Source organism: Roseovarius sp. MBR-78, assembly GCF_040547535.1.
Classification (GTDB): Bacteria; Pseudomonadota; Alphaproteobacteria; order Rhodobacterales; family Rhodobacteraceae; genus Roseovarius.
On the sequence record NZ_JBEPPX010000012.1, the window covers coordinates 1 to 55,148 of the forward strand.

The following is a 55,148-nucleotide window of genomic DNA, read 5'->3' on the forward strand; positions in this document are numbered from 1 at the left end:
GCATGACGCACGGATGATAACGTGGCAGGTGGGTCATTTTTGGATGATCATAACCCAACCAGGTGGGTCACTTTCGCATGCCGATTTACACCTCATAGAGAGATCCAAGCATCGGGGGCTCATAGGTGTGCGTGTTCAGGAGCAGTCCGCGCGCCCCGCCGTCTCGATTTTGGAAGCGACGAAGAAGGATTGGATGATCATGCATGAGTATAAATGAACACCTGTAGGTACTGTAACCTGACGTATGGAAATTCTCTCGAGGTGGGGGCCATGAGCCCCTGCCGGGGGGCGCCCCGGCAGGGGCTGCCCATTCTGGTATTCCATGGAGTTGCAACACAGCCATGGAGAAGAACGAATGGACAGGCGGAAGGATACGGCGCTTGAGGTGGTCTTGGAACAGTTGATCGAGCACGGACCCGGCGAGATCGCATCGGTGTTCACGCGGGCTTTCGAGTTGGCGATGCAGATCGAGCGCGAGCGGTTTCTCGGCGCGGGCCACTACGAGCGTACCCCCGAGCGTCACGGCTATGCCAACGGCTACAAACCCAAGCGGATCGACACGCCCGCGGGCACGGTGACTGTGCAGGTGCCCAAGACCGCCGGGCACGACGGAGAGCCGTTCTATCCGCAATCGCTCGAGCGCGGGCGGCGGTCGGTCCGGGCCGTCATGCTGGCGGTGGCCGAGATGTACGTCAAAGGCGTCTCAACCCGTGACGCCGAGGCTGTCATGCGCGAGTTCGGGATCGAGAGCCTGTCGTCCTCCCAGGTCAGCCGGGCTGCCAAGCTGCTCGATGAGGAACTGGAGGCATGGCGCAACCGCCCTCTGGGCCAGGTGAAATACCTCATCCTCGACGCCCGGTACGAGAAGATGCGCCACGGCGGGGTCGTGCGGGACGCTGCCGTGCTCTCGGCCATCGGCATCGGTCCGGACGAGCGGCGGCGCGTTCTGGGCGTTTCCGTGGCCTTGTCCGAAGCGGAGGTTCACTGGCGGGGCTTCCTCGAGAGCCTGGTCGCGCGCGGTCTGCGCGGCGTCGAGTTCATCGTGTCGGATGATCACTCTGGACTACGCGCAGCCCGGCGCGCCGTGCTCGGAGGCGCCATGTGGCAGCGCTGCCAGTTCCATCTCGCGCGCAATGCCATCCATCACGCTCCAAACGTCGAGATCCGCAAGCGTATCGGAGCCGAGCTGCGCACCGTGTGGAATGCCAGCACGCTCGCCAAGGCCGAAACCGCCTTGGCCGAGTTGGTCGCCAGCTATCGCACCTCTGCGGCGAAGCTGGCTGCATGGCTCGAGGAAAACGCACCTGAGGGGCTCGCTGTCTTCACGCTGCCCGAGCACCATCGCCGCCGACTGCGCACATCAAACCCGATGGAGCGATCCGTCCAGCAGGAGCTCAAGCGGCGCACCGTAAAGGTCAGGGTCTTTCCAAGCGACGACGCTCTGCTGCGACTGGTCAGCGCCGTCCTGGTTGAGATCGACGAGAAATGGGCCTCCGAAACCAAGGCCTACATCAAATGGGAATGCCAGAATGCGTGACCCGCTCTCAGCAGAATTTCCAGACCGCAGGTTGCTCAATCCACCTGTAGATATCCCTGATATTCAAAAGACATAAAACAAAGGACGTGGTTAGCAAATAAAAATAAACTAAGTAGATAGCTAATGTCAAGTATCGTTGCGATACGACAACGCTGGGTGGGATGCCCATCAGAACAAAGAAAAACGCCGCCAAGTCTGAGACTTGGCGGCGCTCTGTCCTGAGATGTGTCCGACAATAAATGGACTTAGCTCATGGCTATTGACATTTGCTGTGGCCACAGGCGGCGCAGGTCTTGCAGCCCTCGATCATGCGCATGTCATAGCTGCCGCAGGACGGGCAAGCCGGGCCTCGGGGGAGGGCGGCGCTCGTCACCTGCGCGTGCGGGTCTTCCTTGAGACCCTGCCCTTCGCCCGCGAGAAAGCCGATCGCGACCATGTGCCGTTCCAGCACGCCCCCGATGGCGGCAAGGATCGAGGGCACGTATTTACCCTGCATCCACGCGCCGCCGCGCGGATCGAACACCGCCTTCAACTCCTCCACGACAAAGCTCACATCGCCGCCGCGCCGGAACACCGCCGAGATCATCCGCGTGAGCGCCACCGTCCAGGCGTAATGCTCCATGTTCTTGGAGTTGATGAATACCTCGAAGGGCCGCCGGTGCCCGCCCAGCACGATATCGTTCACGGTGACATAGATCGCATGGTTGCTGTCGGGCCATTTGAGCTTGTAGGTCGCGCCTTCCAGCTCAGATGGCCGGTCGAGCGGCTCGGACATGTAGACAACTTCACCACCCTCGGCGGGGAGCCCGCTCCGGACCTGCTCCGGGGCCTCGCCGGGCACCTTGTCGGCGCTCTCGCTCACGCTCAGCACTGATCCCGTCACCTCGTTGGGCCGGTAGGTGGTGCAGCCCTTGCAGCCCATTTCCCAAGCCTGCATGTAGACATCCTTGAACGCCTCGAAGGAAATATCGGCAGGGCAGTTGATGGTTTTGGAAATACTGCTATCCACCCATTTCTGCGCCGCCGCCTGCATCCTGACATGATCCTCGGGGGGCAGGGTCTGGGCATTGACGAAATAGTCGGGCAAGGGCGCATCGCCGAACATGTCGCGCCACATCTGCACCGCGTAATCGACCACCTCTTCCTCGGTGCGCGATCCGTCCTTTTGCAGCACCTTGCGGGTATAGGCATGGGCAAAGACCGGCTCGATCCCGCTGCTGACATTGCCGGCGTAAAGGCTGATCGTTCCGGTGGGGGCCACGCTGGTCAGGAGCGCGTTACGGATACCATAGGTGCGGATCGCGTCGCGCACGCTCTCGTCCATGTTGGCCATGTTGCCGGAAGCGAGGAATTTCTCGGCATCAAAGAGCGGGAACGCCCCCTTTTCGCGGGCCAGATCGACGCTTGCGAGATAGGCCGCGACGGCGATCTTGTGCATCCATATCTCGGTTTGGCGCACCGCCTCGTCAGAGCCATAGCGCAGCCCCAGCATCAAGAGCGCATCCGCAAGCCCGGTCACGCCCAGCCCGATGCGGCGCTTGTTGCGCGCCTCCTCGGCCTGCGCTGCGAGCGGGAATTTCGACACGTCCACCACGTTATCCATCATCCGCCCCGCGACGCGCACCAGATCCTTGAGCGCCGCCGCATCAAGCCGCGCGCGCGGCCCGAACGGGTCGATCACCAGCTTGGCAAGATTGATGGAGCCGAGAAGACAGGCACCATAAGGCGGCAGCGGCTGTTCGCCACAGGGGTTGGTCGCCGCGATAGTCTCAATGTAATTCAGATTGTTGGCCTGATTGATCCGGTCGATGAAGATCACCCCCGGCTCGGCATAATCATAGGTCGCCTGCATGATCCGGTTCCACAGGTCGCGCGCGGGCAGCGTGTGATAGACCTTGTTGCCGAAGGTCAGTTCCCACGGTCCATCCGCCTTGACCGCATCCATGAAGGCATCTGTCACCAGCACCGAAAGGTTGAACATGCGCAGCCGCGCGGCATCGGATTTGGCGGCGATGAAATCCTCGATATCGGGGTGATCGCACCGCATCGTGGCCATCATCGCGCCCCGGCGCGAGCCGGCGCTCATGATCGTGCGGCACATCGCATCCCAGACATCCATGAAGGACAGCGGCCCGCTGGCATCGGCCGAGACGCCATGCACCGCCGCGCCCCTTGGCCGGATGGTCGAGAAATCATAGCCGATCCCGCCGCCCTGCTGCATGGTCAGCGCCGCCTCGCGCAGCGCATCGAAAATCCCGCCCATGTCATCGGGAATCGTGCCCATGACGAAACAGTTGAAAAGCGTGACCTTGCGCCCGGTGCCCGCCCCCGCCGTGATCCGGCCTGCGGGCAGGAACTTGAAATCCTCCAGCGCGTCGTAGAATCGCGCCTCCCACTGCTCCGGCTCGGCCTCGACGGCGGCCAGCGCGCGCGCGATTCGCCGCCAGCTATCCTCGACGCTGGCATCGCCGCCCTCATCCGCGACATAGCGGTATTTCATCGACCATATCTGTTCGGCGATCGGGGCGGAAAAGCGGCTCATTCTGGCGGTATCCCTTGCGGCGCGGTGGATGGGAACAATAGCCCGCGCGTCGCGCGAATTCCAGCCACGCCGTGCCCGCCGTCTCGAAATCGAGACCTATTGTATCGCCGTGGGCGGGGCCGACGCATCGACCCGCCCCCGTCTGCCGCAAGGTCACGCGGCCTTGGCCTGCGACCAGTCCAGCCCCGGCAGATAGCGCGCTGCGACCCGGCCCTCCTCTAGCGCGAAAAGATGCAGCCAGCCATTGTCGAAGAGCGTCCGCAGCCCGTTGTGGCGCGCCAGCACATCGGTGATCGCCTCGCGCGGGGCCTCGATCATCACCGTGAGGCGCAGCGGCTCATGCGCCAGCGCCTCGCCGTCATGCACCGTCTGCCACGGCAGGCCGGGGCGCAGGATACCGCCATTGCCCTGCACCACGCCGATCCCGCCCACCACGTTGTGGATGAGCTTGTTGCCGCCGCCAAAGGCGGCAGGTGCCACGGTCGAGCCGTAATATTGCAGGCTGATCCAGCTTGCCACCACCACCGGCGCGGTGAGGATCAATTCCAGCGTGGCAAAATCCGCATCCTCGCGCCAGTCATAGCTGTGCAGAAAGGCGCGGCCCTGCAAATCCGCCCCCGCCGTCACCGCGCGCGGCGCGGCGACAAAGGCGGCACAGCCCGCCAGCCCCCATTCGGGCCGCAGCTCTGCCCAGTCGCGCGCGCGTGCCGCCACGCTCTCGGGCGAGGCACCGGGCAGGCGCGCCGCCCGCTCGGCCCGCGCTATGTGCCCCGCCGCGTCGAGCCATGCGCGCGCCTGTGCGATATCACCGGCATGATCGGGCGCGGGGATATCCTCGTAGAGCGTGATGGCGTCGGTGGTGGTGTCGTGCAGTCCGGCCACAAAGAGCACATCCCCCCCGAGGTCGATCCCCTGCGCGGCAAGGCCCGCGCGCGTCTCGGGATCGTTGAGCAACCCCGCCAGAAGCCGCGCCGAAACCTCGCCCGTCTGGCCGGCGCAGGCCCCGCAGTTATAGGCGCTTTCATGCGGGTTGTTGGCCATCTGCGCGCCGTGACCCAGGAGCAGCACCAGCCGCGCGTGCCCGGTGGTCAGGCTCATGGCGCGCAGCACCCTGGCCGCCGTTTCGGCCTTTTGAGCGGCGCTCAGCCCGCCCTCGATACGCGGGGCCGGGTCGGGCGCGGGCCGCGCCCCGGCGAGGCCCAGCGCATCGCGCAGCAGCTTCCAGCCATAGGCCGGCCCCGCCGCCTCGACAAAGGCGAATGACGATACCGCTGCCTGCCGAAACCGGCCCCAGGCGCGGATCGCGCGCGCCGAGATGCGCGCTTCCTCCTCGCCCTCGGCATGGCTGCAAGAGGTGATCGCGGGCGTCAGAAGCGCGGGCAGGTGCGCCTGCGCCATATCCGTCCCGCGCGGCCTGTGCGCCACTGGCAGGCCGAAAAACCCCGCAAAGCCAATCGTTTCGATGCCGCCTGCCTGCGCCTCGACCGCGCGGCGGAACACCTCGGAGCGCACGTCGATACAGAACGCGGCCTGAACCGCAGGCCGCGCGCCCGCCGGTTTCGGCCCGGTCAGGGCGGTGGCAAGCCCGCGTTGATGCGCGCGCTCGGCGGCGTCCTGAAGGATGGTATCGACCACCTGATCGGGGCTTGGGGCAAGCGGCGCTTCGTGCTGCGCCACCACCTCTTGCCACGCCTCGCTAAGGTCCGGCACATGCGCGAGCAGCGCCTCCTCCCAGATCATGCGAATGGCCAGCAGGTCGGTGATGGTGCCGTCACTCTCGCCCGCGAGTTCCGCCTGCCACAGCAGCCAGCGCGCGTGCTGCGCCCAGCCGCCAAGATCCATCAGCAGCCGGTGAAACGCGGTTTCGGCGGCGCTTTCGCTTAGGCCCAGCCGCTCGGCGGCGCGCAGGATCGCGCGCTCGGATGTATCCGGCGCGGCGGCGACATGGGCGCAGAACCCGCCCAGCCCGGCGATCTCCGGCGTCAGGTCATGGGTGGCCCATGCGCGCCACGCGGCAAAGGCCCCAAGCCCCGGCGCCGGTGTCCAGAGCGCCTGCCCCCGGTCGAAATGCCCCGCCGCCCATAGCCCGAAGCTGCGCGCGATCACGGCGGGCCAGTCGGTTCCGGTGGCCTCTGCGGCCAGATCGGCCACCGTGGGCAGCGCCTGCGGGGCAGGGCTGTCGGCGGCGAGTTTCGCCTTCAGGAGCGCCAGGTCGGTGGGTTTGAGGGGTGATGCGCTCGCAAAAAGCGCCGCCGCCAGATCGTCATCGGTGATCGCCCCGTCCGTGATCTGCGCCCGGTAATCGGTGCGCGCGCGGGTGACGCGCACGCCGGCCACCCGCGCCAGCCGCGCCGATGCGGTGGCAAGGTCTTCGCCCGCCTGCCCGAGGAACGGGTTGACCGCGACGGTCGCGTCCAGCGGAAAGGCGGGCGGAATGGCGCGCGCAGCCGCTTCGGCGCTGGTCAGCAGGCTTGATGCCCGGTCGGGGGCGATCTGTGTGTGTTTGAGAAACATCGCTGTCGGCTCCTGTTCTGGTCAGTTGGATTTCGCGGATTTCAGCCCGCCGATCAGCCGGTCGAGCACCGCGTTGAGGTAAAGCCCGTTGGCAAGATGCACCCGCAGCCCGGCGGTCGAGGGATGATGCGCCCAGAGCGGGAACAGCGCCTGCGCCACCGCCACCAGCCCGAACGAGCCCAGCGCGAGCACGATCAGCCCCCATTCCAGCGGTCCCGGCGCGGGCGGGGCGGGCAGATGCGCGCCCCACAGCATGGCGGCGAGGGTGTGAAAGCCGAAATAGGCCACCGCCGCCGCCAGCGAGGCGCGCGCCGTGTGCCGCGTGAGCGCGCGCGGGGCCGCATCCGCAAGGCCCTGCGCCACCAGATAGGCCACCCCGAAGATCAGGATCGCGCCAAGCGCCAGAGCCTGCGCCGATTTCGGCCCTGCGATCAGGCTAAAGCCCGCAGCCACCCCGGCATAGAGCACCAGCGCCAGCGCGAAGGCGCGCGCCACCGCCGCCAGCCCCGGCACCGCCACCGGACCGGGGCGGCGCACCGCGAGCACCGCCCTGACCGCGCCACCCGAGGCGAGGAAGGCATGTGCCTTGTAAAGCGAATGCGCCACGATATGCAGCATCGCGAGCGCCCACAGGCCCAGCCCGCATTGCAGCAGCAGGAATCCCATCTGCGCCACGGTGGACCACGCCAGTGCCGTCTTGACCGCGCTTTGCGTGAGCATCACCACCGCGCCGAAAATCGCCGTCAGCCCGCCCAGCATCACCAGCGCCGCCATCGCGCCGGGGCTGGCCTGCACCACCTCCGCGAGCCGGATAAGCAGCAGCCCGCCGCCGTTGATGATCCCCGCGTGCAGCAGCGCCGAGACCGGCGTCGGGGCCTCCATCACCTCGGTGAGCCAGCCGTGCAGCGGGAATGCGGCGGTCTTGAGCGCGGCGGCGATCACCAGCAGCGCCACCGCCAGCTTGGCCGCGAACGGCAGGCCCGCTCCCGCCGCCTGTGTGACGGCCGCGATGTCGATGGTGCCAAAGGCCTGGCCCAGCAACAGCGCCGCAAGGATCAGCGCCACGTCGCCCGCGCCCCAGACGAGGGTGAATTTCATCGCGGCGCGCCGCGCCTCGGCGCGGTCGGGGTAGAACAGCAGAAGCTGCCGGATCGCCACCCCGGTGGCAACAAAGCCCAAGGCCAGAACCGCAAGGTTCGCGGCCTGAACCTGGAGGCTCACCGCCGCGAGCGCGGCCAGCAACAGGCCGTGAAACGCCCCCTCGCGGGCCTCGCCGTCAAGATAGCTGCGAGCAAAGCGCACCACCACCCAGCCGACGAAACAGACCAGCACGACCATCGTCGCGCTTACAGCGTCGAGCCGCACGAGGCCCGCCAGCGTGACAGGCCCCGCGATCACGAGTTGCACCAGCCCCGCGACGCCAAAAGCCAGCGCCGCAAGCGCCGCCGCCTCTGCCACGCGCGCAAGCGCGCCGGGGCGGCGACCGGGCCGGGCAAGCGCAAGCGCCGCCGTGGCCAGCAATATCAGGGGGGCAAAAACGATGAGGGGGGGAAGGGTCATATCCGGTCTCTCCTGTTCCAGCGGTTCGGGGACGGGATAGCCCTTGCAGACATTCTATAAAATTACATATTATACGGGTTAACGTTCGATATATTGAAACAATGGCCCAACTCAATCTCCACCACCTGCGGCTCTTTCGCGCCGTTGCACGCGATGGCACGCTGACCGGGGCCGCGCGCGGGCTGAACCTGTCGCCATCGGCGCTGTCGGCGCAGTTGCGCACGCTCGAGGCGGCGCTGGGCCATGATCTGTTCGAGCGGCGCGGGCGTGGTCTCATTCTGACCGAGGCGGGGCGGATCGCGCTCGATCATGCCGAGGCGATCTTTCGCACCGCCGATGACCTCACCGCGACGCTGGCACAGGCACCGGGGTCGCGCCGGGTGCTGCGGGTGGGGGCGCTCTCGACGCTCTCGCGCAACTTTCAAATCGGGTTTGTCGGGCCGCTGATCGGGCGACCGGATGTCGAGGTGGTGCTGCGCTCGGGCGCGCAGAGCGATCTCTTGCGCGCGCTGGAGGCGCTGTCGCTGGATATCGTGCTGACCAATCTCGTGCCCGCGCGCGATGCCGCCAGCCCCTACCTGGTGCACCCGATTTCCGAGCAGCCGGTGAGCCTTGTCGGGGCACCGGTGGAGGGCGGCGATACCCGCAGCCTTGCCGAGATGCTGGCCAGCGAGCCGTTGATCCTGCCGACGCCGGAGACGGCGTTGCGCGCGGGGTTCGACGCGTTGCTGGACCGGCTGGGCGTGGTGCCGCGCATCGCCGCCGAGGCCGATGACATGGCGATGTTGCGCCTGCTGGCGCGCAGCGGCGGCAGCCTCACGGTGATCCCGCCCATCGTCGTGCAGGACGAGCTGGCCTCGGGGGTGCTGGTCGAGCGCGCGCGGCTCGACGCGATCACCGAGCGCTTTCTCGCGGTGACGTTGCGCCGCCGGTTCCCCAATCCGCTGGTGGCCGAGGTGCTGACCGCCGCCGCAGTATAGCGGCACTACCGGGTGGCGCGCGGTGCTCCCCCGCCGCACATCGCCTTGAGCGCGGCGACGTGGCCGGGGCTGGCGCTCAGGCTGTCGGCGAGAAGGGCGCGCGCGCTTTCCATCAGCGCCTCGCCGGGCACCACCCGATCAAACAGGCCCCAGGCCAGCGCCTCGTCGGTCGTGATCTTCTGGCCCGCGAGCAAAATCATCTTGGCCCGCGACGGCCCGACTAGCGCGGCAAGGCGCGCCGGGTCGCTGGGCTGCGGGCGAAAGCCGAGGCGCATGACAGGGTAGAACGCGCCCGCGCCTTGGGCGGCGATGCGCAGATCGCAGGCCAGCACCATCCCCATCGCGCCGCCCGCCACCGTGCCGTTGAGCGCCGCGACGGTGACGATCGGCAGCGCCGCAAGCGCCCCTGACAGCCGCTCCCAGAGCGGGCTTGTGGCCAGGCCTGCGCGCGCCGCCTCAAGATCGGCCCCGGCCGAGAATACGCGGCCCGCCCCGGTCAGGATGAGCGCGCGCGCGCCGTCCTGCGCGGCCTCGGCGATCTCGGCCAGCTCCCCCAGCATGTCGCCGGTCAGCGCGTTGGCCTTGTCGGCACGGTCAAACGTGACGATCCACAGCCCGTCCTCGCGCGCGAGCCGGATCATGCAAGCCCCACGCGGGCGCGGATACCGGGATCGCGCAGCGAAATCTCTTGCCCGGCAAGGTCGCCCGCCTCGGGGCCGCACATCCACAGCAATGCCTTCGCGGGCCAGTCGGCGGGGATATGCTCGGACCAGTCAAGCTGGCTCACGGCGTTGACGCCGCTGGCCTTGATCTCGCGCTGCATGTCGGTGGCGACGGTGCCGGGCGAGAGGCCCATCACCCGGATGCCCGCGCCGCGCGCCTCCAGATCGGCGCAGCGCGTCAGCATCGCCGCCCCCGCCTTGGAGGCGCAATAGGCGCTCCAGCCCTCAAGCGCGTTATGCGCGGCTCCTGAACTTACTGTGATGATGGTGCCGTCGCCCTGCGCGATCATGCCGGGAAGCGCCGCGCGCATCCCGTTGAACACGCCCTTGAGGTTGATGTCGATGGCATGGCCCCAGGCATCCGGCCCGGCCTCGGCCAGCATGGAAATGGGCGCGACCACGCCCGCGTTGCCGATCAGCACGTCGAGCCGACCAAAGGCGGTGTGGCAGGCCGCCACCGCCGCCTCCATCTCCCAGTAGCGGCTGACATCGCAGGGGATGGCAATGGCGCTTTGCCCGATCTCGCCGGCAAGCTCGGCGATGGCATCGCCATTGCGCGCCACCAGCGCGACATTGGCCCCCGCTTCGGCGAATATCCGCGCGGCGGCGGCCCCGATCCCTTTGCTCGCCCCGGTGATGAGAACGCATTTTCCGGTCATGCTCATGGTCGCCCCCTCGTGCTGTCTGTCCAAGTCCTAACCGGCATGGCGGGCGAGTTCCAGACGGATCGTCCACGGATCGTCCCTTGACCGCAGCCCCCGCAGGCCCGACATTATCGCAACCGCCCCTTACACGAGATATGTTTCATGCTCCGCTTTCCCGCCGTTTCGCTTTTCGTCCTTGGCCTCTCTGCCGGGGCCGCCTCTGCCGATCTGAGCGCCGATGATGTCTGGCAGGATTGGCAGGCGCTCCTGGGCGATCTGGGCTATACTGTCAGCGGCGCGCCGGAGCGGGCGGGCAACCGGCTCGTGATCCCCGATTTCGGCCTGAGTCAGAGCTTGCCGGATGCGGGCGGGCGGGTCGATATGCGGCTTGGCCGGATCGCGCTGCACGAACGCGGCGACGGCACGGTTGAGGTGATCTATCCCGAGACCATGCCGATGGCGCTTGCCATGATGCCCAAGGAGGGCGAGGCCGTGACGGCCATCGTGACGCTGCACCACGAGGGCCTCGCGATCACCGCCTCGGGCACGCCCGACCGGCTTGTCTACAGCTATGCGGCGGATGATCTGCGCGTCGATCTGGGCGAGGTGACCATTGGTGGCGCGCCCATGAACGGGGCGCAGGGCATGCTGCGCCTCGGGGCGGTCACGGGCCGCAGCGAGGGGGTGGTCGAGGATGGTGCGCGGCACCTGACGCAGGAGATTTCTGCCGGGCCCGTCGGCTACAGCGTCGCGCTTGATGATCCCGAGAGCGGCGTGGCCCTTGCCTATGAGGGCGCGGCCGAGAGCCTTGATTACGATGGCAGCCTGCGCCTGCCCGAGGGCCATGCGCTTGACGATCTTCCCGCCGCGCTGCGTGCGGGCTTGCGCATTGCCAACCGGATGACATTCGGGCCGGGCGAGAGCCGGTTCAGCAGCACCGAGGATGGCATCGCCTCGCGCGGGACAAGCCGCAGCGCGGGCACCGGGATCGAGATGACGATCTCGGACGAGGGGCTTGGCCTTGGATTGCGCAGCGAAGATATGGAGGCGCGGATGGAGGGCGGCGGCCTGCCCTTTCCCATCGGCTACGCGGCAGAGCGTGCCGCGGGCAGCCTTACCATGCCGGTGGCCAAGGGCGACGCGGCGCAGCCGTTTGCCCTGTCCGTCGATCTCGCGGGGTTGACGCTTGCCGAGGATGTCTGGGCGGTGCTCGATCCCGCCGCCGCCCTGCCGCGCGACCCCGCCAGCCTGACCGTCGATCTTTCGGGCACCGGCAAGTTGCTCGTTGATCTCTTCGACGAGACGGCGATGGCCGCGCTCGAATCGGGCGACAGATCCGCGTTCGCGCCGGAGCGGCTGGTGCTCGACAGCCTGCTGCTTGAGCTTGCGGGGGCAAGGCTCAGCGGCGCGGGGGCGTTGGATATCGAGCCGGGAGATGGCACCGAGATCCCCGCCGCCGACGGCGCGGTCGACCTGCGGCTGGAGGGGGGTAACGCGCTTCTGGACCGGCTGGTCGCGATGGGGGTGTTGCCGAAGGATCAGGCGATGACCGTGCGGATGATGGCGGCGATGTTCAGCGTGCCTGTGGCAGGCGAGGCCGACACGCTTACCTCGCGCGTGGAGTTCGGCAAGGATGGCAGCATCGCCGTGAACGGCCAGCGGATGCGCTGAGCCCTTGCACCGGGGATCGCGGCGATCTACCTGCCGCAGGACCGTGAGGAGGGGCCGATGCCGGAAACGCTTGAAAATCTGACCCATGCGCTTGTCGATGCGGCGCGCAAGGCCGGTGCCGAGGCCGCCGATGCCATCGCGATGGCCGGTCAATCGGTGATCGTGGACATGCGCGGCGGCACGCTGGAACAGGCCGAGCGCGCCGAGGGCACCGATATCGGCCTGCGCGTGTTGCTGGGCGGGCGGCAGGCCAATGTCTCGGCCTCCGACACCCGGCCCGAGACCATCACCGCGCTGGCAGAGCGCGCCGTGGCGATGGCGCGCGAGGCCCCCGAGAACCCGTTTGCCGGGCTGGCCGAGCCGGGGCAATTGGCCGCGCAGCGCGACGCCGCCGGGCTTGAGCTTGACGATCCCGCCCCCGCGCCCGCGCCCGAGACGCTCATGCGCATGGCGCAGGAGGCCGAGGCGGCGGCGCTGGGCGTGGCCGGGGTGGCACAGGTGCAATCCGCCTCTGCCGCGTGGTCGCGCCGCGAGATGCATATCGCCGCCACCAACGGCTTTTCCGGCGGCTATGCGCGCAGCGATATCGGCCTGTCTTGCGTTGCCATTGCCGGGACCGGCGCGGGGATGGAGCGCGATCACGACAGCGACAGCCGCGTCTTTGCCGCCGATCTGCGGGGGGCTGCCGAGATCGGGCAGAACGCGGGGGCGCGCGCGGTAGGGCGGCTGGGCGCGCGCAGGCCGCCCACGGGGGCCTTTCCGGTGCTCTTTGACGAGCGGGTGGCGGGCACGCTGATCGGCCACCTGCTGGCGGCGGCCAATGGCGCGGCGGTGGCGCGCGGCTCGTCATGGCTGCGCGACCGGCTGGGCGAGGCGGTTTTGCCCGAGACGCTCGATCTGGCGGAGGATCCGCACCGCGCGCGCGTGTCCGGCTCGCGGCCCTTTGACGCCGAGGGGCTGGCGACCACGCCGCGCCTCATCGTCGAGCGGGGCGTGTTGCGTGGCTACACGCTCGATCTTGCCTCGGCGCGCAAGCTGGGGATGGCCCCTACCGGCAATGCCGCGCGCGGCGTCTCAAGCCCGCCCTCGCCCACGACGTGGAACGTGGCGCTGACCGAAGGCACACAGAGCCGCGCGGACCTGCTGCGCGAGGTGGGGACTGGGCTGCTGATTACCTCGCTCATCGGCTCCACCATCAACCCAAATACCGGCGATTATTCGCGCGGGGCGGCGGGGTTCTGGGTCGAGCGGGGCGAGATCGCGCACCCGGTCAACGAATGCACCATCGCCGGGCACCTGCCCGAGATGCTGCGCCGGATCACGCCCGCCAACGATGCGCGCAGGCATCTGAGCCGCGTGGTGCCCTCGCTGCTGGTCGAGGGGCTGACACTTGCCGGTGAATGATCTTGCCTTGCTGATCGCGGCGGCGCGTGAGGCGGGGGCGCTGGCGCGCGACATGGTCGCACACCCGCTCGAGACGCGGGACAAGCCCGGCGGGGCGGGGCCGGTCACGGCGGTGGATATGGCGGTGGATGCGCTGCTCGCCCGCCGCCTGCGCGGCGCGCGGCCCGATTACGGATGGCTGTCGGAGGAGACCGAGGACGATCCCGCGCGGCTCGGGGCCGGGCGGGTCTTTATCGTCGATCCGATCGACGGCACCCGCAGCCTGACCGAAGGCTCTGACCTCTGGGCGCATGCGCTGGCGGTGGCAGAGCAGGGCGTGGTCACCGCCGCCGTCATCTTTCTGCCGATGCGCAACAAGCTTTATGCCGCCGCCGCGGGGCAGGGGGCAACGCTCAACGGCCAACCGATCCGCGCGGGCGCGCGCCGCGCCGTGCCGGGGGCGACGCTGCTTGCGGCACGGCCCGCGCTCGATCCCGAACACTGGCGCGATGGCCGCGTGCCGTTGCTGCGCCGGGGGTTTCGGCCGTCGCTGGCCTACCGGCTGGCGCTGGTGGCCGAGGGGCGCTTTGACGCCATGTTGACGCTGCGCCCGACATGGGAATGGGACGCGGCGGCGGGCGATCTGATCCTGCGCGAGGCCGGGGCCGCGGTCACCGACCGGCGCGGCGGGGCGCTCATCTTCAACAACCCCGTGCCGCAGGTCGCGGGGCTGCTCGCTGCCAACCCGGTGCTTCATGCCGGTCTCGCCGCCGCGCTTGCCTGCTGAGCGCGCTTGCGCTTTCTTCTTGGCCGAAATACTCCGGGGGTGTGGGGGCTGGCCCCCACCCGTAACCCCCTAACCGCGCGGTTCCCCGATGCCACGTTCCGACAACCTGACCGGCGCGCTCTTGATGATGGGGTCGATGGCGGCCTTTACCTTCAACGACGCGATGATGAAGTCGCTCTCGGGGCAGGTGCCGCTTTTCCAGGTGCTGTTCCTGCGCGGGGTGCTGACCACGGTGCTGGTGGCTATCATCGCGTGGTGGATGGGGGCGCTCGCGCGCCGCCTGCCGCGCGCGGATTGGGCACCTGTCTTCTGGCGCATGGTGGGCGAGGTCGGCTCGGCCTATTTCTTCATCTCGGCGCTGTTCAACATGCCCATCGCCAATATCAGCGCGATCATGCAGGCGCTGCCGCTCACGATCACGCTTGCCGCCGCGCTGTTTTTTCGCGAGCCGGTGGGCTGGCGGCGGATGGTGGCGATCCTCGCGGGCTTTGTCGGGGTGATGCTGATCGTGCGCCCCGGCACCGAGGGGTTTACCGTCTACTCGGTCTATGGCCTTGCCGCCGTGGCCTTTGTGACGCTGCGCGATCTTGCCACGCGGCGGCTCTCGCGCGAGGTGCCGTCGATGCTGGTCACGCTCATCACCTCGGCCTCGATCATGGTGTTTTTCGGCCTCGCGAGCGTGTCGCAGGGCTGGGCCCCGGTGGATGGCCGCGCGGCACTTCTGATCGGCGGGGCGTCGGTGATGATCATCGGCGGCTATCTGTGTTCCATCATGGTGATGCGGGTGGGCGAGATATCCTTCGTCGCGCCGTTCCGCTATACCAGCCTGCTCTGGGCGCTGCTTCTGGGCTGGGTGGTGTTCGGCGACTGGCCGCAGGTGCTCACGCTGGTGGGGGCGGCGATCGTGGTGGCGTCGGGGGTGTTCACCCTCTACCGCGAGGCGCAGGTCAGCCGGCGTGCGCGGGCCGCGCGGCAAAAAGAGCTTTCACTCGGTCCTCGTCCACGTTGAAGCGGCGGCGAAAGAGCGCGCGCTGTGCCTCGTCGAGCGGGGCGAGCGAGCCGCCGTGTTGGGCGGTGCCGGTGTCATTATCCCCGTGCAGGGCGCGCAGATACATCCCCGGCGCGGGGTGGATCAGCGTCGGCATTTCAAGGTGCAGCTTGTGATGGCCGTAATTCATCACCGTTTTCGGGTCTCCGGGCTGGAACAGCACCGCAAGGCCGCAGGCCCAGAAATGGGTCTGGACCTCCTCGGCCTCGATGCCGCGTTCCGACAGGCGCACGGCATAGCCGCTATTATACTCGAACGCCATGTTGCGCCATGTGCGCCGCATCCGCCGGGTGCTGCGCTCGAACCAGCGCAGGCCCTGCACGAAGCCCACGCCCACGGCATCGTCATCGTCGAGCCGGAACTGGATCGATTCGGTCTCGTCCTCGCCCAGCGCCTGCTTGATGGCGAGGCGCATGGCGTCGCGGTGGCGCATCGGCTCCATCTCCACCACCTGCATTTGCGGCACATCGGCGGCAAGATCGTGCAGGCGCGTGCGCCACGGCTCTGGCAGGGTATCGCCGGTCACGACAAGAAAGGTGAAATCGCCATTCGACTGCCCGGCAATCGACGGCAGGGTGAGGCTCTCGAAATGCGCGAACCGCAGCGCCAGCCGCGCGGGATCGTAAAGATAGACCTCGCGCGCGGCCACCGTGTCGTGCATCCGCTTGAATCCGCCCAGGGCCGGATAGGAAAAGCGGCATAGTCCGATGACGCGCATGGCGCTGGCCTCGCGAGTGGTTTTGGCTCTGCGGTGTCAGTCTTGGCACTCCGGGCTGCTGTTGACAAGGCAGGCGACTCTGCCTATACGCCGCTCAATCTACAGGCGCGCGGTGCTATCGCCCGTCGTCTGTTTCATAACTTGAGTGGTCATGATCCGGGCCCTGATTGCCCCGATCCTCTGGAAGCCCGCCGCGTCGCAGCCGATGAAAGGGTGCGGATGCGGTGTATGAGTGTTGCGGACGCGCGGCGCGTTTTCGATGAACCGCAGGGGCCGCGCCCTTGCAGACACATGTGTTGAGAGACGGGGAAAGAACCGGAATGCCAACGATCCAACAGCTGATCCGCAAGCCGCGGCAGCCGAAAGTCAGAACCACGAAGTCGCAGCACCTTCAGGGCTGCCCGCAAAAACGCGGCGTGTGCACGCGCGTCTATACCACGACGCCGAAAAAACCGAACTCGGCCATGCGCAAGGTTGCCAAGGTGCGCCTGACCAATGGCTTCGAGGTCATCAGCTATATTCCCGGCGAAAAGCACAACCTTCAGGAACACTCGGTCGTGCTGATCCGCGGCGGCCGCGTCAAGGACCTTCCCGGCGTGCGCTACCACATCCTGCGCGGCGTGCTCGACACGCAAGGCGTCAAGGACCGCAAGCAGCGCCGCTCGAAATACGGGGCCAAGCGCCCCAAGTGACGCCTTCGGGCGTCATCCCCGCCAGGGCGGGGATCTCACTGGTTTGAGATCCGAGGGCGTGGCCCGAGGATGACAAGAGGAAAGAGAAACAGATGTCCCGTCGTCACGCCGCCGAAAAGCGCGATATCCTGCCCGACGCCAAGTATGGCGACCGGGTGCTGACCAAGTTCATGAACAACCTGATGGTGGACGGCAAGAAATCCGTCGCCGAATCGATCGTCTACAACGCGCTTGACCGCGTCGAGACCAAGATCAAGCGCGCCCCCGTCGAGGTGTTTCACGAGGCGCTCGAAAACATCAAGCCCTCGGTCGAGGTGCGCTCGCGCCGCGTTGGCGGGGCGACCTACCAGGTGCCCGTCGAGGTGCGCACCGAGCGCCGCGAGGCGCTGGCGATCCGCTGGCTCATCAACGCATCGCGCGCCCGCAACGAGAAGACGATGGAAGAGCGTCTTGCCGGTGAGTTGCTCGACGCCGTCCAGAGCCGCGGCTCTGCCGTCAAGAAACGCGAAGACACCCACAAGATGGCCGATGCCAACAAGGCATTCAGCCACTACCGCTGGTAACCCGAGAGGCATCCTCCGATGGCACGCGACTATACGCTCGAATACTACCGCAACTTCGGCATCATGGCCCATATCGATGCAGGCAAGACCACCTGCACCGAGCGGATCCTGTTCTATACCGGCAAGTCCCACAAGCTTGGCGAGGTGCATGACGGCGCCGCGACGATGGACTGGATGGAGCAGGAGCAGGAGCGTGGCATCACGATCACCTCTGCGGCAACCACCACGTTCTGGGAAAAAACCTATACCGGCACCGAGCCGGAGAGCGAAAAGCACCGCCTGAACATCATCGACACCCCCGGCCACGTCGATTTCACCATCGAGGTGGAGCGCTCGCTCGCCGTGCTCGACGGGGCGATCTGCCTGCTTGACGGCAATGCCGGTGTCGAGCCGCAGACCGAAACCGTCTGGCGTCAGGCCGACCGCTACAAGGTGCCGCGCATCGTGTTTGTCAACAAGATGGACAAGATCGGCGCCGATTTCCTGAACTGCGTCAAGATGATCAAGGACCGCACCGGTGCCACGCCGATGCCCGTCAACCTGCCCATCGGCTCCGAAGATCGGCTCGAAGGCATCATCGACCTCATCACGATGGAAGAGTGGACCTGGCGTGGCGAGGATCTCGGCGCAAGCTGGACCCGTCAGCCGGTGCGCGACGAGCTCAAGGCCGAGGCCGAGGAATGGCGCGCCAACATGATCGAGCTTGCCGTTGAGCAGGACGATACCGTGATGGAGGCCTATCTCGAAGGTGAAGAGCCCGATATCGACACCCTGCGCCGCCTGATCCGCAAGGGCACTCTGGCGCTCGCTTTCGTGCCGGTTCTGGGTGGCTCTGCGTTCAAGAACAAGGGCGTTCAGCCGCTTCTGAACGCGGTGGTGGATTTCCTGCCCTCGCCGCTCGATGTGCCGGATTACATGGGCTTCTCGCCCGATGACGAGACCGAGACCCGCAATATCGTCCGCAAGGCCGATGATGCCGAGCCGTTCTCGGCGCTGGCCTTCAAGATCATGAACGATCCGTTCGTCGGCACGCTCACCTTCACCCGCATCTATTCGGGCAAGATGAAGAAGGGCGACGCGATCCTCAATTCGACCAAGGGCAAGAAAGAGCGCGTTGGCCGGATGATGATGATGCATTCCAACGACCGCACCGAGATCGACGAGGCATTTTCCGGCGATATCATCGCGCTCGCGGGCCTCAAGGAGACCACGACCGGCGATACGCTTTGCGATCCGGCCAAGCCGCTGGTGCTCGAGACCATGACCTTCCCCGACCCGGTGATCGAAATCGCGGTCGAGCCCAAGACCAAGGGCGACCAGGAAAAGATGTCTGCCGGTCTCGCGCGCCTTGCCGCCGAAGACCCGTCCTTCCGCGTCGAGACCGATATCGAATCGGGCCAGACGATCATGAAGGGCATGGGCGAATTGCATCTCGACATCCTCGTTGACCGCCTCAAGCGCGAATTCAAGGTCGAGGCCAATATCGGCGCGCCGCAGGTGGCCTATCGCGAGACCATCAGCCACGAGGTCGAGCATACCTACACCCACAAGAAACAGTCGGGTGGGTCGGGTCAGTTCGCCGAGGTCAAGCTGGTGATCACGCCGACGGAGGCGGGCGAGGGCTTCAGCTTCGAGAGCAAGATTGTTGGCGGTGCCGTGCCCAAGGAATATATCCCCGGTGTGGAAAAAGGCATCCGCTCGGTCATGGATAGCGGCCCGCTCGCGGGCTTCCCTGTGATCGACTTCAAGGTCGCGCTCATCGACGGCAAGTTCCACGATGTGGACTCTTCGGTGATGGCGTTCGAGATCGCCGGTCGTATGGGCATGCGCGAAGGTCTGAAAAAAGCCGGTGCCAAACTGCTCGAGCCGATCATGAAGGTCGAGGTGGTCACGCCCGAGGAGTATACCGGTGGCATCATCGGTGACCTCACATCGCGGCGCGGCCAGGTCTCGGGGCAAGACACCCGCGGCAATGCCATCGCGATCAACGCCAACGTGCCGCTTGCGAACATGTTCGGCTATATCAACACGCTGCGCTCGATGTCTTCGGGGCGCGCCCAGTTCACGATGCAGTTCTCGCATTACGATCCGGTGCCGTCGAACATCTCCGAAGAGATCCAGTCGAAATACGCATAAACCGGGTGGCGGGGATATCCCCGCCCTACCCAAACCGTAGGGTGGGTGCCAACCCACCATCCGCAACGAAAAAGGAGCCAACACGATGGCAAAGGAAAAGTTTGACCGTTCGAAACCGCATGTGAACATCGGCACGATCGGCCATGTTGACCACGGCAAGACGACGCTGACGGCGGCGATCACCAAGTATTTCGGCGATTTCCGGGCCTATGACCAGATCGACGGCGCGCCCGAGGAAAAGGCGCGCGGGATCACGATCTCGACCGCGCATGTGGAATACGAGACCGAGACGCGCCACTACGCCCACGTCGATTGCCCCGGCCACGCCGACTACGTCAAGAACATGATCACCGGCGCCGCGCAGATGGATGGCGCGATCCTGGTGGTGAACGCCGCCGACGGCCCGATGCCGCAAACGCGCGAGCATATCCTGCTGGGCCGTCAGGTGGGCATCCCCTACATGGTGGTTTACCTCAACAAGGTCGACCAGGTCGATGACGAGGAGCTGCTGGAACTGGTCGAGATGGAAGTGCGCGAGCTTCTGACCTCCTACGACTATCCCGGCGACGATATCCCGATCATCAAGGGCTCGGCTCTGGCGGCGATGGAGGGGCGTGACCCCGAGATCGGTGAAAACTCGATCCGCGAGTTGATGGAGGCGGTGGACGCGTATATCCCGACGCCCGCGCGCGCCGTGGACCTGCCGTTCCTCATGCCGATCGAGGACGTGTTCTCGATCTCGGGCCGTGGCACGGTTGTGACCGGCCGGGTCGAGCGTGGCGTCGTGAACGTCGGCGACGAGCTTGAGATCGTGGGCATCCGCGACACCCGCAAGACCACCTGCACCGGCGTGGAGATGTTCCGCAAACTGCTGGATCGCGGCGAGGCGGGCGACAATATCGGCGCGCTTCTGCGCGGTGTCGCGCGTGAGGATGTCGAGCGCGGCCAGGTGCTGTGCAAGCCGAAATCGGTGACGCCGCACACCAAGTTCGAGGCCGAGGCATACATCCTGACCAAGGAAGAGGGTGGCCGCCACACGCCGTTCTTTGCCAATTACCGCCCGCAATTCTACTTCCGCACCACGGATGTGACCGGCACGGTGGAATTGCCCGAGGGCACGGAAATGGTGATGCCCGGCGACAACCTCAAGTTCGGCGTCGAGCTGATCGCGCCGATCGCGATGGAAGACGGTCTGCGCTTCGCCATCCGCGAAGGCGGCCGCACCGTCGGCGCGGGCGTCGTGTCGAAGATCATCGAGTAATTACCCCTAAGGGTTCGACGAGGGAGGTCGGGTGGTCCGGCCTTCCTCCTATCAACTCCAAAGCCGCGAAAGGCTCAACCAATGCAAGGCCAGAACATTCGCATCCGGCTCAAGGCGTTCGATTACCGCGTGCTGGATGCCAGCACGCTGGAAATCGTGAACACCGCCAAGCGGACCGGCGCGCACGTGCGCGGACCGATCCCGCTGCCGAACAAGATCGAGAAATACACCGTTCTGCGTGGCCCCCACGTGAACAAGAAATCCCGCGACCAGTTCGAGATCCGCACCCATAAGCGGCTTCTCGATATCGTCGATCCCACCCCGCAGACCGTGGACGCGCTGATGAAGCTCGACCTTGCTGCCGGTGTGGATGTGCAGATTTCGGTTTGAGGAGGGCACGGTGATGTTGCGCTCTGGTGTGATCGCGAAAAAGGTCGGGATGACCCGGCTGTTCATGGAAGACGGCAAGCAGGTTCCTGTGACCGTCCTTCAACTGGATAAACTTCAGGTGGTGGCACAGCGCACCCCTGAGCAGCACGGCTATTCGGCCGTTCAACTGGGGGCAGGCACGGCCAAGGCCAAGCGCACGAGCCAGGCCATGCGCGGGCATTTCGCCGCCGCCAAGGTCGAGCCCAAGCGCCGCGTCGCGGAATTCCGCGTGGCCCCTGAGAACCTGATCGCCGTAGGTGAGGAAATCACCGCCGACCATTACTTTGAGGGCCAGTTCGTCGATGTGTCGGGCGTCTCCATCGGCAAGGGCTTTGCCGGGGCGATGAAGCGGCACAATTTCGGCGGTCTGCGGGCGACCCACGGTGTCTCGGTCAGCCACCGCAGCCACGGCTCGACCGGGCAGTGCCAGGATCCGGGCAAGGTCTTCAAAGGCAAGAAGATGGCCGGCCACATGGGCGCCGCGCGCGTCACCACGCAGAACCTGCAAGTGGTGCGCACCGATGCCGAGCGGGGCCTGATCATGATCAAGGGGGCCGTTCCCGGATCCAAGGGCGGCTGGGTGACGATCAAGGATGCGGTGAAAAAGCCGTTCCCCGAGAACGCCATTCTGCCCGCCGCGCTGAAATCGGCAGCTGAAGAGGCGGCACGCGCCGCCGAGGAAGCCGCCGCTGCCGCAGCAGCCGAGGCCGAGGCCGAGGCCCAGCGCCTTGCCGAGGAGCAGGCCGCCGCCGAGGCAGAAGCGCTCAAGCAGGCCGAGGCCGAAATCGAGGCCGAGAAGAAGGAAGGCGAGGAATGAAACTCGACGTGATCAAACTGGACGGCGGTACGGCCGGCTCGGTCGATCTGGGCGAAGACATCTTCGGCCTGGAACCGCGCGCGGACATCCTGCACCGCGTCGTCCGCTGGCAGCGCAACAAGCGCCAGGCCGGCACGCACAAGGTCAAGACCCGGTCGGAAACCAGCTATTCGACCAAGAAGATCTATCGCCAGAAGGGCACCGGCGGCGCACGCCACGGTGACCGCAACGCGCCGATCTTCCGCAAGGGTGGCATCTACAAGGGCCCGACGCCCCGCAGCCATGCGCATGAATTGCCCAAGAAGGTGCGCGCGCTTGGCCTCAAGCACGCGCTCTCGGCCAAGGCCCGCGCGGGTGAGCTTGTGGTGATCGAGGATGCGTCGAGCGACGGCAAGACCAAGACGCTCGCGCGCCAGATCAAGGATCTGGGCTGGAAGCGCGTGCTGATCATCGACGGCGCGCAGGTCAACGCCGAATTCGCCCGCGCGGCGGCCAATATCGAGGGTCTCGATGTGCTGCCGTCGATGGGCGCCAATGTCTATGACATCCTCCGCCGTGACACGCTCGTGCTCACCAAGGCGGCTGTCGAAGCTCTGGAGGCTCGTCTGAAATGAGCGCGAAACCCGAATATTATGACGTGATCCGCAAGCCGGTCATCACCGAGAAGGCAACGATGGCCTCGGAAAACGGCGCGGTCGTTTTCGAGGTCGCCATCGATGCCAACAAGCCCCAGATCAAGGAGGCCGTCGAGGCGCTCTTCGGGGTCAAGGTGAAGGCGGTGAACACCACCATCACCAAGGGCAAGGAAAAGCGGTTTCGGGGCGTCAAGGGCAGCCGCAAGGATGTCAAGAAAGCCTATGTGATGCTCGAAGAGGGCAACACCATTGACGTGACCACGGGTCTCTAATAAGAGGCTTCATCCGCGCCGCCCCGGTCATTGCCGGGGCTGCGTGTTTTTCAGGGGTGACGGCGCACGCGTCCGCTCACCCTGCGAGCCGGGCACCTTCGGGGGCCTATAATAGCGGTGGGCGTTACACCCACCCGATAGAGCGGGCCCAAGGGCGCGCATTTGCAAACGGAAGACAGAAAGCATGGCACTCAAGTCGTATAAGCCGACGACGCCGGGCCAGCGCGGGCTGGTGCTGATCGACCGTTCGGAGCTTTGGAAAGGTCGTCCTGTCAAATCCCTCACCGAGGGCCTGACAAAACATGGCGGCCGGAACAACACCGGACGAATCACGATGCGTCGCAAGGGCGGCGGGGCGAAACGCCTTTACCGGATCGTTGATTTCAAGCGCACCAAGTTCGATATCGCGGCCACCGTCGAGCGGATCGAGTATGACCCGAACCGGACCGCGTTCATCGCGCTGATCAAGTATGAAGATGGCGAGCAGGCCTATATCCTCGCGCCGCAGCGCCTCGCCATCGGCGACAAGGTGATCGCGAGCGCCAAGGCCGACATCAAGCCCGGCAACGCGATGCCGTTCTCGGGGATGCCCATCGGCACGATCGTGCACAATATCGAGCTGAAGCCGGGCAAGGGCGGGCAGATCGCGCGCGCCGCAGGGGCCTATGCGCAATTCGTGGGCCGCGATGGCGGTTATGCGCAGATCCGTCTCAGCTCGGGCGAGCTTCGCCTCGTGCGTCAGGAATGCATGGCCACCGTCGGTGCCGTCAGCAACCCCGACAACTCCAACCAGAATTACGGCAAGGCGGGCCGGATGCGGCACAAGGGCATCCGCCCGAGCGTTCGCGGCGTCGTCATGAACCCGATCGACCACCCCCATGGTGGTGGCGAGGGGCGCACCTCGGGTGGCCGTCACCCGGTCACGCCCTGGGGCAAGCCCACCAAGGGCGCGCGCACCCGCAATAAGAACAAGGCGTCGCAGAAGCTCATCCTGCGCTCGCGTCACGCCAAGAAGAAGGGCCGTTAACACATGAGCCGCTCTGTATGGAAAGGCCCCTTCGTCGATGCCTATGTCCTCAAAAAGGCCGAGGCAGCACGCGAATCGGGGCGCAACGACGTTATCAAGATTTGGTCGCGCCGCTCGACCATTCTACCGCAATTCGTTGGTCTCACCTTTGGGGTGTATAACGGGCGCAAGCACGTTCCCGTCAACGTATCCGAGGATATGATCGGCCAGAAATTCGGGGAATACTCCCCCACCCGCACCTATTACGGGCATGCGGCGGACAAGAAAGCGAAGAGGAAGTAAGCCATGGGCAAGGATAAAAATCCCCGCCGCGTGGCGGATAATGAGGCGATGGCCAAGCTGCGTATGTTGCGCACCAGCCCGCAGAAGCTGAACCTCGTCGCTGCAATGATCCGTGGCAAGAAGGTCGAGAAGGCACTGACCGATCTCACCTTTTCCAACAAGCGGATCGCGCAGGACGTGCGCAAGTGCCTGCAATCGGCGATTGCCAACGCCGAGAACAATCACGGGCTTGACGTGGACGAGTTGATCGTCGCCGAGGCCTGGGTCGGCAAGAACCTCGTGCTCAAGCGGGGGCGCCCGCGCGCCCGTGGCCGCTTTGGCGCGCTGCGCAAGCCGTTTTCGGAACTCACGATCAAGCTGCGTGAAATCGAGGAGCAAGCCTGATGGGTAACAAAGTCAATCCGATCGGTATGCGCCTTCAGGTCAACCGCACCTGGGACAGCCGCTGGTATGCCGACACCAAGGATTACGGTGATCTCCTGCTCGAGGATCTCAAGATCCGCGATTTCATCAAGCATGAGTGCAAGCAGGCCGGCATCAGCCGCGTCATCATCGAGCGTCCGCACAAGAAGTGCCGCGTCACGATCCACACCGCACGCCCCGGCGTCATCATCGGCAAGAAGGGCGCGGATATCGAGACGCTGCGCCGCAAGATCGCCAAGATGACCGCGAGCGAGCTTCACCTCAACATCGTCGAGGTGCGCAAGCCCGAGCTTGATTCGGCCCTCGTGGGCGAGAGCATCGCGCAACAGCTCGAGCGGCGGGTATCGTTCCGTCGCGCCATGAAGCGCGCGGTGCAAAACGCCATGCGCATGGGTGCCCTTGGCATCCGGGTGAACGTCGCGGGCCGCCTTGGCGGGGCCGAGATCGCGCGGACCGAATGGTATCGCGAGGGTCGGGTGCCGCTGCACACGCTGCGCGCCGATATCGACTACGCCAATGTTGAGGCCACGACCGCTTACGGGATCATCGGCATCAAGGTGTGGATTTTCAAGGGTGAGATCATGGAGCACGATCCCGGTGCGCGTGATCGCAAGGCCCAGGAACTGCAGGATGGCCCGGCCCCCCGTGGTGCCGGCGGCCGTCGCTGAGGAGGAATGACAGATGCTTCAACCTAAGCGCACGAAATTCCGCAAGCAGTTCAAAGGCCGCATCAAGGGCGAGGCCAAGGGCGGCTCTGACCTGAACTTTGGCAGCTTTGGCCTCAAGGCGACCGAGCCGGAGCGCGTCACCGCGCGCCAGATCGAGGCCGCGCGCCGCGCCATGACCCGGCACATGAAACGCCAGGGCCGCGTCTGGATCCGCATCTTCCCGGATGTGCCCGTTTCGGCCAAGCCGATCGAGGTTCGCATGGGCAAGGGTAAGGGCTCGGTGGATCGTTGGGTCTGCAAGGTCAAGCCCGGTCGCGTGATGTTCGAGATCGACGGTGTGGGCGAGGCGGTTGCCGTCGAGGCGCTGCGCCTTGCCGCGATGAAACTGCCGATCAAGACCCGCGTGGTGGTCCGCGAGGACTGGTAAACGCGGTTGGGTGACACCCCGACCTTACTGATTGGCCCTGTGCGAGCGCTCGCACGGGGCCTCTTTTTTTGCGGGGCCGCGTGCCCCATGTAGGCTCAACCGCCGAGGATAGCATCCACCGCCCGCGCATAGCCCGCATAGCCCATCACCGCGCGATTGCCGGCCACCCCGTGATAATAACTGCGCCCCGAAGGGGTGGGCAGCCCGGCCCAGACCTTGGCGAGGTTGAGCCGGAATACCTCGGGCCTCATCTCGCCCCGGTGCACGGCCCCAAGGCCCGCATCTTCCAGCAGCATATCGGCAAGCCGGTCCTGCACCGCCGGGCCGAACCGCGTGCCGGGATCAAGGCCTGCGCGCGCCACCAGCCGCCGCAGCGTGGCGGGGATGATCTGGTAGCGCCCGACGGCATGGTGTTGCCCCGGCGTGGCGTCGATCCAGTCGAAGATATCGCGCAGCGTCATCCGCGTGGGGCGGCGTGGCGGGGGGCGGTGCGCCCCGCCCTGCACCGCGTCATAGCCCGCAGGCCCCGCCTCGGCCCGCGCGATAAGGTCGCGCAGGCGCGCCCGCACCTGCCCGCCCGGCGCAACCCGGTCGAGCGTGTCCTGATCCGGCAGCGCGGCAAACAGATCGCGCGCCTGCCTGCCCGCCAACAGGCCGCCGCGTGGGGCGGCATCCAGCGCCACGAGCGGCGCGGCGGCGAGCCGCAGCATCGGCGGGTGATTGCCCCCCGTCCAGCCAAGCCCCGGCTCGGCCAGACCGGTCGCCGCCGCCGCACAGAGCAGCCCCGCCGCCGCCAGAACCCGAATCACGATATGCCACGCAGCCATGCACATGGCCCCAGACTGCCCCGAAACCGTTGAGAAACCCTTGCACCCCGCCCGGAGTGCGATAAGACGCGGGGCATGGCCGATATCCGCCCTCTCTTCGTGACCCGTCTCTACCGTGCGCGCCTTGGCGAGCACGGCCCCGCCATCGACGCAGCCGAGCTTGAGGCGTCGTGCTATTCCATCGCCGAGGATGATGAGGCGGGCCAAGGCTGGTGCGAGGCCGAGGGCTATCCGGGCTATACCTCCTATGCCTCGCTCACCGATCTGCCCTGGCGGTTTCCGATCTTCGCCGATCTGGTGCGCGTGCTGGATGCGCATGTCGCCGCCTTCGCGCAGGATCTGGAGCTTGATCTCGGCGAACAGGCGCTGCGGCTTGAAGATATCTGGATCAATATCCTGCCCGAGGGGGCGATGCATTCGAGCCATATCCACCCCCATTCGGTGATTTCCGGCACCACTTACGTGGCGATGCCCGAGGGCGCTTCGGCGCTCAAGCTCGAAGACCCGCGCTCGGCCCGGATGATGGCTGCGCCCCCGCGCCTCAAGGCCGCGCGCGAGGAAATGCGCGGCTTTGTCTATGTCGCGCCGCAGGTGGGCGATGTTCTGCTCTGGGAATCGTGGCTGCGCCACGAGGTGCCGATGAACATGGCCGAGGATGATCGCATCAGCGTGAGTTTCAACTACGCCTGGGGCGATTGAGGGCAGGGGATACCAATGGATTTGCGCGTGCTCGGTATGGGGCTGGCCTTTGCGGTCATGTGGTCTTCGGCCTTCACCTCGGCGCGGATCATCGTGGCCGCCGCGCCGCCGTTGACGGCGCTGGGGCTGCGGTTCCTGATCTCGGGGCTTCTGGGGGTTTTGATCGCGCTGGCGCTGGGCCAAAGCTGGCGGCTGACGCGCCCGCAATGGCGCGCCACGATCATTTTCGGGGTGTGCCAGAACGCGCTCTATCTGGGGCTGAATTTCGTGGCGATGCAGACCATCGAGGCCTCGCTCGCCGCGATCATCGCCTCGACGATGCCGCTTCTGGTGGGGTTCTTTGCCTGGACTTTCATGGGCGAGCGGCTGAGCAGGATCGGCATTCTCGGCCTTTTCGCGGGGCTTGGCGGCGTGGCGATCATCATGGGGGCGCGGTTTCAGGGGGGGATGGATCTCTACGGGGTCTTGCTCTGCGTGATCGCGGTCTTTGCACTGGCCTTTGCCACGCTGTCGGTGCGCGGCGCGGCCTCGGGCGGAAATTTTCTGATGGTGGTGGGCTTGCAGATGATGGTGGGCGCGGCCATCGTCGGGCCGCTGGGGCTGATGATCGAGCCGTTTGACGTGACATGGAGCTGGCAGCTTGTCGCGGCCTTCCTCTACACCACGCTGATCCCCGGCCTTGTCGCGACGCTGGTCTGGTTCCTGTTGGTCGAGCGGATCGGCGCGACGCGGGGCGCGACCTTCCATTTCCTCAACCCGTTCTTTGGCGTGGCCATCGCCGCCGCCCTTCTGGGCGAGGCGCTGCGGCTTTGGGACCTGATCGGCGTGCTGGTGATCATGGGTGGCATTCTGGCGGTGCAGCTTTCGCGCCAACGCGTGGTTTGAGCGGTCGCGATCAGCCGATGTGCCCGCGCGGCCCATCCCCCACCTGGCCACGATGCAAAAGCAGGTGATCGAGGATCACGCAGGCCATCATCGCCTCGCCCACTGGCACGGCGCGGATACCGACACAGGGATCATGGCGGCCCTTGGTGACGACCTCCGTAGGCTGGCCCTCCACCGTGACCGAGCGGCGCGGCGTCAGGATCGACGACGTGGGCTTGACCGCGAAACGCACCACCACCTCCTGCCCGGTTGAAATCCCGCCTAGGATGCCGCCCGCGTGGTTCGAGCCGAAATCGAGGCCATCCTCGCCCATGAAGATCTCGTCGGCATTCTGCGACCCGCGCAGGCGCGCGGCGGCCATGCCCTCGCCGATCTCGACGCCCTTGACGGCGTTGATCGACATCATCGCGGCCGCGAGATCGGTGTCGAGCTTGCCATAGATCGGCGCACCAAGGCCCGCAGGCACACCGCGCGCCACCACCTCGATCACGGCACCGACCGAATCGTGAGCCTTGCGCAGGTCTTGCAGATACGCCTCCCATTCGGGCGCGGCTGCGGCATCGGGCAGCCAGAAATCGTTGCCGTCGATGGCGTGCCAGTCGAACCGGGCGCGGTCCAGCTCCAGCTCGCCCATGGCGACCATGTAGCCCTTGATCTCCAGCCCCGGCACAAGCACCCCGAGCGCCGCGCGCGCCACGCCGCCTGCCGCCACCCGCGCCGCCGTCTCGCGCGCCGAAGAACGCCCGCCGCCGCGCGGGTCGCGCAGCCCGTATTTCAGGTGATAGGTGATATCGGCATGGCCGGGGCGAAAGGTGCGGGCAATCTCGCCATAATCGCGCGAGCGTTGATCGGTATTCTCGATCATCAACTGAACGGGCGTGCCGGTCGTCTCGCCTTGGTAGACCCCCGACAGGATGCGCACCGCGTCCGGTTCCTGCCGCTGGGTCATGTTCTTGTTCTGGCCGGGGCGGCGCTTGTCGAGCCAGTGCTGCAACATGTCCTCGTCAAGCGCCACCCCCGGCGGGCAGCCATCCACCGTCGCGCCAAGGGCGGGCCCGTGGCTCTCGCCCCAGGTGGTGAAGCGGAAAAGATGACCGAAAGTGTTGAGGCTCATGGGGCGGGCTCCTTTGCCGTTGATCTAGCCGTGTGCTACACCCGTCTCAAGCCGATTTGACGCGCATTTGTCGCAAACAGGCGATATGCAGCGGGGAATCGCGCTAGGCTGCGGCACGGGGCGGATGCCGGATGGCTCAAAAGCGACATCTTCCCGCAGCAATAAAATCACTGGTGCAGGGGAAAAACCCTGCTAACACTGGCACCGAACCTGTCGGAAAACGACACTGGCCGATCCGGCCAAGGGCCAACACGGAGGAACGACATGACCCATTCACATCCCAAGGACACCCTGCGCCCGATCGTGCGCAAGCTGGCCGAAGAGACCCGCGCCGGCAAGATGGAGCGGCGCGAATTCATCGCGCTGGCCTCGACCTTTGGCGCGTCTGCGGCGGCGGCCTACGGTCTTCTGGGCCTCGCCGCGCCGACGACCGCGCAGGCGCAAGAGGGCAAGCGCGGCGGCGTGCTGCGCGTGGCCTCGCGCGTGCTCGAAATCACCGACCCGCGCAAATTCGCATGGACCGAGCCGGGCAATATCAGCCGCCAGTTCTGCGAGCCGATGGTGCGCTGGGCCTCTGATTACAGCTTTCAGCCGATGCTGCTCGAAGGCTGGGAGGTCAGCGACGACGCCAAGACCTATACGCTCAAGGTGCGGCAGGGCGCGACCTGGAACAACGGCGATGCGTTCAACGCCGATGACATCATCCACAACCTCAACCGCTGGTGCGACAAGTCGGTCGAAGGCAATTCGATGGCCGCGCGCATGGGCACGCTGATTGATCCCGATACCGGCCGCGCCATCGAGGGGGCCATCGAGCGGGTGGACGATTTCACCGTGCGCCTGAACCTGCCGCGCCCCGATATCACGCTGATCGCCGGCATGTCGGATTATCCGGCGCTTTGCGTGCATCGCAGCTTTGGCGAGGACGGAGACCTTGCCAAGGCCCCCATCGGCACCGGCCCGTTCGAGCTTGTTTCCATCGAGATCGGCACTGCGGCCGAGGTCAAGCGCCGCGAGGATGGCAAGTGGTGGGGGGGCGATGTCTATCTCGATGGCATCCGGTTCATCGACTTCGGCACCGACAATGCCTCAATCGTGGCGGCCTTTGACGGCGGCGAGATCGACATTAACGACGAATCCACCGCCGATTTCATCGAGAGCTACGACGCGCTCGGCCTCATCAAGCAATCCAAGCCCACCGCCAACACCATCGTCGCGCGGATGCGCGCCGACACGCCGCCCTATGACAGCAAGGCGTTGCGCAACGCGATTCAGCTTGCCTGCGACAACGAGGTGCTGCTGGCGATTTCGATCAACAACGAGGGGATTCCGGCGGAAAACCACCACGTTGCCCCCTTCCACCCGGAATATGCCGAACTGCCCAAGATTGCGCCCGATCCGGCAAAAGCCATCGAAATGGCGCGCGCGGCGGGCCATGGCGAGACCGAGATCGACATCATTTCCATCGACGGCGACTGGCGCACCACCACCACCGATGCCATCGGCGCGCAACTGCGCGAGGCGGGGTTCAACGTCAAGCGCACGGTGATGCCGGGCAACACGTTCTGGAACGACTGGACGAAATACCCGTTCTCGACCACCAATTGGGGGCCGCGCCCGCTGGGCGTGCAGGTGCTGGCGCTGGCCTATCGCACCGGCGAGGCGTGGAACGAGAGCGGCCATTCCAACCCGGAATTCGATGCGCTCCTCGAAGAGGCGCTGGGCGTGTTCGATGCCGATGCGCGGCGCGAATACTCGGCGAAACTTCAGGCGATCTTGCAGGATAGCGGCGCGATCATTCAGCCGTTCTGGCGCAACCAGGCGCTGCACCACACCGACCGCGTCAAGAACGTGAGCGCGCATCAGTTCCGCGAGATGCATTACGAGAAAGTCTGGCTCGACGCCTGAGCGGGGGGGCTACTGAGTCAAGGCGGGCCGCCCGGTGAGGGCGGCCCGTTCGCGTGTGGGGGCAGGGCAATGAGGGCTTGGAGGGGACGGTCGCGCTTGGTCCCCGCGCGGCTCGGCGCATCATATCGAATGGTGACGACGGGCCAGGAGCCGCCCCAAGTCAGACCACCTCGGCGCGCAACCGCGCCATCCGGTCCGACAGAAGCTTTTGCGAGGTCTCGTCCTTGAGCCGCCCATCGGCGTCAAAGGCATCCATCGCCCCCGCGATGAGAACGGCGGTGCCGGGCACAAGCCGCGCCTGCAACTGCGTCAGGCACGACAGTGTCATGAATTGCGCCGTCTCGCCCCCGGTGCGCCCCGCCGAGGCCGAGACCACGACCGTCGGCTTGTCCTTGAACGCGGCCCCCGGCACCCGGCTGATCCAGTCGAGCGCGTTCTTGAGCACGCCGGTGATCCCCTTGTTATATTCCGGCGCGCCGATCACCACGGCATCGGCGTCCCTGATCTGCGCGGCCAGATCCTGCACCGCCTGCGGCACGCCCTCGGCCTCCTCAAGATCGCCATCATAGAGCGGCAGGCCCAGATCGCCCTCGGTCACCTCGGCCTCGCCAAAGGCGCGCGCCGCCTCGCGCAGCAGCATCCGGTTGAACGATCCCTTGCGCAGCGATCCCGACAGGATGAGCAGTTTGGGGTTGGCCATGTCATGTCCTCTTATCTGTGGTCACTCACTTGCCCGAACTTGGGGCGATACCGTGCTTTTGGCAACGCGCGCTGCCCGCACAGGCGCTGTGCAGCCGTGTTTGGTACAAAATGCACGGGTCACGACGTGGTTCGTTGTCATGACAAAATCTAAGCGCAGATCGGCAATGACTACTCGCAAGCCCGCTGCAAAACGCAAAGACATTACAAAGCGGGTTCTGCAAACCAACATTGCGCGGCATTCAGTGGATTTCATGACAACTGTACAAAGGGATTATTGCGCCGTATCGCAGTTACGCCTAATAACGATTGTCGTGTGATATGTTAACTGAGGAATGTTAAAGGCCTCGATCACAACTCACTGAGGTTCGATGAGATGCCGCGGTGCCAAGACTCCAACAAAGGACTTTTCAATTGGACACTTGGATTGTCGAAGCTTTATAATCACAGATTACCTACGGAGCAAACATTTGGGACCTCATTCCGATATGATATTTAATATCGAAACCTTTCGAGAGGAATTGAGATTCCACATGTGTGAAAAGAAAACCAATGCTGCTGAAATTTCTCGAAGGGCGGGTCTTAATCCACGTGCTGTCAGTGATATATTGCAAGGTCGTGTGGAAAACCCTCGTATAAAAACAATTCTGCAGATTGAGTCAGCTCTAGATTTGAGGCCTGGCAACTTAATTGGTCTCAATTATCCTCAGATTTCGTCTGAGCTGTATGAAGTTCTTTGTAAGCTTGATAAACAGTCTCAATTAAAGCTTCGGGATGCTCTTTTGCTTTTTCGTGATTGAGTAAACCAATTTTATTTAATTGTGTTGCAGCTGCAACACATCCATCGGGCCCAAGAATTTCTATAATCTCTTCTGCCACTGGATGCTCTCTATCTTGCATTAGTCACCACTGCACCCTTAATATTGCGGGATTGATATAGATTTGCTTTATGCTTGAAAATATTTCGTCATGTTTGCCATTGGTCTAGGTTATGCCACACTCACAATACGAAAGTGCGGCCAAAGTAAGGCGACTTTTGTGCAGCCATGCAATAATGTGATTTTTCACGTTATAATGCATCTGTCAAGTGCGGCAAGTGTGGTTTTTGGCTCAAGGCTGTGAGATTGCTTTAAGCCGCGAGAGCGCGCTGGCGTTCAATATGAAAGCTTTACGCCATAAAAACACTGATGAAATCAAGGCTGGAGGGCGGTACTGTGTCAGACCTTCCGACAACCTCTCCTGCCCAGAGGTCTTAGGAATGTGGATTGTTTCCGCTTGAAAAATGTGATATATCACATTTTTAGGATGGGTATCTGAGCAAGAGGGGCATCATGATGAGTGGCTTAAGCAATAAGCGTCTTAGCATCGGTGGAGCTGTTAGGGCGAGATTGACTGGGTATTTTTTTCCTACTCACTTGGGAAAAACCTCCGCTGAAGAAGGCGAAGAAGAAAACGCTAAGGAAGTGAATTATTTATTTGACAATTTTGATCAAAGGATATCCAAGAAAAAAAATATTGATGCTCTTTTTGATTATAAAAATTACTCCTCGATCTTGCCTATCATAAAAAATGTAATTGTGTTTTCTAGGTTGTGTGAGGGAGTCAGCGAATTTCGTCATCAGTTGGAGATTGAGCTTGAACTAAATGTCGTAATGGTTAATGATCCAAATGTTTTTTACGAGTGGCTTTTTCGAGGTGCCCATATTGCTGACTTGGTGGTATTCAATAAAGATAGCTTTTTGGATGAGTATCCATGCTTTGAGACGTTCATGCGTGCTGCAAATTCTGTATGCGATGAGGTGCCAATAGTAGTAACTTCAAAAAAATTTATGCTTAACAACCTTTCAGCGCGAGGCCAAAATAATTGGGATATTTCCCTTGCACTCCCAGTTTCAACTTATACGATTAAACTGGCGTTGCAGAAAGCTACAGATATTGCGCGTGATGGTAAGTCCATTGAATCTCCCTAGAAGATAAAGTGGTTGGCTTAGTTAATCCAATGGTTGAGCGCGTCCTCGTCCTCGTCGCGGGCGGCAACCCATGCCGGGCCGCTTGCCCCGTGCTCCTTCTTCCAGAATGGGGCGCGGGATTTGAGGTAATCCATCAGGAATTCGGCGGCGTGAAACGCGTCGGCGCGGTGGCGCGCGGCGGTGGCGACCATCATGATCGTCTCATCCGCCGCCAATCGGCCAAAGCGATGCAGGATCAGCGTATCGCCGATCTGCCAGCGGGTCGCGGCGTCTTCGGCGATCTTGCGCAGCGCGCGTTCGGTCATGCCGGGGTAATGCTCGATCTCCATCGCATCAAGCCCGCCCGCCACGTCGCGCACGATGCCAGTAAAGGTCACAATCGCGCCCATCCCGCGCTGCCGCGCGGCAAAGGCATTGGCCTCGGCCCCCAGATCGAAAGCGGCCTCCTGCACGCGGATATCCACCCGTTCACCCCCCCGTCATCGGCGGAAAGAACGCCACCTCGCGCACGCCCGAAAGCGGCGCATCGAAATCGGCAAGTTCCTGATCCACGGCCACGCGCAGCGCCGTCAGATCGGCGAAGGCGGCGGCGTAGCGCTCTTCGCGCGCGCGCAATTCCTCGACGAGGTCGCGCACGGTGGCGGCCCCGGTCTCGACACGCTCCTTGGGGTGGCCGATGCGTTCGCGCACCCAGGCAAAGTAAAGCACATCCATCAGCGGTCATCCTTCAGATAGGGCACGGCCTTGACGAAATAATCCGCCCCGCTGAGCAGCGTCAGCGCGGCGGCGAGCCATAACAGCCAGATACCGAGATGCCCGGTCCAGGCCATGCCGCGATATTTCCACCACAGCCCGTGCAGATCCTCGACCTGGCCGGCAAGGATATCGCGCACCATCGCCGGGTCCATGCCAAAGACGGACATGCCGAAATAATGCTCGAACACGCCCTGCGAAAAGAGCACGGCGATGGCCACCATCTGTGCCGTGGTTTTCCACTTGGCCAGCGTCGTCACCCGCAGCGTGCCCGCCGTATCGCCAAGATATTCGCGCAGGCCCGAGACGAAAACCTCTCGAAAAAGGATCACAGTGGCGGGCAGCACCAGCCAGGGCGACATCGAGGAATAGCCGACGATCACCATCAGCGCGATCACCACCATCGCCTTGTCGGCGATCGGGTCGAGCATGGTGCCAAGCCGTGTCACCTGTTTCCAGCTTCGGGCAAGATGGCCGTCGATCCAGTCGGTAAGCGCCGCGCTGACAAAGAGTATGAGCGCGAACCAGTCGGCATAGGGGCGGTTGAAATAGAGAAACATCACGGCAAGCCCCGGCGCCGCCAAGAGGCGCAGAACGGTCAGGATATTCGGCACGGTCCATCTCATGGCCCCGTTCTAGCCTGTCCGATGCCCAAGGGAAAGCGCCGTCGCATATCAGAAATCGGTGAGGCGGCGGGTGGTCTCGGGGTCCATGAAACCTGCGATGGTGGCCTCGGTCTCGAGGTCCATCGCGCGGCGCAGGTCAGGTGTCGCGGTGGCCCCCAGCACCCGCTTCATCGCCCGCACCGAGAGCGGCGGGAGTTGGGCCAGGCGGCGGGCGGTGGCGTGGGCGGTCTCGATCAGATCGGCCTCGGACGCGGTCTGCCACGCCAGCCCCATCGCGTGCAGCGTCGCCGCATCGTAGCGGTCGCCGAAGGTGAGCATTTCGCGCGCCCGCACCAGCCCGACCAGCGCGGGCAAGAGCGCCGTCACCCCGCCGGTGACGAATAGGTTGAGCGACACCTCGGGGAAAAAGCCGCGCGCGCCCTCGGCCCAGATCGGGAAATCGCAGTTGATCGCCCATTCGAACCCACCGCCCACGGCCCAGCCATTGATCGCGCCGACCACCGGTTTCGGCCCCAGCGCAATGGCAAGGGTCGCGCGCTGGATCGCCAAGACCAGATCGCGCGCCTCGGCCTCTGACGCCGGGTGAACATGCGCCTGCCGGTCATCGCCCGCGCAGAACGCCTTGCCCGCGCCGGTCAGCACGATGGCGCGGGTGCCCGCATCGGCATTGGCATCGTCAAAGGCGCGCGCAACATCGTCGATCAGCGCGCGGTTCATCGCGTTGAGCCGGTCGGGGCGGTTGAGCGTGATGCGGCGCACGGCCCCCTCGTGCAGGGTGCTCAGCGCGGTCTCATAGGTGAAATCGGTCATGGGTAATTCCTTTGCACGCGGCGTGTCTTGCCCTCGGTCAGCGGGAAGGTGCCATGCGGCACCAGCGTTACCCGCGCGGTCGCGCCAAGCTCGCGCTTGATCGCCTGAGCCACATCTTCGGCCAGCGCCGGGGTGGCCCCGTGCCCCTTGGCCAGTTCCGCCGCCACCGGCAGGCTGTCATGGGGTGGGGGCGTGTCGAGCGGGATACGGTAATCGCCCGAGAGCACCGCGAACCCGTTGAGCACGGCGGCGACCATGCTGGGAAATAGGTTGAGCCCGCGCACCACCACCATGTCATCCGAGCGCCCCACGACCCGAAACCGAAACCCGGTGCGCCCGCAGGCACAGGGGGCGGTCTCGTCCACCGCGATGATATCGCCGCTGCGAAAGCGCACCAGCGGTTGGCACTCGCGCACCAGATGCGTGAGCACCAGCTCGCCGGTTTGTCCGGCCGCGAGGGGCAGGGGCGCGCCGCTCTCCGGCTCGATCAGTTCGGGCCAGAGCACATCGGCACCCATGAAATGCAGCCGCGTGTCGTGTTCGCATTGCGCCGCGAAATTGCAGAACACATCCGAGACGCCGTAATTGGCGTTGCGGGGCTCCATCCCCCAGACATCGCGCAGGCGCGCGCGAAAGGCGGGATCGTCAAGCCCCGCCTCGCCGCCGAACAGCCCCAGCTTCAGCCCAAGATCGCGCGGGGTGAGATCGGGGAAACGCTCGGCGATGACACGCTCCAGCACCGCCGGATAGGACGGCGTGCAGGAAATCGCGGTGATGCCCACCTCGCGGATGGTGCGCACCAGCAGTTCGGTCGCGCCGACACCAAAGGGCACCACCAGCGCGCCGGTGGCCTGAAGCGTCATGTGATCGGTGAGGCCCCCCATCCACATCTGGTAGTTGAGGCAATGCACCACCGTGTGATCCGGCGTCAGCCCGGCGGCGGATTGACAGCGCCCGCCCACGGCCTCGGTGACCGCGCAATCGCGCGCCGAGAGCGCCAGGTTCATCGCCTGCCCGGTGGTGCCCGAGGTGCGGTGCAGGCGCACCGCCTTGGCGCGCGGGGCGGCCATGTAATCGCCAAAGGGCGGGCGATCGGCCTGTGCCACGCGCAGTTGCGCCTTGTCCGAGAGCGGCAGCGCGGGCAGGTCCGCCAGATCGGCGGGCGGGACCGCGCCCTGCCACAGGCTGCGGTAAAACCCCGAATGGCGGGCGACGTAATCGCCCTGCACGGCCCAGGCGGCGGCCTGATGGGGGCGCAGGCGGTCGGGGCTGGAAAACTCGGCCCGGTCAAGCAGGTTCATGGTTGCAATCCCCGTTCCCAGAGGGTGGTGAGCGTGGCAATCACTGCCGCGCGATGCCCCGAGACCGCAACCAGCCCCGGCTCTTGTGAAAGGTGAAGGCTGGAAAGATAGGCATCGGTCATCCCGCCAAGCGCATAGGCGCGGCGGGTGAGTTCGGCCTCGGGTAACGTATCCTGTCCGGCGCTCGCATGGCGGCGGCGGGTAGCCCTGACCACGGTGGCGATCCAGTCGCGGTTGAGCCGGTGAAAGGCCGCGCGCGCAGCGGGATAGGCGTCGAGGTGGTGGATAAGGCATTTCATCAGCCCGCGATTGGCCTCGAATAGATGCACATAGGCCGCGGTGGCGGCGTGCATGGGCCGTTCGGGATGGGCGCGTCCGGCGCGGATCATGCGGGCCTGAAGGAAGGCGGCAAAGCCCTGCAGCAGATCGTCGAGCAGATGCGCCTGATCGGGAAAGTAGAGGTAGAAAGTGCCGGTGGCCACGCCCGCCCGCCCGCAAATGGCGGCGATGGTCAGGTCTTGGGGCGTTTGGTCCTCAAGCAGGGCGCAGGCGGCGATGCGGATCGCCTGCGCGGTGCGTTGGCCCTTAGGCATCTGCCGCGCCTCGGCGGCGAGGGCGTGCGGATAGCTGTCGGGGGGCTGTGGTGTAGCGTTTAGGGCGGGGGGCATGGGCGACTCAATATGAATATGAATTCATGTTCATGTTTCATAGCCGCCCTGTCAAGCGGTTCGATTGCACGCGTTGGAGATCCCCGCTTTCGCGGGGATGACGGGTGTCACGGAAATGGCGATGCGCCAGAGCGCCGCTCAGCCCCGTTCGTGGAAGAAATCGTAGAGTTTCTGCGCCAGCGCGCTCGACACCCCCTCCACCGCCTTGAGATCGGCGAGGTTGGCGCGGCTTACCGCCTTGGCGCTGCCAAAATGCGCGAGTAGCGCGCGCTTGCGCGCGGCCCCGACGCCCGGCACCTCGTCGAGCGGCGTGGCGGCAATGGATTTGGTGCGTTTGGCGCGATGCGTGCCGATGGCAAAGCGGTGCGCCTCGTCGCGCAGGCGCTGGATGAAATAGAGCACCGGATCGTTGTGGCGCAGCGCCATCGGGTGCTTGCCCACGCGGTGAAATTCCTCCTTGCCGTGGTCGCGGTCCACGCCCTTGGCGACGCCGACCATCGGAATGTCCTCCACCCCCATTTCGCGCATGATGCTGGCCACCGCGCTCACCTGTCCCGCGCCGCCGTCGATCAGCAGCAGGTCGGGCCAGTGCCCCTCGCGGCGGTCGGGGTCTTCTTTCAGCAGGCGTTTGAAGCGGCGGGTGAGCACCTCTTTCATCATGCCGAAATCATCGCCGGGGGTCAGATCCTCACCCCGGATGTTGAACTTGCGGTAGCTGTTCTTGTGAAATCCCTCGGGCCCCGCCACGATCATCGCGCCGACCGCAAAAGCGCCCTGAATATGGCTGTTGTCGTAAACCTCGATCCGGCCCGGCGGCCCCGGCAGATCGAACGCCTCGGCCAGCCCCTTGAGCAGTTTGCCCTGCGTCGCGCTCTCGGCCATCTTGCGCGCAAGGCTCTCGCGGGCGTTTCTGAGCGCGGCCTCGACAAGCTCGGCCTTCTCGCCCCGCTGCGGCACGTTGAGCGTGACCCGGCGGCCGAGTTTCTGCGTGAGCGCCGCCTCCATCAGGTCGGGGTTCTCGATCGCGTGCGACAGGATCACGGCGCGCGGCGGCTCCTTGCTGTCGTAGAACTGACCCAGGAAAGCCTCCAGCGCCTCGGCCTCGTCCACATCGGCACCAACGCGGGGGTAGAAATCGCGGTTGCCCCAGTTCTGCCCGGCGCGGATGAAGAAGACCTGCACGCAGGCCTGCCCCTGATCGAGATGGAGCGCGACGATATCGGCCTCGGCCACGCTACGCGGGTTGATGCCTTGCGCGGTCTGCACCTGTGTCAGTGCCTTGATCCGGTCGCGCAGGGCGGCGGCGCGCTCATATTCCATCGCCTGCGCCGCCTGCGCCATCTCGGTGGCGAGTTTTTCCTGTATCTCGGTGGAGCGCCCCGAGAGATAGCGCTCGGCATCGCGCACCTGAGTGGCATAATCGGCCTTGGAAATCTTGCCGACGCAGGGCGCGGTGCAGCGCTTGATCTGGTATTGCAGGCAGGGGCGCGTGCGGCTCTCGAACACAGCATCGGTGCAGTTGCGAAGCTGGAACACGCGCAGCAGCTGCGCCAAGGTCCGGTTGACCGCGCCCGCGCTGGCGAAGGGGCCGTAATAGCTGCCTTTCTCGCGCTTGGCCCCGCGATGCTTCTTGATCATCGGGAAATCATGCGCGGTGACGAGGATATTGGGAAAGCTCTTGTCGTCGCGCAACAGCACGTTGTAGCGCGGCTTCAATTGCTTGATGAGGTTCTGTTCCAGCAGCAGCGCCTCGGTCTCGGTCGCCGTGGTCAGGAACATCATCGACGCGGTCTCATGGATCATCCGCGCGATGCGCCCGCTATGCCCGGTGGGGCGTGCATAGTTCGACACCCGCGCGCGCAGGTTGCGCGCCTTGCCCACGTAGAGCACGCGCGACTGCGCATCGAGCATCCGGTAAACACCCGGCGAGCCGTCAAGCGTGCGCAGATAGCCGCGGATCACGTCGGGGCCGGTGGCGGGCGGTGTGGGGGCGGTCTCGGTCATGGTCTAAAGGATATGATTCCCTGTGGGTGCTGCAATGTCCCGCAGTCCGGGGCAAGGGGCAAGCTGTCCACCATTCCTGTGGATAACCCTGGAGACAAATTTCGCAAGCCGGGAAAATTCCCTTTGATCCGGCGGGCTTCACCGGTATGCCCTATTTTTAGGCAATTATTTATCATGCTGATAATAAAGAATAAAATTATTGAGAACGGGCAGATTATTGAAAACATTGGGCTTTCTGTAACGGTTGCGTGAAGAAACCGTGACCGGTGCAAAACTCCAATCATGGGTCATGTTTTACTCGGGTCCGAGCACGTCCGGCGTCTGCCAGCCAAGGTGCTGCCCGCCATCCACGCAGATAAGCTGCCCGGTGACGGCGGGGGCCGTCAGCAGATAGCCCAGCGCGGCGGTGATGTCGCCCGCATCCGCGCCGCGGCCCAGCACCGTTGCCGCGCGCTGGCGGGCGAAATGCACGTCGCTCTGGCGGTGGCCTTGCAGGGTGGGGCCGGGGCCGATGGCATTCACGCGCACGCGCGGCGCGAGCGCCTGCGCCGCCGTGCGGGTCAGCGCCCACAGCCCCATCTTGGCGATGGTATAGGTCATGAAATTGGGGGTGAGCTTGCGCACGCGCTGGTCGATCATGTTGACGATAAGGCCCCGCGCGCGCGGCTCGCCATTGGCGTCGGTCTCGGGCGGGGGCACCGCGCGGGCCATTTCCTGCATGAGAACAAAGGGCGCGCGCAGGTTGCTTTCGACATGGCGATCCCAGCTTTCGCGGGTGGCGCTGTCGAGCGTGTCATATTCGAATATCGACGCATTGTTGACCAGCGTCAGCACCGGCCCGCCCAGCGCCTCTGCCGCGCGCGCCACCAGCGGCTGCACCTCTGCCTCGTCGAGCAGGTCGGCGCGCAGCGCGACGGCCTGTCGCCCCATGTCGCGGATTTCAGTGGCGACGGCCTCGGCCTCGGCCTCGGATGTGGCGTAATGCACCGCCACGTCATGCCCCTGCCGCGCAAGCTCCAGCGCCATCGCGCGGCCCAGCCGCTTGCCCGCCCCGGTCACCAGCGCGCGTGTCATCCCCTGCCTCCGCTCATGTCAACACGATGGTGACATAGCCCACATAGGCCAAGGTCAACGCGACCCCCCAGATCCGGTTGAGATCGCGGCAGAGCACCACGAAGGGGATCAGCAGGAGCGAGGATGCCAGCATCACCCAGAGGTCAAAGCGGAGAAACTCGGGATCGACCGGCACCGGGCTTATCAGCGCAGTGATGCCGATGATCGCCAGAAGGTTGAACATGTTGGAGCCGATCACGTTGCCCAGCGCCACATCCGCCTGCCGCCGGATCGCGGCCATGACGGTGGTGGCAAGCTCTGGCAGCGAGGTGCCGAGCGCCACCAGCGTGAGCCCGATTGCCGCCTCGCTCAACCCATAGCGCAGGGCCAGGATCGAGGCGTTATCCACCAGGAGATCCGCGCCCAGCGGCAGGCCGACAAGCCCCAGCAAAAGGAAGGTGATGATCTGCCACCACGGCATGTCGGGGTCCGCGCCCTCGACCTCTTCTTCGTCATCGGCAAGCAGCGCGGCGGCGGCCACCTCGCGGCGATGGGCCAGCGCGTTGCGCAGCGCATCCCCCAGCATCAGCCCCAGCGCGCCCAGAAGCACCAGCCCGGCGATCCAGTCGAACGTGCCGCGATATGCCAACGCGATGAACAGCACGCTTGCCGCCAGCATCTGGAGATAGGAGTGCAGGCACTTGCACTGGCTTGTGTGCATCACCGCGATCATCGCCGGGATACCCATCACCAAGAGCACGTTGGCGGTGTTCGAGCCGACCACGTTGCCCAGCGCCAGCCCCGGCTTGTCGGCCAGCGCCGCGTTGACGGAAATCAGCAATTCGGGCGCAGACGTGCCGAAGGCCACCACCGTCAGGCTGACGATAAGCGCCGGAATACCGATCCGCAGCGCAAGGTTCACCGCGCCCTTTACCAGCGCATCGCCCGCCAGGAGCAGGATGACAAGGCCAAGGCCGACCATGATCCAGGGCATCATGCGCGAGGGTCCTTTTCACACGAACACGGCCCCTTGCCGATCCGGTAACGGCCGCATTTGCGGCATTTCGCGGCCTCGAGCCGCCTTTGGCCGGGAAAGCGCAGGCGACCGAACATCGCCAGCACGCCCATGCCCACGAGAAACAGGAGAACGATCTTCACGATCATGTCAAAGCCCGAACCGGGCATAGTGTGCCCGGTCCTCGATCGCGGCCAGCGCATCCTGTGCGACATGCGCGCCAAAGCGCGACAAAAGCCCCCGCCTGCGCCCGTAGCGCATGAGGCGCACCTTGTCGCCATAGACCTCTTTCATGCGCGGCACCAAATGACCGAACCCATCGGCAAGGCCCAACTCGATCGCCTTGCCCCCGAGCCAGAACTCGCCCGAGAAAAGATCGGCACTGTCGTCGAGCCGGTCGCCGCGCCGATCCTTGACATGGGTGATGAAGGCGGTGTGGATATCGTCGAGAACACCCTTGAGCCGGGCCACGTCCTCGGGCTTTTCCGGCAGGAACGGATCGAGCGTGCTTTTGGAGCGGCCGGCGGTATAGACGCGCCGTTCCAGACCTTGCCGCTTGAGAAACACATCCGCCCCGAACCCCGCCGAGATCACCCCGATGGAGCCGAGGATCGACGAGGCATCGACGCGGATATCATCCGCCGCCGCCGCCAGCCAATAGCCGCCCGAGGCGGCCACATCCTCGACAAAGGCATGAACGGGAATGTTCTTTTCCTCCGCCAGCCGCCGTATCCGCGCCGCGATCAGCGAGGATTGCACCGGAGAGCCGCCGGGCGAGTTGATTTCGAGCGCCATCGCCGCGGGCTTGCCGCGGCGAAAGGCCTTTTCGATCACCGGGCCGAGTGCCTCGTCGCTGAGGCCCGCGCGCGCGCCCGAGCCGATCACCCCGGCAAGGCGGATGACGGCAACCCGAGGCGGTTTTTTCAGAAAGGGGACAAGATGTCTCATGCCGCCCGATGTAGAGTGCGCGGGCGCGACAAACAAGGCGGCGGTTCACCCTGAAGGGCCGCGCGCGAATTTTCTGTTGCGTCCGGGGGGACGCCCGTCAGGGGCCGGGCCGCCCCGCCGCGCGCACCGCCCGTTCCAGCGCATCGAGAAACCGCGAGCGGTCTGCCTTGGTAAAGCCCTTGCCTCCGCCCTGCCGGAACGGATCGGCGGCGCGGATATCGGCCATCAGATCGCGCGTGGCCAGCACGTTGCCGATATTGGCCTCTGTCAGCGCCTCGCCATTATGCTTGAGCACCAAGGCCCCCGCCGCCACGCATTTCGCCGCCAACGGAATATCCCCGGTCACCACCACATCCCCCGGCCCCGCGCGCTCGGCGATCCACATATCGGCCACGTCCGGCCCATCGGACACGATCACCATCTCCACCAGCGGATTGCGCGATGGCCGCAACCCGCCATTGGAGACAACAAACATCCGCAGCCCGTGCCGCGTGGCCACCCGCTCGGCCTCGTCCTTGACCGGGCAGGCATCGGCGTCGATGTAGAGGGTCATGGCGGTATCCTTCTCTCGCGCCGCCGATCACAACCGCGACAGCGCCCCGGCACGTCCTACAAATTCCGCGCGGGGCCGTCTATGACTTGGGCAAAACCCATCACAAGGAGACACGCCATGCCCTTCCTCCCCAGCCTGCCCGATCCCGCGCATCTGAGCGATCTTTACGCGCGCTTTCCCGAGAATGTGCAGCCGCTCATGGTCTATACCGACGGGCTGTTGCGCGGCGAGGGGGAGTTGAGCGTGGGCGAGCGTGAATTGATCGCCACCTATGTTTCGGCCCTCAACGCCTGCACCTTTTGCGCAGGCGCGCATCGCGCCTATGCCGAGGTGTTCGGGATTGATGGCGCGCTGATTGACGCGCTGATCGAGGATTTTGACAACGCCCCAGTGGATGACAAGCTGCGCCCGATCCTTGCCTATGTGGCCAAGCTCAACAACCTGCCCAGCAAGCTGGTCGCACGCGACGCTAGGGCCGTCTATGATGCCGGCTGGTCCGAGGCGGCGCTTTACGAGGCGGTGCAGGTCTGCGCGCTGTTCAACATGATGAACCGGATCATCGAGGGGGTGGGCGTCAATTTCGACTATGCCACCGCGCCCGAAGGGCACCACGCCAAGGGCACCCGCCCCGAGGATCAGACCCACACCTACAGCAAGTTCGGCGAGATGATCGCAGAGATGGCCAAAGGCTAGGGCCGTGATCGTTGTCGTCGGGCTGATCGTGGCATTCATCCTCGTGGCGGTGTTTTCAAACCGCGCGACGCGGGGCTGCCGCTGGCGGGAATACCGGGTGGGCGGTTGCGATCTGCGGGTGCGCTGGCACTGCGTGGCCTGCGGGGCGGAGGTCTTTACATCCGGGGGCGGCGCGCCGACTGTCTGTCATGATCCCAGCCGCCGGAGACCCTGAGCCATGCCGCAAACCCCCGCCGATGCCGCCGCCCGCCGCGCCGTGGCTCCCGTGATCTGCTATCCCAATGATACGCTGCCCCGGCCCGACTTGGCGCTTTACCGCGCCGCGCGGCAGGGCGCGGAGAAGATCGCCGAGGTGATCGTGCCCCCGCGCGAGGCGGCCTGCTTTCGCGTGGCCTCGGGGCAGGTCTTTCGCATCACGAGCGTTGACGGCCCGCAGGTGGGCGATCTCAACCTGTGGAACGCAGCCGACCTGTCGGAGCGGTTCTATTCCGGCAAGACGCGCGCGCTGCATGGCACGCATGTGACCACCGGCGAGCGGCTCTGGTCGTCGTTTCCGCATCTGCGCCCGATGGCGACGATCATCGAGGATACGCTGGGCTGGTATGGCATCGACGAATATGGCGGATCGGTCCATGACGTGATCGGCACGCGCTGCGATCCCTATACCGGCAACCTGCTGAGCGGGGTGCAGTATCACCATTGCTGCCACTCCAACCTCACGCGTGCCTTGGCGGCGGAGTTGGGCGTGCAGAGGGCAGAGGCGGAGCGCCATGTGCATGACGTGCTGAATGTGTTCATGTGCACCGGCTTTACCCGCGACACCGGGCAATATTTCATGAAGGCCAGCCCCGTGCGCCCCGGCGATTATCTGGAATTCTTCGCCGAGATCGACCTGCTTGGCGCGCTGAGCGCCTGCCCCGGCGGCGATTGCTCGTCCGAGCATACAAGCGACGCGGCGGCGTGCTTTCCGCTCAAGGTCGAGGTATTCGCGCCCAAGGCCGGATCGCTCGCCGCATGGCGCAGCCCGGCGCGCAACGGCTATGACCAGAGCCACGGCGATTGAGCGGGAGTGGCGACAAGAACAAAACGTGAATATAATCGAGCGTCGCTGCCTGACCGAATCGATCCCGATGTTCACCGAGCTTTGCGCCATCTCGAACTTCACCTTTCTCACCGGGGCCGCGCATCCCGAGGAGTATATCGAGCGTGCCGCCGCCCTTGGCCTTGCGGGCGTGGCGATTGCCGATGTGAATTCGGTGGCCGGCATCGTGCGCGCCCATGCCCGCGCGCGCGAGATCGCGCGGCAGGTGCGCGAGCGGCAGGCGTGGGAGGCGCGGGAGGGGTTTTATGGCCCGCCTGCGCCCCGGCCCATGGTGCCCGATTGGGCCAACACGCCGCGCCTCATCCCCGCCGCACGGCTGGTGCTGCGCGATGGCCTCACGCTCACCGCGCTGCCCGAGGACCGGCAGGGCTGGGCGCGGCTTTGCAGGCTCTTGACGCTGGGGCGGCGGCGGGCGGCCAAGGGGGGCTGCGATCTGGCGCTCAAGGATGTGCTGGAGGGGGCGGCGGGCCTGCATCTGCTATTGCATCCCGAGAGCGCGCCCGGCTGGCAGGATCAGGCGCGGCAGATCAAGGCGCGGGTCCATGACCGGCTGCACCTGCTGCTCAACCCGCATTACGACGGGCGCGACGGGCCGCGATTTGACCGGCTGGCGCGGGTCGCGGCGCGGCTGGGCCTGCCCACCATCGCCGCCGCCTGCCCGCTGATGCACCGAGCCAGCCGCCGCCGCATGGCCGATGTGCTGAGCGCGATCCGGCTCGGGGTGACGGTAGAGCGGCTGGGCCGCGCCGCCCTGCCCAATGCCGAAAGGCGCCTGCGTTCGGAGGCGGAGATGCGCCGCCTCTTCAAAGGCCACGAGGGGGCGGTGGACCGCGCCGCCGCGCTGGCCAACCAACTCACCTTCTCGCTCGACGCGCTGCGCCACGACTATCCCAGCGAGGCGGAGGGGGGCGAGACCCCCACCGCGCGGCTGCGGCGGCTGGCGGAAGAGGGGCTTGGCTGGCGCTATCCGCAAGGCGCGCCCGCCCGCGTGCGCGCGATGATGGAGCATGAACTCACCCTCATCGCCAAGCTGCGCTATGAGCCCTATTTCCTGACCGTCAACGAGGTGGTCGCCTTTGCCCGGTCGCGCGGCATCCTGTGCCAGGGGCGCGGATCGGCGGCCAATTCGGTGGTGTGCTACTGCCTTGGCGTGACCAGCGTTTCCCCCGAAATCGGCACCATGGTGTTCGAGCGGTTCGTATCCGAGGCGCGCGACGAGCCGCCCGATATCGACGTGGATTTCGAGCATGAGCGCCGCGAGGAGGTGATCCAGTGGATTTACGCGCGCTACGGGCGGCACCGCGCCGGGCTGTGCGCCACGGTGATCCATTACCGCGCCAAACGCGCCATCCGCGAGGTGGGCCGCGCCATGGGCCTGCCCGAAGACCTGCTGGCGGCAATCTCCTCGCAGATATGGGGCGGCGGGCGGCGGCCCGATGCGGCGCGGCTGGCCGAGCTTGGGCTTGACCCGCGCGACCGCCGCCTTGCCCTGACGCTCGATCTGGTGGACGAGATCATCGGCTTTCCCCGGCATCTCAGCCAGCATGTCGGCGGGTTTGTCATCGCCGCCGACCGGCTGGACGAGCTGGTGCCGATCGAGAACGCGGCGATGGAAGAGCGCACGGTGATCTGCTGGGACAAGGACGATATCGACACGCTTGGCATCCTCAAGGTCGATGTGCTGGCGCTGGGGATGCTGACCTGCATCCGCAAGGCGTTTCTTCTGCTGGCCGAGTATCGCGGGCAGGCCTATACCCTCGCCACCCTGCCGCCCGAGGATGCGCGCGTTTACGCGATGCTGGGGCGCGCCGACAGCCTCGGTGTGTTCCAGGTCGAAAGCCGCGCGCAGATGAATTTCCTGCCCCGGATGCGCCCGCGCACCTTCTACGATCTGGTGATCCAGGTGGCGATCATCCGGCCCGGTCCCATTCAGGGCGACATGGTCCACCCCTATATCCGCCGCCGCAATGGCGAGGAGGCGGTAAGTTTCCCCTCTGACGCCTTGGGTCGTGTGCTGGGCAAGACGCTGGGCGTGCCGCTTTTTCAGGAACAGGCGATGCAGATCGCCATCATCGGCGCGGGGTTCTCGCCCGAGGAGGCCGACCGCCTGCGCCGCGCGCTGGCGACGTTCAAGAAACATGGCCATGTCGGCGAATTTCGCGCGCGGTTCCTGCGCGGCATGGCGCAGAACGGCTATGACATGGACTTCGCCGAGCGCTGTTTTTCACAGATCGAGGGGTTTGGCAGCTACGGCTTTCCCGAGAGCCACGCGGCAAGCTTTGCCCTGCTGGTCTATGCCAGCGCCTGGATCAAGTGCCACCATCCGGCGATCTTCGCCTGTGCGCTGTTGAATTCGCAGCCGATGGGGTTCTACGCGCCCGCGCAGATCGTGCGCGATGCGCGCGAGCATGGCGTGACGGTGCGGCCCGTCTGCGTCAACGCCTCGTGCTGGGACAACACGCTAGAGCCGGACGGGCGCGGCGGGCTGGCGCTGCGGCTGGGGTTGCGGCAGGTGCGCGGGCTGGCGCGCGCCGAGGCTGATTGGATCGCGGCGGCGCGCGGCAATGGTTATCTCGGGCCAGAAGATCTGTGGCGGCGCGCGGGGCTCGCGCCCGCGCTCATCGCGCGGCTGGCCGAGGCCGACGCCTTTGCCGCCTGCGGCCTGTCGCGGCGCGACGCGCTTTGGCAGGCGCGCGCGATCCGCAGCCCCGATCCGCTGCCGCTTTTCGCGCGCGATCTGGATGGCGAGGGGATCATCGAGCCTGCTGCAAACCTGCCCGCGATGAGCCTTGGCGAAGAGATGGTCGAGGATTACGCCGCGCTGCGCCTCTCGCTCCGCGCGCATCCGCTGGCGCTTTTGCGGCCCATCCTCACCCCGTGCTGAGGTCATGGACAATCGCGCGCGTTGCGGAAATACTCGCACCAGCGACCACCACACCGGGAGAGCCTTCATGCGCTGCGTCTTCATCAATATCCGCTGCAAGCCCGGCCAGTCCTACCGCGTCGCCGAGGATATCGCGCTCCGGGAAATCCACTCGGAACTGCATTCCACCTCCGGCCCGTTCGACCTTCTGATGAAGCTCTACGTGCCCGAAGACGCGGATATCGGCAAATATATCAACGACAACCTGCTTGATATCGACGGGATCGAACGGACCGAGACGACGCTTACCTTCAAGGCGTTCTGAGCGGGGCAGGGGGGTATCGGGCTATTGCGGACGTTGAAGGCTTGGCCCCGGCGCGGAACAAGGGCGAAGCCCGCCGCGCCATCGCTGGGCCGTCCCGCGGCCTAGCGATTTTGATATGGAGCGCATCCTATCGGTGTCACACAGGTTTGGCTGGCATAAAGCGGCAGTTCCAACCGTTGCATCGCTAGTCCCCGGCCCAGCGACCGCGCGGCTCATCGCCAAATTTCAACGCCCCCCTCCCTACCCGATCACCTCGAAGCGCACCACGTCCACCAGCCCCCGGTCGGTAATCTTGAGCGCCGGGATCACCGGCAGCGCGAGAAACGCCAGTTGCAAAAACGGCTCGTGCAGCCCCACGCCCAGCGATTTCGCCGCCGCGCGCAGCGCCACCAGCCGCTCGCGCACCGCCTCGAACGGCTCGAGGCTCATCAGCCCGGCCACCGGCAGCGGCAATTCGGCCAGCACGCGGCCGCCCTCGACCACGACGAAACCGCCCTCTATCGCGGCCATCCGGTTCACCGCCACGGCCATGTCGTCGTAATCCACGCCGACACAGGCGATGTTGTGATGGTCGTGGCAGACGGTCGAGGCAATCGCCCCCGCTTTCAGGCCGAATCCGCGCACGAAACCGGTGGCGATATTGCCGTTGCGCCCGTGCCGCTCGACCACCGCGATGCGCAGCAGGTCGCGGGCCACATCGGGGCGCTTGTCGCCATCCTCGGGCACGATCTCCTCAAGCAGGTGCTCGGTGAGGATCTTGCCCTCGAGAATGCCAATCACATCCGTCTCTGCCCGGTTGCCGGTATGGCGGAAATCCTGCGGCGTCACGGTCGGTGCCTTGACCGAGTGCCGCCCCACCGGGGCCACAGTGCCGCGCGCGCCGAACGCCGCCGCATCCGCCACCACGCCGCCGCACAGCACCAGCCGCGCGTCGCAGGCCTCGAGCGATCCGAGCGCGACGATATCGGCCCGCCGCCCCGGTGCGATCAGCCCCCGGTCGCGCAGCCCGAACGCCTCTGCCCCCGACAGCGACGCCGCGCGATAGGCCGCGAGCGGCGACGCCCCGCGCGCGATCAGCGTGCGGATCATGTGGTCGAGATGCCCCTCCTCGCCGATATCGAGCGGGTTTCGGTCATCGGTGCACAGGCACATATAGGGCGCGGTGATCTCGCTCAAAAGCGGGCCAAGCGCGGCCAGATCCTTGCTCACCGATCCCTCGCGGATAAGCACCCGCATCCCGCGTTGCAGCTTTTCCAGCGCCTCGGCCTCGGTCGTCGCTTCATGCTCGGTGCGGATACCCGCCGCGCAATAGGCGTTGAGGTCACGGCCCGAAAGCTGCGGGCAATGCCCATCCATATGGCCACCCTCGAAGAGCCGCAGCTTGGCCATCATGCCCGCGTCGCGGTGGATCACGCCGGGATAGTTCATCACCTCGGCGAGCCCGATGCCCGAGGGGTGCTCCATCACCTCGCGCAAATCCTGCGCCCCGATCTCGGCCCCGGACGTTTCCATATCGGTGGAGGGCACGCAGGAGGACAGCTGCACCCGGATATCCATCAGCGTGTGCGCGCTCGCCTCCTGGAAATAGCGGATACCGTCGAGGCCCAGCACATTGGCGATCTCGTGCGGGTCGCAGATCGCGGTGGTGACGCCACGCGGGGCCACGCAGCGGTCGAACTCCAGCGGCGTGACCAGCGAGCTTTCGATATGCAGATGCGTGTCGATGAAGCCGGGCACGAGGATGAGGCCGCTCACGTCGATCACCTCGCGCCCCTCATAGGCCGCGCCGATACCCACGATGGTATCGCCGCAGATCGCCACGTCGCCCGCGATCATCGCCCCGGTGATGAGGTCGAACACCTCGCCGCCGCGCAGCACCGTGTCGGCGGGCATGTCGCCGCGCCCCTGTGCGATCCGATCCTCAAGCCCTGCCATATCTGCCTCTCCGCCTCTGCCGCCCGTCACTGTCGCGCGGGCGCGCGCCAGAGGCAACCCTGCGGGGCGGCGGCCTTATGTCACCTGTGCCGCGTTGTGCGGGCGCAGAAAGATCGACACCGTGAGCAGGCTGAACACGAATTCATAGCTTTCCCACTTGGTCATCATCTGCACCGCGAGGATCACCACCGTGGCCGCCAGCGCCAGGATCATGTGCCGCGTGTCCGCGACCGGGATGGCCAGCCGGTCGACGATCCGGCCCAGCCCCCCGATCCGTCCGTAAACCAGCGGCAAAACCAGCAGGTAGAGCAGGATCACCAGCGACAGCCCGCCGCCGAACACCGTCTTCACCAGCTTGACATCGCCCACCACGAGATTGTGGAGATTGGTTTCTCCCTGCGCGTTGTTCTCGACAAAGAACGCCGGTGCCGCGCGGTCAAACAGCCGGTAGCCCCAGGAAATCTCCTCTCCCGCCGCAAAGAAGAAGGCGAGCGCGTAAAGCGCCGTCAGCGCCACCAAAACCACCCCGCGCCCGCGCAGCGCCACCGCGTTGCGCACCAAGACCAGCGACGACAAGAGCAGGCACACCGCCGTGCCCCATTCCACTGGCCCATCCTCGATGGCAAAGCCTGCGCGAAACGCCGCGTGCAGGCCGGTGACGTAGTAGATCACGGTGAAGATCAGCGTGGCATAGCCAAGCCCGAAGAGCACGACATCGGCATGGCTCAGATGCGAGCGATCGGTGAGGCGCGGCATGTCCGGGGCCTTTTCATCAGGTCTGCGATGGCAGGCCGGTATCCCATGCGGCGGCGCGCATCAAGAGCCGGGCGCGCGCCTTTGCCGTCTCGGCCCCCGCCCCTTGCCCGCTGCGGCAAAGCGTCCGACCTGCCGCGCCAGCACCGTGAAGGAGGCAAGTAACAGCACCGTCGTGGCCCATTCCGCCGGTCCGTCCTCGATGGCATAGACGGTGTGGAACACGTCCGTTTGCAGCATGTGAAACACGATCAGCGCCAGGATATTGGCGATCACGAGCGACAGCAGCAGCGTGTCGAAAACGGGCCTGCGGGTCGGGGGCCGTGTGTCGGCGATCACGGGGGAGGGGTCGGGCATGACAGGTGGTTTTCGCAAGGCTGTTCCAAGTTTGTCATGGCTACGCCATAACGCCGTCCCGTGCCAGCATCGCGGCGGCGGCGTTATGTCCCATGGGCGCGTCGCGCCGGCCCGCAAACGCGCGCGGGCACGCCCGAAGACGTGCCCGCCAGAATTGCCCGCCAGTCTTGTCCCCGTCCGGGGCTCAGCCCTTTTTCAGAACCCGCTGCCCCAGCGTCTCGGCGATCTGCACGGCGTTGAGGGCGGCACCCTTGCGCAGGTTGTCGGAAACGCACCACAGGTTGATGCCGTTGTCGATGGTGGGGTCCTGGCGGATGCGGCTGATGAAAGTGGCGTAATCGCCGACGCATTCGATGGGCGTGACATAGCCGCCATCCTCGCGCTTGTCGATCACCATGATGCCGGGGGCCTCGCGCAGGATGTCGCGGGCCTCGGCCTCGTCGAGATGGTCCTCGAACTCGATATTGATCGCCTCGGAATGGCCGACAAAGACCGGCACGCGCACGCAGGTCGCGGTGAGCTTGATCGCGGGGTCGACGATCTTCTTGGTCTCGGCGACCATCTTCCATTCTTCCTTGGTCTGGCCGTCCTCCATGAACACGTCGATATGCGGAATGACGTTGAAGGCGATCTGCTTGGGATAGACCTTGGCTTGGTAATTGTCGGTCGGGTTATAGACCGCCTTGGTCTGGTCCCACAGCTCGTCAATCGCCTCCTTGCCAGAGCCGGAGACCGATTGATAGGTCGAGACCACCACGCGCTTGATCCGGGCGCGGTCGTGCAGGGGCTTCAGCGCCACCACCATCTGCGCGGTGGAGCAGTTGGGATTGGCGATGATGTTCTTCTTGGCATAGCCCAGCACCGCCTCGGGGTTCACCTCCGGCACGACAAGCGGCACGTCGGGGTCGTAGCGATAAAGCGACGAGTTATCGATCACCACGCAGCCCGACTTGGCCGCACGCGGCGCATAGATCTTGGTTGCATCCGAGCCGATGGCGAAAAGCGCCATATCCCAGCCGGTGAAATCAAAGGCGTCAAGGTCCAAGGTCTTGAGCGTTCGGTCGCCAAAGCTCACCTCGGTGCCGAGCGAGCGGCGCGACGCGAGTGCTGCGATCTCGTCCACCGGAAACTGGCGCTCGGCCAGGATGTTGAGCATTTCGCGGCCCACGTTGCCCGTGGCGCCGACGACGGCGATCCTGTAACCCATGGTGATGCCTCCAAAGCTGGGGTTGCGGAGCGGGTCATACAGGGATTGCTGGCGATGTGAAAGGGGCCGCGCTCAGCCCATGTTGTCGCGACTGAAGAGATAGATCGCCAGACCCAGCGCCAGCGCCCCGGCAAAAAGCGCGAAAATCGCCACATGTCCCGCCACCGCGCCCTGCGCCGCGGCAGAGGCATGAAGCGGCCCGGTGACGAACTGCGCCACGCCGACGCCGCCGATGCCGAAGAGATTGAGCAGCGTCACCCCCCGCCCCGCCAGATGTGCCGGGATGAAGGCGCGGCCATGCGCCACGATCACCGGGAAGGACGCCCCGGCAAAGCCGACCACCGCCAGAAGCGCCACCGACAGGCCAAGCCCCCGGTCCGGCCAGAGAATGAGCGCGACCAGCGCGAGCATGGCCAGGAGGTTGCCGCCGAAAATCACCCATTTGCGGCTGCCCATCAGCCGGTCAAGCGGGCCATAGGTGAAGGTGCCCGCGATCATCGCCACGCCCATCACCAGCGTTGCCTGACCCACAGCGCCGGTATCGAGCGCGAACACATCGCGCAGATAGGGCCCGGCCCAGAGGCCGCGCAACGCCGCCGAGGGCGCGTAGGCCACGAACATCAGCGGCAGGATCGCCCAGAGCGCGGGCATTTTCAGCAGATCGAACACCGAGCCGCGTGCCTCGCCGGTCACCGCCTCGGGGTCGCGCACCAGCATCGCAATCCCCAGCGCCACCACCGCCGACAGTGCCGCCAGCCCCCAGAGCGCCGCGCGCCAGCCTATGGTCTCGGCGGCCAGCGCCATCGGCCATGCGGCCACGAGGTTTCCGACCGATCCCACCCCAAGCATGAGCGCCGCCAGCGTGGCAAAGCGCGCGGGCGCGAATTGCCGCGCAAAGATATAATAGGACGCCATCAGCACCGGCGCGCAGCCCACCCCGATCAGCGCCATCGCGAGGCTGATATGCAGCGGTGCCGTGGCCAGCGCGAAAAGCGCGGCCCCCCCTCCCCCGCCAACCAAAAGCAGCGCGGCCGTCGTGCGGCGTGGCCCGATCCGGTCAAGCGCCCAGCCGACGGGAAGTTGCATCACGGCGAAAACCAGAAACCACAGGCCCGACGCAAAGGCCAGATCGTCGGGCGAGGCCCCCAGATCACGCTCCAGCGGGCCGCTCAGCACCGCGAGGAAGGCGCGGAAAAACTGGCTCAGCACATAGGCGAGGCACAGCAAGGTCAGACCGGCGCGCACCCGATCAGCCCGCGTCGCGCGCGATGAGCACGTCGACATGCGCCGCCACACTCTCGGCCAGCGCATCGAGGTCATAGCCGCCCTCAAGGCAGCTCACCAGCCGACCGCCGCAGCAGTCATCGGCCAAGTCGCAAAGCCGGTCGGTGATCCAGGCGAAATCCGCGGTCTCAAGCTGCAATTCCGCCAGCGGGTCGGCGCGATGCGCGTCGAACCCCGCCGAGACGAGGATCAGCTCGGGGGCAAAATCCCTGACGCGGGGAAACACCTTTTCCTCGTAAAGCCGCCGGAATTCCTGCGAGCCGGTGCCCGGCGCAATCGGCAGGTTCACCACCGTGTCATGCGGGCCGGTCTCATCCGCGGTGCCGGTGCCGGGCCAGAGCGGGAACTGATGCGACGAAATGAACAGCGCGCGCGGCTCGTCTTCGAGCAGGTCTTGCGTGCCGTTGCCGTGATGCACGTCGAAATCCACCACCGCCACGCGGGCAAGGCCGTGGTGATCCAGCGCATGTTTGGCGGCAATCGCCACGTTGCCGAACAGGCAAAACCCCATCGCCGTCTCGCGCTCGGCATGGTGCCCCGGCGGGCGCGCGGCGACAAAGGCGCGGCCCGCCTCGCCCCCCAGCACCAGATCGACCGCGCGCACCGCCCCGCCCGCCGCGCGATGCGCAGCAGATAGGCTGCCGGGTGACATCCAGGTATCGGCGTCGATCTGCGCGAGGCCCTCAGTGGGGGCGGCGGCGCGGATGCTGTCGAGATAGGCCTTGGGGTGCACGCGCAACAGGTCATCCTCGGCCACCATCGGGGCGGTGATGCGCGTCACCGCCTTGCCCTCCAGCGCCGCCAGCACATGGGCCAGCCGGGCCACCTGCTCGGGATGGCCCTCTGGTGTCTCGTGGTTCAGGCAATCGGGGTGGGTAATCAGGGCTGTGGTCATGGCGCTCCTCCGTCTCGGTCGGGAAAAGACCCGGATTCCGGCCCCGTGTCCAGTCCTGCCATGCACATGAAGACCGCGCCTTTGCCTCAGGTGGCACGCCCTAGCGATAGGTGCGCTCCTCTATCGGGGTGGCCTCGATCCCGGCGCGCAGGCCGGCAAGCAG

At 65.5% G+C, this 55,148-nt stretch carries 58 protein-coding genes and 1 pseudogene (1 of these 59 running past the window's edge); 30 read left to right on the forward strand and 29 right to left on the reverse strand.

Annotation, left to right across the window (positions count from 1 at the left end):
* Together ABIE58_RS11230 and ABIE58_RS11235 are read left to right on the forward strand one after the other, a co-directional pair.
* On the forward strand, positions 1-217 hold a 217-nt coding region (locus ABIE58_RS11230; protein ID WP_354544814.1), incomplete at its 5' end, for a hypothetical protein.
* 138 nt (positions 218-355) lie between these two features.
* The gene (locus tag ABIE58_RS11235) at positions 356-1,537 is read left to right on the forward strand and encodes an IS256 family transposase (protein WP_354544815.1); all 1,182 of its coding nucleotides are present in this window, start codon (positions 356-358) and stop codon (positions 1,535-1,537) included.
* A 256-nt stretch (positions 1,538-1,793) separates the two neighbouring features.
* On the opposite strand, the gene ABIE58_RS11240 is transcribed toward ABIE58_RS11235, so the two are convergent.
* The 3 genes from ABIE58_RS11240 to ABIE58_RS11250 all read right to left on the reverse strand — a co-directional run bounded on the left by ABIE58_RS11240 (position 1,794) and on the right by ABIE58_RS11250 (position 8,153).
* A complete protein-coding gene (locus ABIE58_RS11240; RefSeq protein WP_354544816.1) occupies positions 1,794-4,079 on the reverse strand; it encodes an adenosylcobalamin-dependent ribonucleoside-diphosphate reductase in 2,286 nt (761 codons plus the stop codon).
* A 153-nt stretch (positions 4,080-4,232) separates the two neighbouring features.
* Positions 4,233-6,593 carry a YbcC family protein gene (locus tag ABIE58_RS11245; RefSeq protein ID WP_354544817.1) on the reverse strand — a complete coding sequence of 787 codons (2,361 nt, stop codon included), beginning with the start codon at positions 6,591-6,593 and terminating at the stop codon, positions 4,233-4,235.
* Positions 6,594-6,614: 21 nt separating this feature from the next.
* Entirely contained in the window at positions 6,615-8,153 is a 1,539-nt protein-coding gene (locus ABIE58_RS11250) for a proton-conducting transporter transmembrane domain-containing protein (RefSeq protein WP_354544818.1), read from the reverse strand.
* A gap of 101 nt (positions 8,154-8,254) precedes the next feature.
* On the opposite strand from ABIE58_RS11250, the gene ABIE58_RS11255 reads away from it, so the two are divergent.
* A complete protein-coding gene (locus ABIE58_RS11255; protein WP_354544819.1) occupies positions 8,255-9,133 on the forward strand; it encodes a LysR family transcriptional regulator in 879 nt (292 codons plus the stop codon).
* Positions 9,134-9,138: 5 nt separating this feature from the next.
* Here the strand turns inward: ABIE58_RS11255 and ABIE58_RS11260 are convergent, their stop codons facing one another.
* Positions 9,139-9,774: an enoyl-CoA hydratase/isomerase family protein gene (locus ABIE58_RS11260; protein WP_354544820.1), complete on the reverse strand. Its 636-nt coding sequence runs from the start codon at positions 9,772-9,774 to the stop codon at positions 9,139-9,141.
* Positions 9,771-10,520, reverse strand: coding sequence for an SDR family oxidoreductase (locus ABIE58_RS11265; RefSeq protein ID WP_354544821.1), 750 nt, complete (start codon positions 10,518-10,520; stop codon positions 9,771-9,773). The genes ABIE58_RS11260 and ABIE58_RS11265 overlap by 4 nt, the downstream gene beginning before the upstream one ends.
* Positions 10,521-10,661: 141 nt before the next feature.
* On the opposite strand from ABIE58_RS11265, the gene ABIE58_RS11270 reads away from it, so the two are divergent.
* The 4 genes from ABIE58_RS11270 to ABIE58_RS11285 all read left to right on the forward strand — a co-directional run bounded on the left by ABIE58_RS11270 (position 10,662) and on the right by ABIE58_RS11285 (position 15,349).
* Positions 10,662-12,170: a hypothetical protein gene (locus ABIE58_RS11270; protein ID WP_354544822.1), complete on the forward strand. Its 1,509-nt coding sequence runs from the start codon at positions 10,662-10,664 to the stop codon at positions 12,168-12,170.
* 57 nt (positions 12,171-12,227) lie between these two features.
* A complete protein-coding gene (locus ABIE58_RS11275; protein WP_354544823.1) occupies positions 12,228-13,574 on the forward strand; it encodes a TldD/PmbA family protein in 1,347 nt (448 codons plus the stop codon).
* A complete protein-coding gene (locus ABIE58_RS11280; RefSeq protein ID WP_354544824.1) occupies positions 13,561-14,340 on the forward strand; it encodes a 3'(2'),5'-bisphosphate nucleotidase CysQ in 780 nt (259 codons plus the stop codon). Before ABIE58_RS11275 ends, ABIE58_RS11280 begins: the two co-directional genes overlap by 14 nt.
* Positions 14,341-14,428: 88 nt before the next feature.
* Positions 14,429-15,349 carry a DMT family transporter gene (locus tag ABIE58_RS11285; protein WP_354544825.1) on the forward strand — a complete coding sequence of 307 codons (921 nt, stop codon included), beginning with the start codon at positions 14,429-14,431 and terminating at the stop codon, positions 15,347-15,349.
* Here ABIE58_RS11285 and ABIE58_RS11290 read toward each other — a convergent pair.
* On the reverse strand, positions 15,288-16,106 hold the full coding sequence (locus tag ABIE58_RS11290; RefSeq protein ID WP_354544826.1) for a glycosyltransferase: 819 nt from the start codon (positions 16,104-16,106) through the stop codon (positions 15,288-15,290). The two genes, ABIE58_RS11285 and ABIE58_RS11290, sit on opposite strands and share 62 nt — an antisense overlap.
* Before the next feature lie 320 nt (positions 16,107-16,426).
* On the opposite strand from ABIE58_RS11290, the gene rpsL reads away from it, so the two are divergent.
* The 13 genes from rpsL to rplP all read left to right on the forward strand — a co-directional run bounded on the left by rpsL (position 16,427) and on the right by rplP (position 25,738).
* Positions 16,427-16,798 carry a 30S ribosomal protein S12 gene (rpsL, locus tag ABIE58_RS11295; protein ID WP_354544921.1) on the forward strand — a complete coding sequence of 124 codons (372 nt, stop codon included), beginning with the start codon at positions 16,427-16,429 and terminating at the stop codon, positions 16,796-16,798.
* 92 nt (positions 16,799-16,890) lie between these two features.
* On the forward strand, positions 16,891-17,361 hold the full coding sequence (gene rpsG, locus ABIE58_RS11300; RefSeq protein ID WP_354544827.1) for a 30S ribosomal protein S7: 471 nt from the start codon (positions 16,891-16,893) through the stop codon (positions 17,359-17,361).
* 18 nt (positions 17,362-17,379) lie between these two features.
* Positions 17,380-19,497, forward strand: coding sequence for an elongation factor G (gene fusA / locus ABIE58_RS11305; protein ID WP_354544828.1), 2,118 nt, complete (start codon positions 17,380-17,382; stop codon positions 19,495-19,497).
* Positions 19,498-19,582: 85 nt separating this feature from the next.
* A complete protein-coding gene (gene tuf / locus ABIE58_RS11310; RefSeq protein WP_354544829.1) occupies positions 19,583-20,758 on the forward strand; it encodes an elongation factor Tu in 1,176 nt (391 codons plus the stop codon).
* An 81-nt stretch (positions 20,759-20,839) separates the two neighbouring features.
* On the forward strand, positions 20,840-21,148 hold the full coding sequence (rpsJ, locus tag ABIE58_RS11315; protein ID WP_354544830.1) for a 30S ribosomal protein S10: 309 nt from the start codon (positions 20,840-20,842) through the stop codon (positions 21,146-21,148).
* Positions 21,149-21,161: 13 nt separating this feature from the next.
* The gene (gene rplC / locus ABIE58_RS11320; RefSeq protein WP_354544831.1) at positions 21,162-22,004 is read left to right on the forward strand and encodes a 50S ribosomal protein L3; all 843 of its coding nucleotides are present in this window, start codon (positions 21,162-21,164) and stop codon (positions 22,002-22,004) included.
* Positions 22,001-22,618 carry a 50S ribosomal protein L4 gene (gene rplD / locus ABIE58_RS11325; RefSeq protein WP_354544832.1) on the forward strand — a complete coding sequence of 206 codons (618 nt, stop codon included), beginning with the start codon at positions 22,001-22,003 and terminating at the stop codon, positions 22,616-22,618. The genes rplC and rplD overlap by 4 nt, the downstream gene beginning before the upstream one ends.
* Positions 22,615-22,911: a 50S ribosomal protein L23 gene (locus tag ABIE58_RS11330; RefSeq protein ID WP_354544833.1), complete on the forward strand. Its 297-nt coding sequence runs from the start codon at positions 22,615-22,617 to the stop codon at positions 22,909-22,911. Before rplD ends, ABIE58_RS11330 begins: the two co-directional genes overlap by 4 nt.
* A gap of 184 nt (positions 22,912-23,095) precedes the next feature.
* The gene (gene rplB / locus ABIE58_RS11335; protein WP_354544834.1) at positions 23,096-23,938 is read left to right on the forward strand and encodes a 50S ribosomal protein L2; all 843 of its coding nucleotides are present in this window, start codon (positions 23,096-23,098) and stop codon (positions 23,936-23,938) included.
* A 3-nt stretch (positions 23,939-23,941) separates the two neighbouring features.
* Complete coding sequence (gene rpsS, locus ABIE58_RS11340; RefSeq protein ID WP_354544835.1) at positions 23,942-24,220, forward strand: 30S ribosomal protein S19; 279 nt, start codon at positions 23,942-23,944, stop codon at positions 24,218-24,220.
* A gap of 3 nt (positions 24,221-24,223) precedes the next feature.
* A complete protein-coding gene (rplV, locus tag ABIE58_RS11345) occupies positions 24,224-24,604 on the forward strand; it encodes a 50S ribosomal protein L22 (protein WP_354544836.1) in 381 nt (126 codons plus the stop codon).
* The gene (gene rpsC / locus ABIE58_RS11350) at positions 24,604-25,311 is read left to right on the forward strand and encodes a 30S ribosomal protein S3 (RefSeq protein ID WP_354544837.1); all 708 of its coding nucleotides are present in this window, start codon (positions 24,604-24,606) and stop codon (positions 25,309-25,311) included. The genes rplV and rpsC overlap by 1 nt, the downstream gene beginning before the upstream one ends.
* A gap of 13 nt (positions 25,312-25,324) precedes the next feature.
* The gene (gene rplP, locus ABIE58_RS11355) at positions 25,325-25,738 is read left to right on the forward strand and encodes a 50S ribosomal protein L16 (RefSeq protein WP_354544838.1); all 414 of its coding nucleotides are present in this window, start codon (positions 25,325-25,327) and stop codon (positions 25,736-25,738) included.
* Positions 25,739-25,833: 95 nt separating this feature from the next.
* Here the strand turns inward: rplP and ABIE58_RS11360 are convergent, their stop codons facing one another.
* Positions 25,834-26,565 carry a hypothetical protein gene (locus tag ABIE58_RS11360; protein WP_354544839.1) on the reverse strand — a complete coding sequence of 244 codons (732 nt, stop codon included), beginning with the start codon at positions 26,563-26,565 and terminating at the stop codon, positions 25,834-25,836.
* Positions 26,566-26,640: 75 nt separating this feature from the next.
* Here ABIE58_RS11360 and ABIE58_RS11365 point away from each other — a divergent pair, with 75 nt between their 5' ends.
* Positions 26,641-27,264, forward strand: coding sequence for a 2OG-Fe(II) oxygenase family protein (locus ABIE58_RS11365; protein WP_354544840.1), 624 nt, complete (start codon positions 26,641-26,643; stop codon positions 27,262-27,264).
* Positions 27,265-27,279: 15 nt separating this feature from the next.
* A complete protein-coding gene (locus tag ABIE58_RS11370) occupies positions 27,280-28,149 on the forward strand; it encodes a DMT family transporter (protein WP_354544841.1) in 870 nt (289 codons plus the stop codon).
* A 10-nt stretch (positions 28,150-28,159) separates the two neighbouring features.
* Here the strand turns inward: ABIE58_RS11370 and aroC are convergent, their stop codons facing one another.
* Entirely contained in the window at positions 28,160-29,263 is a 1,104-nt protein-coding gene (aroC, locus tag ABIE58_RS11375) for a chorismate synthase (protein ID WP_354544842.1), read from the reverse strand.
* A gap of 264 nt (positions 29,264-29,527) precedes the next feature.
* On the opposite strand from aroC, the gene ABIE58_RS11380 reads away from it, so the two are divergent.
* Positions 29,528-31,171 (forward strand): ABC transporter substrate-binding protein, encoded by a 1,644-nt coding sequence (locus ABIE58_RS11380; RefSeq protein ID WP_354544843.1) that lies wholly within the window; start codon positions 29,528-29,530, stop codon positions 31,169-31,171.
* Positions 31,172-31,331: 160 nt separating this feature from the next.
* Here the strand turns inward: ABIE58_RS11380 and ABIE58_RS11385 are convergent, their stop codons facing one another.
* A complete protein-coding gene (locus ABIE58_RS11385; RefSeq protein ID WP_354544844.1) occupies positions 31,332-31,871 on the reverse strand; it encodes an NADPH-dependent FMN reductase in 540 nt (179 codons plus the stop codon).
* A 532-nt stretch (positions 31,872-32,403) separates the two neighbouring features.
* Between ABIE58_RS11385 and ABIE58_RS11390 the strand changes: the two are divergent.
* Positions 32,404-32,556 (forward strand): annotated as a pseudogene (locus ABIE58_RS11390) (helix-turn-helix domain-containing protein); the annotation flags it as partial.
* Positions 32,557-32,566: 10 nt separating this feature from the next.
* Here ABIE58_RS11390 and ABIE58_RS11395 read toward each other — a convergent pair.
* Positions 32,567-32,749: a hypothetical protein gene (locus ABIE58_RS11395; RefSeq protein ID WP_354544925.1), complete on the reverse strand. Its 183-nt coding sequence runs from the start codon at positions 32,747-32,749 to the stop codon at positions 32,567-32,569.
* A gap of 455 nt (positions 32,750-33,204) precedes the next feature.
* Here ABIE58_RS11395 and ABIE58_RS11400 point away from each other — a divergent pair, with 455 nt between their 5' ends.
* Positions 33,205-33,840, forward strand: a complete 636-nt coding sequence (locus tag ABIE58_RS11400; RefSeq protein WP_354544845.1) for a hypothetical protein — start codon at positions 33,205-33,207, stop codon at positions 33,838-33,840.
* A gap of 17 nt (positions 33,841-33,857) precedes the next feature.
* Here ABIE58_RS11400 and ABIE58_RS11405 read toward each other — a convergent pair whose 3' ends face one another.
* The 12 genes from ABIE58_RS11405 to ABIE58_RS11460 form a co-directional block, all read right to left on the reverse strand.
* The gene (locus ABIE58_RS11405) at positions 33,858-34,304 is read right to left on the reverse strand and encodes a molybdenum cofactor biosynthesis protein MoaE (RefSeq protein WP_354544846.1); all 447 of its coding nucleotides are present in this window, start codon (positions 34,302-34,304) and stop codon (positions 33,858-33,860) included.
* 4 nt (positions 34,305-34,308) lie between these two features.
* The gene (gene moaD, locus ABIE58_RS11410) at positions 34,309-34,554 is read right to left on the reverse strand and encodes a molybdopterin converting factor subunit 1 (RefSeq protein ID WP_354544847.1); all 246 of its coding nucleotides are present in this window, start codon (positions 34,552-34,554) and stop codon (positions 34,309-34,311) included.
* On the reverse strand, positions 34,554-35,219 hold the full coding sequence (gene pgsA, locus ABIE58_RS11415; RefSeq protein WP_354544848.1) for a CDP-diacylglycerol--glycerol-3-phosphate 3-phosphatidyltransferase: 666 nt from the start codon (positions 35,217-35,219) through the stop codon (positions 34,554-34,556). The genes moaD and pgsA overlap by 1 nt, the downstream gene beginning before the upstream one ends.
* A gap of 48 nt (positions 35,220-35,267) precedes the next feature.
* Complete coding sequence (locus tag ABIE58_RS11420) at positions 35,268-36,029, reverse strand: enoyl-CoA hydratase/isomerase family protein (protein WP_354544849.1); 762 nt, start codon at positions 36,027-36,029, stop codon at positions 35,268-35,270.
* Complete coding sequence (locus ABIE58_RS11425) at positions 36,026-37,330, reverse strand: phenylacetate--CoA ligase family protein (RefSeq protein ID WP_354544850.1); 1,305 nt, start codon at positions 37,328-37,330, stop codon at positions 36,026-36,028. Before ABIE58_RS11425 ends, ABIE58_RS11420 begins: the two co-directional genes overlap by 4 nt.
* Entirely contained in the window at positions 37,327-37,998 is a 672-nt protein-coding gene (locus ABIE58_RS11430; RefSeq protein ID WP_354544851.1) for a TetR/AcrR family transcriptional regulator, read from the reverse strand. The genes ABIE58_RS11425 and ABIE58_RS11430 overlap by 4 nt, the downstream gene beginning before the upstream one ends.
* A gap of 138 nt (positions 37,999-38,136) precedes the next feature.
* Positions 38,137-40,002, reverse strand: coding sequence for an excinuclease ABC subunit UvrC (gene uvrC, locus ABIE58_RS11435; protein WP_354544852.1), 1,866 nt, complete (start codon positions 40,000-40,002; stop codon positions 38,137-38,139).
* 294 nt (positions 40,003-40,296) lie between these two features.
* Positions 40,297-41,076, reverse strand: a complete 780-nt coding sequence (locus ABIE58_RS11440) for an SDR family oxidoreductase (RefSeq protein ID WP_354544853.1) — start codon at positions 41,074-41,076, stop codon at positions 40,297-40,299.
* Between the two features lie 13 nt (positions 41,077-41,089).
* Complete coding sequence (locus ABIE58_RS11445) at positions 41,090-42,052, reverse strand: calcium/sodium antiporter (RefSeq protein ID WP_354544854.1); 963 nt, start codon at positions 42,050-42,052, stop codon at positions 41,090-41,092.
* A complete protein-coding gene (locus ABIE58_RS11450; RefSeq protein WP_354544926.1) occupies positions 42,049-42,213 on the reverse strand; it encodes a hypothetical protein in 165 nt (54 codons plus the stop codon). Before ABIE58_RS11450 ends, ABIE58_RS11445 begins: the two co-directional genes overlap by 4 nt.
* Before the next feature lie 7 nt (positions 42,214-42,220).
* Positions 42,221-43,018 (reverse strand): S49 family peptidase, encoded by a 798-nt coding sequence (locus ABIE58_RS11455; RefSeq protein ID WP_354544855.1) that lies wholly within the window; start codon positions 43,016-43,018, stop codon positions 42,221-42,223.
* A 97-nt stretch (positions 43,019-43,115) separates the two neighbouring features.
* Complete coding sequence (locus ABIE58_RS11460) at positions 43,116-43,571, reverse strand: YaiI/YqxD family protein (protein ID WP_354544856.1); 456 nt, start codon at positions 43,569-43,571, stop codon at positions 43,116-43,118.
* 117 nt (positions 43,572-43,688) lie between these two features.
* Between ABIE58_RS11460 and ABIE58_RS11465 the strand changes: the two genes are divergently transcribed.
* From ABIE58_RS11465 to ABIE58_RS11485, 5 genes are all read left to right on the forward strand, one after another.
* On the forward strand, positions 43,689-44,264 hold the full coding sequence (locus tag ABIE58_RS11465; RefSeq protein WP_354544857.1) for a carboxymuconolactone decarboxylase family protein: 576 nt from the start codon (positions 43,689-43,691) through the stop codon (positions 44,262-44,264).
* A gap of 4 nt (positions 44,265-44,268) precedes the next feature.
* Positions 44,269-44,478: a hypothetical protein gene (locus tag ABIE58_RS11470; RefSeq protein WP_354544858.1), complete on the forward strand. Its 210-nt coding sequence runs from the start codon at positions 44,269-44,271 to the stop codon at positions 44,476-44,478.
* A gap of 3 nt (positions 44,479-44,481) precedes the next feature.
* The gene (locus ABIE58_RS11475; protein WP_354544859.1) at positions 44,482-45,327 is read left to right on the forward strand and encodes an urea carboxylase-associated family protein; all 846 of its coding nucleotides are present in this window, start codon (positions 44,482-44,484) and stop codon (positions 45,325-45,327) included.
* A 67-nt stretch (positions 45,328-45,394) separates the two neighbouring features.
* Complete coding sequence (locus ABIE58_RS11480; protein WP_354544922.1) at positions 45,395-48,250, forward strand: error-prone DNA polymerase; 2,856 nt, start codon at positions 45,395-45,397, stop codon at positions 48,248-48,250.
* Between the two features lie 67 nt (positions 48,251-48,317).
* A complete protein-coding gene (locus ABIE58_RS11485) occupies positions 48,318-48,554 on the forward strand; it encodes an Lrp/AsnC ligand binding domain-containing protein (protein WP_354544860.1) in 237 nt (78 codons plus the stop codon).
* Positions 48,555-48,794: 240 nt separating this feature from the next.
* On the opposite strand, the gene ade is transcribed toward ABIE58_RS11485, so the two are convergent.
* The 7 genes from ade to ABIE58_RS11520 all read right to left on the reverse strand — a co-directional run.
* Entirely contained in the window at positions 48,795-50,489 is a 1,695-nt protein-coding gene (gene ade / locus ABIE58_RS11490; RefSeq protein ID WP_354544861.1) for an adenine deaminase, read from the reverse strand.
* A gap of 75 nt (positions 50,490-50,564) precedes the next feature.
* Positions 50,565-51,245, reverse strand: coding sequence for a hypothetical protein (locus ABIE58_RS11495; protein ID WP_354544862.1), 681 nt, complete (start codon positions 51,243-51,245; stop codon positions 50,565-50,567).
* A gap of 60 nt (positions 51,246-51,305) precedes the next feature.
* Positions 51,306-51,599 (reverse strand): hypothetical protein, encoded by a 294-nt coding sequence (locus ABIE58_RS11500; protein WP_354544863.1) that lies wholly within the window; start codon positions 51,597-51,599, stop codon positions 51,306-51,308.
* 184 nt (positions 51,600-51,783) lie between these two features.
* Complete coding sequence (locus ABIE58_RS11505; protein WP_354544864.1) at positions 51,784-52,806, reverse strand: aspartate-semialdehyde dehydrogenase; 1,023 nt, start codon at positions 52,804-52,806, stop codon at positions 51,784-51,786.
* Between the two features lie 72 nt (positions 52,807-52,878).
* Entirely contained in the window at positions 52,879-54,051 is a 1,173-nt protein-coding gene (locus ABIE58_RS11510; protein ID WP_354544923.1) for an MFS transporter, read from the reverse strand.
* Between the two features lie 4 nt (positions 54,052-54,055).
* Positions 54,056-54,985 carry a histone deacetylase family protein gene (locus tag ABIE58_RS11515; RefSeq protein WP_354544865.1) on the reverse strand — a complete coding sequence of 310 codons (930 nt, stop codon included), beginning with the start codon at positions 54,983-54,985 and terminating at the stop codon, positions 54,056-54,058.
* Between the two features lie 100 nt (positions 54,986-55,085).
* Positions 55,086-55,148: the 3' portion of a LysR family transcriptional regulator gene (locus ABIE58_RS11520; RefSeq protein WP_502950089.1), read on the reverse strand. 897 nt of this gene lie beyond the right edge of the window; 63 of the gene's 960 nt are visible here — the last part of the coding sequence; its start codon lies off the right edge, out of view; the stop codon is at positions 55,086-55,088.

What these genes read in the sequence shown, in the direction of transcription:
- ABIE58_RS11495 (WP_354544862.1), bottom strand. Translation starts at nt 51,245, where the DNA reads ATGCCGCGCCTCACCGATCGCTCGCATCTGAGCCATGCCGATGTCGTG.
- ABIE58_RS11365 (WP_354544840.1), top strand. Translation starts at nt 26,641, where the DNA reads ATGGCCGATATCCGCCCTCTCTTCGTGACCCGTCTCTACCGTGCGCGC.
- ABIE58_RS11420 (WP_354544849.1), bottom strand. Translation starts at nt 36,029, where the DNA reads ATGACCGATTTCACCTATGAGACCGCGCTGAGCACCCTGCACGAGGGG.
- ABIE58_RS11240 (WP_354544816.1), bottom strand. Translation starts at nt 4,079, where the DNA reads ATGAGCCGCTTTTCCGCCCCGATCGCCGAACAGATATGGTCGATGAAA.
- ABIE58_RS11465 (WP_354544857.1), top strand. Translation starts at nt 43,689, where the DNA reads ATGCCCTTCCTCCCCAGCCTGCCCGATCCCGCGCATCTGAGCGATCTT.
- ABIE58_RS11380 (WP_354544843.1), top strand. Translation starts at nt 29,528, where the DNA reads ATGACCCATTCACATCCCAAGGACACCCTGCGCCCGATCGTGCGCAAG.
- pgsA (WP_354544848.1), bottom strand. Translation starts at nt 35,219, where the DNA reads ATGAGATGGACCGTGCCGAATATCCTGACCGTTCTGCGCCTCTTGGCG.
- rplP (WP_354544838.1), top strand. Translation starts at nt 25,325, where the DNA reads ATGCTTCAACCTAAGCGCACGAAATTCCGCAAGCAGTTCAAAGGCCGC.
- rpsL (WP_354544921.1), top strand. Translation starts at nt 16,427, where the DNA reads ATGCCAACGATCCAACAGCTGATCCGCAAGCCGCGGCAGCCGAAAGTC.
- rplD (WP_354544832.1), top strand. Translation starts at nt 22,001, where the DNA reads ATGAAACTCGACGTGATCAAACTGGACGGCGGTACGGCCGGCTCGGTC.
- ABIE58_RS11265 (WP_354544821.1), bottom strand. Translation starts at nt 10,520, where the DNA reads ATGAGCATGACCGGAAAATGCGTTCTCATCACCGGGGCGAGCAAAGGG.
- rplC (WP_354544831.1), top strand. Translation starts at nt 21,162, where the DNA reads ATGTTGCGCTCTGGTGTGATCGCGAAAAAGGTCGGGATGACCCGGCTG.
- ade (WP_354544861.1), bottom strand. Translation starts at nt 50,489, where the DNA reads ATGGCAGGGCTTGAGGATCGGATCGCACAGGGGCGCGGCGACATGCCC.
- ABIE58_RS11370 (WP_354544841.1), top strand. Translation starts at nt 27,280, where the DNA reads ATGGATTTGCGCGTGCTCGGTATGGGGCTGGCCTTTGCGGTCATGTGG.
- rpsS (WP_354544835.1), top strand. Translation starts at nt 23,942, where the DNA reads ATGAGCCGCTCTGTATGGAAAGGCCCCTTCGTCGATGCCTATGTCCTC.
- ABIE58_RS11480 (WP_354544922.1), top strand. Translation starts at nt 45,395, where the DNA reads ATGTTCACCGAGCTTTGCGCCATCTCGAACTTCACCTTTCTCACCGGG.
- ABIE58_RS11250 (WP_354544818.1), bottom strand. Translation starts at nt 8,153, where the DNA reads ATGACCCTTCCCCCCCTCATCGTTTTTGCCCCCCTGATATTGCTGGCC.
- ABIE58_RS11485 (WP_354544860.1), top strand. Translation starts at nt 48,318, where the DNA reads ATGCGCTGCGTCTTCATCAATATCCGCTGCAAGCCCGGCCAGTCCTAC.
- ABIE58_RS11330 (WP_354544833.1), top strand. Translation starts at nt 22,615, where the DNA reads ATGAGCGCGAAACCCGAATATTATGACGTGATCCGCAAGCCGGTCATC.
- ABIE58_RS11270 (WP_354544822.1), top strand. Translation starts at nt 10,662, where the DNA reads ATGCTCCGCTTTCCCGCCGTTTCGCTTTTCGTCCTTGGCCTCTCTGCC.
- ABIE58_RS11360 (WP_354544839.1), bottom strand. Translation starts at nt 26,565, where the DNA reads ATGGCTGCGTGGCATATCGTGATTCGGGTTCTGGCGGCGGCGGGGCTG.
- ABIE58_RS11275 (WP_354544823.1), top strand. Translation starts at nt 12,228, where the DNA reads ATGCCGGAAACGCTTGAAAATCTGACCCATGCGCTTGTCGATGCGGCG.
- tuf (WP_354544829.1), top strand. Translation starts at nt 19,583, where the DNA reads ATGGCAAAGGAAAAGTTTGACCGTTCGAAACCGCATGTGAACATCGGC.
- ABIE58_RS11235 (WP_354544815.1), top strand. Translation starts at nt 356, where the DNA reads ATGGACAGGCGGAAGGATACGGCGCTTGAGGTGGTCTTGGAACAGTTG.
- ABIE58_RS11445 (WP_354544854.1), bottom strand. Translation starts at nt 42,052, where the DNA reads ATGATGCCCTGGATCATGGTCGGCCTTGGCCTTGTCATCCTGCTCCTG.
- rplB (WP_354544834.1), top strand. Translation starts at nt 23,096, where the DNA reads ATGGCACTCAAGTCGTATAAGCCGACGACGCCGGGCCAGCGCGGGCTG.
- fusA (WP_354544828.1), top strand. Translation starts at nt 17,380, where the DNA reads ATGGCACGCGACTATACGCTCGAATACTACCGCAACTTCGGCATCATG.
- ABIE58_RS11290 (WP_354544826.1), bottom strand. Translation starts at nt 16,106, where the DNA reads ATGCGCGTCATCGGACTATGCCGCTTTTCCTATCCGGCCCTGGGCGGA.
- ABIE58_RS11455 (WP_354544855.1), bottom strand. Translation starts at nt 43,018, where the DNA reads ATGAGACATCTTGTCCCCTTTCTGAAAAAACCGCCTCGGGTTGCCGTC.
- ABIE58_RS11430 (WP_354544851.1), bottom strand. Translation starts at nt 37,998, where the DNA reads ATGCCCCCCGCCCTAAACGCTACACCACAGCCCCCCGACAGCTATCCG.
- uvrC (WP_354544852.1), bottom strand. Translation starts at nt 40,002, where the DNA reads ATGACCGAGACCGCCCCCACACCGCCCGCCACCGGCCCCGACGTGATC.
- ABIE58_RS11425 (WP_354544850.1), bottom strand. Translation starts at nt 37,330, where the DNA reads ATGAACCTGCTTGACCGGGCCGAGTTTTCCAGCCCCGACCGCCTGCGC.
- moaD (WP_354544847.1), bottom strand. Translation starts at nt 34,554, where the DNA reads ATGGATGTGCTTTACTTTGCCTGGGTGCGCGAACGCATCGGCCACCCC.
- ABIE58_RS11460 (WP_354544856.1), bottom strand. Translation starts at nt 43,571, where the DNA reads ATGACCCTCTACATCGACGCCGATGCCTGCCCGGTCAAGGACGAGGCC.
- ABIE58_RS11505 (WP_354544864.1), bottom strand. Translation starts at nt 52,806, where the DNA reads ATGGGTTACAGGATCGCCGTCGTCGGCGCCACGGGCAACGTGGGCCGC.
- ABIE58_RS11500 (WP_354544863.1), bottom strand. Translation starts at nt 51,599, where the DNA reads ATGCCCGACCCCTCCCCCGTGATCGCCGACACACGGCCCCCGACCCGC.
- rpsC (WP_354544837.1), top strand. Translation starts at nt 24,604, where the DNA reads ATGGGTAACAAAGTCAATCCGATCGGTATGCGCCTTCAGGTCAACCGC.
- ABIE58_RS11260 (WP_354544820.1), bottom strand. Translation starts at nt 9,774, where the DNA reads ATGATCCGGCTCGCGCGCGAGGACGGGCTGTGGATCGTCACGTTTGAC.
- ABIE58_RS11285 (WP_354544825.1), top strand. Translation starts at nt 14,429, where the DNA reads ATGCCACGTTCCGACAACCTGACCGGCGCGCTCTTGATGATGGGGTCG.
- ABIE58_RS11400 (WP_354544845.1), top strand. Translation starts at nt 33,205, where the DNA reads ATGAGTGGCTTAAGCAATAAGCGTCTTAGCATCGGTGGAGCTGTTAGG.
- ABIE58_RS11515 (WP_354544865.1), bottom strand. Translation starts at nt 54,985, where the DNA reads ATGACCACAGCCCTGATTACCCACCCCGATTGCCTGAACCACGAGACA.
- rplV (WP_354544836.1), top strand. Translation starts at nt 24,224, where the DNA reads ATGGGCAAGGATAAAAATCCCCGCCGCGTGGCGGATAATGAGGCGATG.
- ABIE58_RS11255 (WP_354544819.1), top strand. Translation starts at nt 8,255, where the DNA reads ATGGCCCAACTCAATCTCCACCACCTGCGGCTCTTTCGCGCCGTTGCA.
- aroC (WP_354544842.1), bottom strand. Translation starts at nt 29,263, where the DNA reads ATGAGCCTCAACACTTTCGGTCATCTTTTCCGCTTCACCACCTGGGGC.
- ABIE58_RS11440 (WP_354544853.1), bottom strand. Translation starts at nt 41,076, where the DNA reads ATGACACGCGCGCTGGTGACCGGGGCGGGCAAGCGGCTGGGCCGCGCG.
- ABIE58_RS11475 (WP_354544859.1), top strand. Translation starts at nt 44,482, where the DNA reads ATGCCGCAAACCCCCGCCGATGCCGCCGCCCGCCGCGCCGTGGCTCCC.
- rpsG (WP_354544827.1), top strand. Translation starts at nt 16,891, where the DNA reads ATGTCCCGTCGTCACGCCGCCGAAAAGCGCGATATCCTGCCCGACGCC.
- rpsJ (WP_354544830.1), top strand. Translation starts at nt 20,840, where the DNA reads ATGCAAGGCCAGAACATTCGCATCCGGCTCAAGGCGTTCGATTACCGC.
- ABIE58_RS11385 (WP_354544844.1), bottom strand. Translation starts at nt 31,871, where the DNA reads ATGGCCAACCCCAAACTGCTCATCCTGTCGGGATCGCTGCGCAAGGGA.
- ABIE58_RS11245 (WP_354544817.1), bottom strand. Translation starts at nt 6,593, where the DNA reads ATGTTTCTCAAACACACACAGATCGCCCCCGACCGGGCATCAAGCCTG.